Here is a 46,117-nt window from a genome sequence, read left to right on the forward strand (position 1 = left end):
AAAAAGTATGAAGTATCTTCTTATTTAGATATGAAAGAGGTTTTAGGTTCTTTGAATGTAATATTTTTACCAATGCTTGTAGTTATTTTAGCTTATGATTCAATAAGTGGTGAGTATCAAAATTCAACTATAAAATATCTTATGGCAAAGCCTATAAAAAGAAGTAGCATAATACTCGCTAAATTTTTATCTGCATTCTTATTAGCCTCTATAAGTATATTTCTATTAGAAATTATATTTTTAATTATTGTAGGAATTATATTTAACTTTGGTGATTATATGTATCCTGTAATAGTAGGAACAAGATACAATATAGATAAACTAGGAAATTTAAGTGCTATAAATAATAGCTCATATATAATTCCAATATATAAATATTTAATAAAATCATTAATGTTTCAATTTATAGCAATACTTCCTATAATAGCATTATCACTATTAATATCAGAAGAATGTAGTACTAATGGAAGTAGTTTAATAATTAATGCAACGATAAATATTGTTGCATCAATTATAACATTTATAACTCCATTAAACTTTTTGAAAAATGTATACCCATTTTGGTTTACATCTTATAATAACAGTATTTCTATAATAGATGGTATTATAAATTTAAAATTAAGTACAACAAATATAAACTTAAAATTAGGATTAATAGTTTGCTCTATATGGACTATTATTTTTTACTATATAGCCCATAGAAAATTTATAAAAAAAGATGTTGTATAAATGGAGGGTTATATATGATTAAGTTAATATCAATTGAGATAGCTAAGCTTGTTAGACGAAAAAAGTTCTTAATAGGAGTAGTATTGCTTTTTATACTTTCAATTTTTATAACTTTTTTAGGAATAAATTTCCAAAAGAAAAATGGAAATACCGAAAGTACTATAAACTTTCAAAAAAATTATATAAAAACTTTAAAAGAAGAATGTAAAATAAATAGTGGAAATGGCGAATATAGTGATATAGATTCAGCTTATAAAATGATAATAGAAGATAGTCAAAAAGAAATAGAGCATTTAGAAAATATGATAGATGAAAATATACCAAATAAAGAAAGATTAAAGATGAAGATTGACTATTGCAAAGAACGAAAGAAAAGATATAATTTTTCAGCATCTATGGTTGAATATTATAATGGTGAAATTCTTAAAAGTCAATATTATATAAATAATAACATCTCTTATGATTTTAAAGAAGGAATAAATGCTGTAGATCAATTAATATATAATATAATACCTAAAATTGGAGAATTAGGATTATTAATTATAGTAGCAGTTATGACAGCTGATATAGTGGCTGGAGAAAATAAGCCAGCTACTATAAAATTTATGTTAGTAAAGCCAATTAAAAGATGGAAAATAATATTTTCAAAATTTATAGCAGCAGTATTATCTATAAATTTAATAATTTTAGTATTAGAGCTTTTAATGTTTATAGTAATTGGACTTATATATGGATTTGGAGATATGTCTTTTCCAAACATTGTAGGAACAACTTACGAATCTATTCCCCCATATTTAATAAGGGAATTAAAAGAGTTAGTTATTCCAATAGTAGGAAGTAGCTATTTAATTTCAAATGGAATGTTTTTATTACAAATATTAATACTACAATTTTTAGTTGTAACAGCAACAATAGCATTCTCATTTTTATTTTCAACAATATGCAATGATAGTAATACAGCATTAATACTTCCTATAATTTTTATAGTGGCTACTCAATGGATTAATAGTATAAAATCTGCCCCTAATAAAGGTAACCCAGTTCCACCAGGTGTTTTAAATAAAATATTACCATTTATATTTACTTCATACCCTGATGAATCTATTATTATATCAGGTAAAATAAATAAACTTTTGGGTATTAGTTTTGTAAATTTAAACTTCTCCATAATAGTTTTATTAGGATGGATTAGTATTTGTTATATTATAAGTAATATTATTTTTATAAAAAAGGATATTACAACGTAAAACTAATAAAAACTCCAACTTTATAAGGAAGTTGGAGTTTTATTATAGTATTATAAAACTATATTATTTAAATTCATACGTTTTTAAATCTATAATATGGGTTAAAATATTTTGTAGTAATTCTAAATTATAGTTATAATATGGTATAGACTTATACCATAAGTTTTAAATATATTAAATGAATGGAGAGATAATTATGACAAAGCTTATATCATGGAATGTTAACGGTCTTAGAGCTTGTGTGAAAAAGGGATTTTTAGAGTTTTTTAAAGAAATAGATGCAGATATATTTTGTATACAAGAAAGCAAATTACAAGAAGGTCAAATAAATTTAGAGTTAGATGGTTATTATGATTACTGGAATTATGCAGAAAAAAAAGGCTATTCAGGTACAGCTATATTTACAAAAAGAAAACCACTTTCTGTAAATTATGGCTTAGGTATTGAAAAGCATGACAATGAGGGAAGGGTAATAACTTTAGAATTTGAAGAATATTATGTAGTCACTGTTTATACGCCAAATTCTCAAACTGAACTTGCAAGGTTAGATTATAGAATGGAATGGGAAGATGATTTTAGATTATATTTGAAAGAATTAGAAAAAATAAACCAGTTATCCTTTGTGGAGATTTAAATGTAGCACATAAGGAAATAGATTTAAAAAACCCTAAAACTAATAAAAAAAATGCAGGATTTACTAATGAGGAAAGAGCTAAGTTTACTGAGTTTTTAGAATGCGGTTTTATAGATACATATAGATATTTTAATCCAGATAAAGAAGGAGTTTATTCATGGTGGTCCTATAGATTTAATGCAAGAAAAAATAATGCAGGATGGAGAATAGATTATTTTTGTGTATCTGAAGAGCTAGAGAAAAAATTAGAAAGCGTTAATATTCATACTGAAATATTAGGTTCAGATCATTGTCCAGTAGAACTTGTAATAAAATAACTATAAATAAAAATATAATTTAAAGAATCTGCCTTAAAACTTAAGTATATTTTAAGGCAGGTTCTTTTTATATAAAAATATTTTAAAATTATTGAATAAATTTAAATTGGAGTTTGTTTTCCTATAATTTTTAAAAAGGTATTTTAATATCTCAAATTTTAATTGTTTTTAATATAAAGTAATATTTTATTAGATTTCTTGATAGTAATTTTAGTTTTATAAATACTACATTGTTGTAATACATAGCCATATAAAATCACTTTTTAAAATCTTTTTTATAATTATAATGTAATAATTATATTCATTATAACTACACGCAATTATTTACAAAAATATGAAATACATTAAATTTGTTACATTAATTATTGGAATACTAAATAAAAACTTTAATTATTTTATAAAAAAACAAAAACATACAAAATATTCTAAATGTTTAAAATAAATGTTGAAATTGAAAAATATTTGTAATATAATGAGTGTGACAAGTTAATAGAGATGGGATAGGTTCTTTCTTAGCAATAAGAAAGTTAAAATGGAAAGTGGTTAAAGTCCACTACAGCCCAAAGTTACTGTGAAACTGATGAATCCAAAAATACCACTGAGAGATATCTTGGGAAGGTTTGGTAGTAAGATGAAGTTAAGTCAGGAGACATGCCTATACTGGATTGAATCTTTCTTGGGAGAGATAAAATATCATGGATTTGCAAGCATTTATAGAATTGTTGTTTTTATTTTGCTTGTATAAAATATGCTATTTAAGTTCCCAATGGGAACTTTTTTTATTGCAAATTTTTAAAGAGTGGAGGTGATTTAATGAAAAAAAATTATAAAATTTTTCTAGCTATATTGTTAACAGTTTTAATAGCATTTTCCGTTGCTTGGGGATGCGAAAGAGAGAAAATAACTACAACTACAACTGAAACTACTACAAATAAAGTAAAAAAAGATGATAGTAGTAAAAAATCTAATAAAGAAAATAAAAATGATAGCAAAAAAGACTCTAAAGAAAAATCAGAAAATAAAAAAGATGATAATAACAAAACTGAGGATAGCGATAAGGAAAATAAACAAAATATTTCGAATGTTGAAAAAAATAAAGAGGATTCATCACAAAAGGAAAATGTAAAAAATAATGATGATTCCAAGGATAGTAGTAATAATGCTTCAGATGTAGCAACTAAAAAGGAAGAAAGTCCTGAGGTTGTAGAGTCTAAACCTGAAGAAGATACCTTTACTATGATAATAGGCAAAGATATAAAGGGTTATACTGGTAAAAGTCCTCAACAAGTAAAAGAGTTGACATTAAAAGTAGAAGATGGTAAAAATGCAATGACGTACCTAAGAGAAAATACAGTTATGCAAGAAAATGGTGGATTTATTTTTGAAATTGATGGAATACACAATTTTTACCCTATACCTGAAAATCAAAAAACTCCAGAACAAAAGAAAAATGGGGTTTTAGGAATAGACTGGTTTATATATCTTAATAATAAGATGACACCAGTAGGGGCAAATGATGTATATGTAAAAAAAGGAGATGTGCTTTTATTTGATTTTCATGAATGGGATATAAGAGAATTTTCACCACCAGAAGATTAAAACACATAACTAACATTAAATAACAAGAATTTTTAATAAGGGGATGAAGGGTTTATGAAAAAGCTTTTTAAGCAAAAGCTTAGTATTTTGTTGCTATTTTTTAGCATGTTCATGTTCTTATTGCCAGTAAATGCTTCTGCTAAAGTAAATGAAAGCAGAATATATGGTTCAGATAGAATAGAAACTGCTATAAAAATAAGTGAGCAATGTTGGAAAAGTGGTTCTGATTATGTTTTTATTGCTTATGGGTATGATTTTGCAGATGCATTATCTGTTACTCCTCTTGCAAAAAAATATAACAGTCCTATAATATTATCAAATAAAAATGGTCTTACAGAAAATGCAATTAAGGAATTACAAAGGTTAAAACCTAAAAAGGCATTTATTCTAGGTGGAGAAAGAGCCCTTAGTGCTAATGTTGAAGCACAGATTAAGAAATGTAACATAACAGAAACAGAAAGAATTTATGGTAGCACTAGATATGAAACTGCATTGAAGGTAAGTGAAAAACTTGGAACAAGTGACACTATATTCATATCTAATGGATTGAGTTATGCTGATGCACTTTCAATTGCTACTATAGCAGCGCAGAAAGGAAGTCCAATTTTATATACAGAAAAAAATAACATTCCAAGTAAAATAACAGAGTATATAAAAAAAGCTAACATATCTAAAGCATATTTTGTAGGTGGTACTAATGTAATAGATAATACTGTTGTAATAGGGATAAAAAATAGTGAAAGAATAGCTGGAAACGACAGATATTTAACTAATAAAGAAGTATTATCAAAATTTATTAATTACATAAGTTATGAAAATGTCTATTTTGTAAGAGGAAATGATTTTGCAGATGCTCTATCAATTTCTCCAATAGCAGGACTTAAAAAAGCACCTATAATATTAACAAATAATAATTTAAATAGTGATGTAGAAAAAATTATAAATTCTAATATAACATCTACTAGTAAATTAACTATAATTGGCGGAGAAAAAGTAGTCCCTAGTAGTATATTAGATAAAATAGATTCAAATTTTTCTCAAACAAAATTATCAAAAGATAATGAAACTTTTGGAGATGTAGAAACTAGTAAGGAAGTAAGAGGCGATATATTAGTAACTGGAAATAATGTAACTGTAAATAATGTTAAATTAAATGGAAATTTAATATTGGACCCAGGTGAAAAAGGAACTGTAAATATTAAAGGAACTACTTGTAAGAATGTAATTGTAAAATCTGGTGACGTTAATAGTATAAATTTAACTAATGTAAAATCAGATAATCTTGTAGTTGAAAGCAAAAGTAATGTAGCAGTAAAATTATTTGAAGATTCAACTATAAAAAATACAGAAGTTAAGTCAAATGCAATACTTAAAAATACAAAAGGAGATTTTGGAACTTTAAAAGTTACAGGAACAAAGGAATCAAATTATAATATTGAACTTGAAGGAAAATTTGACAAAGAAGTATTAGTTAATTGCTCATCAAATATAAAATGTGCTGATGTTAAGAATATCAAAATTGATAGTAAAGAAAGCAACTCTAAAGTTATATTAAAAGGTAAGGTAACTGATGTTAATATAATTAATTGTTCTAATACAACTTTAGATGGCACAATATCTAATGTAAAAATAGAAAATTCATCACAACTTACAATAGATAAAAATGCTACTGTTAAAAAAATTGAAGCACTAGATAAAAGCAAAATAACTATAAAAAATGGTGCAAAAGTAAAATTAGTAGAAAAGGATAAAAATGCTACTATATCTGGTAATGCTGATAAAATAGTAGAAAACAATTCAAATAACAGTTCTGATGGTAGTTGTGGAAATGATAATTCTACAGTTGAAAAACCTAAAAAAGACGAATTTATATTTATAATATCACAAAATGGGAAAACACTAAAAACTAAAAATTTAAAAGTAGAAAATAAGAAAAGTGCTATGACTTATCTTAAAGAAAATGCTGATGCAAAAGACAATCAAGGCTTTATATATGAAATTGATGGATTAAGAAATATACCTATGACTGAATTAACAGATAAAGAAGTTGAAAAGGGTATATTAGGTAAAGATTGGTTTGTTTATTTAAATGGTTCTAAAACTCCTGTTGGAGCAAATGGAGTCTTTATAAATTCTGGCGATAAATTAGTATTTGATTACCGAAGTTGGGATTGGCATGATTTAGTAGATCCAGATTATGATGGAAAAATGCCATTAGCAATAGCTTTTTCAGGAGTTCGCCGTGGAAAAGTAGAAGCAGATAAAGAATTTACAATATTAGCTACATGTGTTTATCAAAAAGTATATGGAGCAACAATAAAAGTTGATGGAAAAGAAGTTGGGAAAACAGGAAGATATGGATTTATAAAAACTTCTATAAGCGAAGTAGGTAAACATAAAATTACAATTGAAAAAAATGACGGTATTGCAGAAAAGGAGATAGAAGTTACATCTAAAAGCGGTAGTGGTGATTCTGATGGTTCAGAAAAACCAAAAGAAGAAAATTTTACACTTGTAATATCAGAAAATGGAAAAACACTAAAAACTAAAAATTTAAAAGTAGAAGATAAGAAAAGTGCACTACAGTATTTACAAGAAATTTCTGATGCTAAAGATAATCAAGGATTTATATATGAAGTGGATGGGCTTATAAATATGCCAATGAACAAATTAACAGATGAAGAAGTTGAAAAGGGTATATTAGGTAAAGATTGGTTTATTTACTTAAATGGTTCTAAAACGCCTGTTGGTGGCAATGGAGTATTTGTAAAACCTGGGGATAAGTTAGTATTTGATTACCGTAGTTGGGATTGGCATGATTTAGTAGATCCAGATTATGATGGAAAAATGCCATTGACAATAGCTTTTTCAGGAGTTCGCCGTGGAAAAGTAGAAGCAGATAAAGAATTTACAATATTAGCTACATGTGTTTATCAAAAAGTATATGGAGCAACAATAAAAGTTGATGGAAAAGAAGTTGGGAAAACAGGAAGAGATGGATTTATAAAAACTTCTATAAGCGAAGTAGGCAACCATAAAATTACAATTGAAAAAAATGATGGTACTGCAGAAAAAGAAATAGAAGTTACATCTAAAAGCGGTAGTGGTGGTTCTGATAGTTCAGAAAAACCAAAAGAAGAAATTTTATTTAAGGAATTAGTTGATGATGTAGAACTAACAATTAAAAAATTACAAAATAATAAAATCACTTTTAATTTAGAAGATAAAAAATCATCAAACATCCCAGTAACAATAAAGATATTAGATGAAAAAGAAAATTTAGTATATATTGACCAAAATTCCTTAGAAGGTGGTAAAGGTGAGTTCAATACTATATTGGAAAATGGAGAATTTTATGGTAGTTGTAATATACAAGGTATATTAATTAATTTTAAAATTAATATTAAATAAATTTTATTAAAAACAGGGGGAAAAGATTATGAATAAAAACTTAAAAAGAGGATTGGCAGCATTTATTATTGCTAATAGTGTTTTAACTACAGCTAATATAGGAGTATTAAATAACAATGTATTTGCAACAGAAAGATACGCAGTAGAATCAAGAGATTTTTATAGAAAAAGATTATAATATTATAATAAACCAATGTATAGAAACTGGAGTAAATCATCTTATAAATAAAGATGCAGGTGTTTGGTATAATAAAGATTTAGGAGATTGGGAAGCACTTACAATTTCAACATTAAATAAAGAAGTACCATCATCATATTTATCCAATATAACTAAAAAAATTGAAACAAAAGATTCTTCATTATTTGGGGAAGATGGAAAGTTTAAAAGTTCTACTGATTGTGAAAGAACTATTATAGGAATTGTTGCAGCAGGAGGAGATCCTAGAAATATAGGTGGATATAATCTAATGGAAGATTTATGTGGTCGTCATTTAGAATTAGATACTAATTTATTCGCTCATATGTTTGGACTTATAGCTTTAGATTGTGGGAACTTTAAAATTACAGCTAACTGTAATTTTGAAAGAATAGATTTAGTAGATAAAATACTTGAACAAGAAATACCAAGTGGTGGTTGGGGATGGAATGGAACAATAGATTCTGACACAACTACAATGGCAATAGCAGCATTATCACCATATTACAATGATGATGAGTATGTTAAGGAATCTGTAGATAAAGGATTAGCACAATTGAGTAAAATGCAAAATAGTGATGGTGAATTTGCATCAACCTGGAATCCTACTGGTTCAAGTGAAAGTGTTGCTCAAACTATAATAGCACTTTGTTCAATAGGAATAGATCCAACAGACTGTGCTATGTTTACTAAAAATAATAAAAATTTATTGGACGTGTTATTAACATATAGAACAGAAGATGGGGGATTTGCTCATAGTAAAGATGATTTAACTACTCTTAACGGAATGTCAACAGAGCAAGCTTTAAGAGCACTTTCATCTTATGAAAAATTAAAAAGTGGTAAAGAAGGTTCTATATATTTAATGAAAGACTTTAAATAATTATTACTATAAAAAATAAAACTGCCTTTAAAATTGGCAGTTTTATTTTAAACAATTACATAAAATTTAAATTATTTTCAAAGGAGATTTGTTATGAATAAAAAATTAAGAATTAAAATAATAGCACTAAGCATGGTTCTAACATCAATATCACTAGGTCCTATTAATGCTTTTGCAGAGACTAAATCTAATAAAGAGAGAATTTATGGAAAAGATAGAATAGAAACATCTGTGCAAATAAGTAAACATGGCTGGGAAAATGGTTCAGATTCAGTGGTAATTGCAGCAGCTTATGATTTTGCAGATGCACTTTCTGCAGCACCACTTGCTAAAAAAAATAATGGACCAATAATTTTAAATGGAAAGTCAAGTTTACCTACTAATACAGTTAATGAAATAAAAAGATTGAATCCTAAAAAAGTTTTTATACTTGGTGGGGAAAAAGCAATTTCAAAAGAAGTAGAAAAACAATTAGAGGACATGGAAATATCTCAAGTAGAAAGAATATTCGGTAAAACAAGATATGAAACTTCATTGAAAGTTGCAGAAAAGTTAGGAAAAGTTGACTCAGCATTTGTAACAAATGGACAAACTTATGCTGATGCCCTATCTGTATCAAGTATAGCAGCTAGTATGAATGCTCCAATTTTATATACAGAAAAAGACAAATTAAAATCAGATGTAAAAAATTATATTAATAAAAATGAAATTTCTAAAGCTTATTTTATTGGTGGAAATGGAGTTTTATCAGATGATGTTTTAAAAGATATTAAAAACAGTGAAAGAATAAGTGGCGAAAATAGATATATGACTAATAAAGAGGTTTTGACTACTTTTAAATCACAATTAAATTTTGATAATGTGTATTTTGTATCTTCAACTGGATTTGCAGATGCACTTTCAGTAGCACCGATGGCATCAAATTCTAAATCTTCAGTTATATTAACTAATCAAGATGTAGAAAAACCTCTTGAGGATTATATAAATAATAATATAACTTCTAAAAGTAAATTAATAGCAATTGGTGGAGAAAAAGTAGTACCTGAAAGCATATTAGATAAATTTATATCAGACTTTGATGTTATAGAAATCGCTACAAATTTTAAAAACTTATTTGTATAAGGAAGGGATATGAGAACGTGAACTTAATGCTCACATATAGAAATAGGAATTCTTTTTTGCAAAAAATACATCCGTTAACATCAGTATTTTTAATAGCAACTTATATTATAGTAGCATTAAAATTGAGTAATCCAGTGTATTTGGCATTAATATTCTTTAGCGTATTACTTTTAGCATATATTGATAATTCACTTAAAAGTGTATTAAATTATGGGAAAATGATTATTCCATTTGCAGTAATGATAATTATTTTAAATCCAATATTAGTTCATAATGGACAAACAATATTATATCAAGGAACTTTTAACTTTCCAGTTCTTGGACCTATGATTATAACGAAAGAAGCAATTCTATTTGGAATATTAAATGGATTTAGAATTATAACAATAACTATAATATTTGGTTTTGGAAATTTAGTTATACATCCAGATAGAGCTTTTGGATTTTTTTCTAAGATATTTAAAAAATCTGCATTACTTATGAGTATGACAATAAGACTTTTTCCAACGATGATGAAGTCCTACGAAAATATAAGTGAAATAGAAAAGCTAAGAGGCAATGAACTTTCAACTAAAGACATGAAAAAATCTATCAAAAACAGTGGAAATATAGTTAATATATTATTTTTATCCAGTTTAGAAGATTCACAAGACATGGCAGAGTCTATGTACTCAAGAGGATATGGTGCACTGAAAAAAAGAAGTACTTATTTTGCTGAAAGATATACAGCCTGGGATTTTACTTTGATTTTTATATGTATTTCTATATTAGTATATTTAGAGTTTATTACCTTTAAAGGTTTTAATAGTTTTAACTTTTATCCTAAGGTAGATGGAGTTATTGAAAAAACAACTAGAGTAGGACTAATACTATGTGTGATGACATTTATACCTGCTTTTATCAACTGGGGGTGGAAGAATTGGAAATAATAAATATAGATAATGTTAACTTTACTTATCCTGATGGAAATAAAAAGGCTTTGAAAAATATTAATTTAAAAGTTAATGAAGGTGAGTTCATACTAATTGCAGGGCCATCAGGTTGTGGAAAATCTACTTTAATAAGGCTTTTAAACAGAATTATACCAGATTATTATGGGGGAACATTAGAGGGAAATGTATATATAAACAATAAAGATATAGATGATTTTAAAAAAGATGAGATAGTTACAAATGTAGGAATGGTATATCAACATCCAGAAAAGCAAATAGTGCTTCAAGATGTAGAAAGAGAAATAGCTTTTGGACTTGAGAATTTGAATAAAGATATAAATTTTATGAAACGAAATGTATCAGAGGTAATGTCTCTTTTATCATTAAATGGAATAAAAGAAAAACAGACAGATGAAATATCAGGAGGACAAAAGCAAAGGGTTGCAATAGCATCTGTACTTGCAATGAATCCAGATATATTACTTTTTGATGAACCAATATCACAACTTGATCCAATAAATGGTGAAGAAGTTTTAAATTCTATAAAAAGATTGAATGTAGATATGGGTAAAACAATTATTTTAGTTGAACAAAGATTAGATAAATGTTTTCATATGGCTGATAGAATTATTTTTATGGAAAATGGAGAAATAATTGAAGAGGGAACCTCAACTAACATTCCTAAAAGTATAAATAAAAAATATCATCTTCCTAATATAGCGTATGTTTTTAGACAAGCTCAAAATAGTAAATTACCTATTACAGTTAAAGAGGGAAGAGATGCTATAAAAGATATTGAATTTAAAAATATAGAAAAAGATGAAAAAAACTTTTCAAATAAAGTCCTTAAAGTAGATAAAGTTAACTTTGAATATGAAAGAGGAAGTAAAACCCTTAAAAATATAAACTTTGATTTAGGCAAGGGAGAAATAATGGCTGTTATGGGTGAGAATGGAGCAGGTAAAAGTACTCTTTTTAAAATAATGGCAGGAATTATAGAGGATTATAAAGGAAAAATCATAGTAGATGAAAAGAATCTAAAAAAAGTTCAATATAAATGAAAGAATAAAAAAAATAGGATATTTATCACAAAATCCTAATGATTATTTTGGTCGTGAAACAGTGTTTGATGAAGTTTCATATACTCTTAAGAATATAAATGAATATGATGAAGATAAAGTAATTAATACATTAAAAGATTTAGATTTAGTACATTTAAAGGATAGAAATCCTAGGGATTTAAGTGGTGGAGAAAAGCAGAGAACAGCAATAGCCTGTACATTGATCGCTAACCCAGATATTTTAATCTTAGATGAACCTACAAGAGGTATGGACTCTGTAGCAAAAGAAAATCTTGGAAGGATAATTAAAGGTTTAATAAGAAAAGGTAAATCTATTATAATTATTACCCATGACGCAGACTTTGTTGGTGATTATGCAGATACTGTTATGCTTATGTTTAATGGAGAAATTGTAGCAAAAGGAAAAGCTATAGATATACTTTGTGATTCATTATATTACTCTCCTCAAATATCAAAAGTTTTTAAAAAGAAATGTAGAGTAATAAAGTCAAAGGATGCTATAGGGCTTTTAAAGGTGATGTAGATGAAAATAAATTATAAAATAGGACCTATAATTATTATTTCATATATAATAATCCTTTTAATTATCACTTATTTTGATTTTCAAATGGAAAAAGCAGTAGAAATATCTACAATTTTTATACTTGGGACTTTTGTAATTCTATTTGAAAATAGAGAGATAACTGCAAGAACAATGGCAGCATTAGCTACAATGTCAGCATTAGGTGGAATATTAAGAGTACCTTTTGCAGTTATACCAGGCTTTCAACCAGTTACATTTATTGTAGCTGTCACAGGATACACATTAGGCCCTGTAAATGGATTTATGGTAGGTGCAATGTGCGCTTTCATATCTAATTTTTTCTTAGGTCATGGGCCATGGAGTTTGTGGCAAATGATGGGATGGGGACTTTGTGGTGTATTTTTTCATGTTTTTAAAAATTTTATATCAAAAAATAGGTCAATACGATTTATTATACTTTGTGGATTATGGGGTTACATATATGGAACCATACTAAATCAATGGTATGTTTTAGAATTTTTAAGACCTATAACTTTTAAAACTATAGTTATGGGAAATGTATTAAGTTTTTGGCACGATACATTACATGCTATTGGAAATGTATTGTTTGCATATTTTTTTGGAGAAAGTTTTATTAAGGGGCTAGAAAGATATAACAAAAGAAACTCTATAATCAGAATAAAAAATAATAAAAAATCTTTATATACTAATGAGGTTAAATCTAAAATTTAAAAAGTTATAAGATTTTATATAAGGAGTTTAAAATGAATAATAAAATTAAGAAAATTATAGCAACAACAATGATGACTTTTTTAATAATACAAGGTAATTTAATTCAAAACTCAATTGTTTTTGCAAAAGAGACAAAAAATAACACTAATGTAACGAATTTAAATAAACTAGAAATTGCTAATAATGAACAATATAAATATGAAGAAATAAAAAAATTATAAGAAATATTTGCAATGATTTAATAGAGAAAAATCAAGTGACTGGTTGGAATATTTTAAATGTAAAAAAGGGTGGTTATAAACTTCCAAAAGAAACTTTAGATAACTTAAATAAGCATATAAAGGATTTTATAAAAGATAATTCTACTTTAAAAGATTACTCTAGAGAATCATTGCACCTTTTAGCAGCAGGTGGAAATCCTACTAATGTAAATGGAATTAATTTTATAGAAAGACTTTGTAATACGAATGCTAGTGATATTTATAGTGAAGCTTTTGCTTTAATAACATTAAATGCATCCACATTTTATATTTCTGATAATTCTATCAATACTAAGGAAAGTTTATTAGAGGCACTAGTTGAAAAGTTTAATAATGAAACAGGCTGGGGAGATGCATCTATATTAAAAGATAGAACATTAGGAGACGGAAATGGAATGGTTATTTCTGCTTTAGCACCTTATTATAATACAGAGGATTACGTAAAAACGAATATTGATAAAGCATTGGATATTTTATCTAAAGGTCAGGGGAAAGATGGTGACTTTGATAATAATTCTAATTCCACAGCAATGGTTATAATTGGACTTTGTGATTTAGGTATAGATCCAACGAAAGATGAACGTTTCATAAAAAATGGTAAAAATCCTATTGATGGACTTTTAAAATATATAACTGAAGATGCAAATGGTTTTAAGTGGAAGGTGGATGAAGTCGTAGCAAATCCTATGTCTACAGATCAAGGTTTAAGGGCTTTAGCGGCTTATAAAAATTTAGTTGATGGTAGTGAAGGTGTCTATAGTTTTAAAAATGCCAATAGTGAAGAAGGAAATACAAACGATGGTGATGAAGATGGCAAAGAAAATCAAATATTAATTTTAGAAAATTTAAACAATGTAAATGAATTTAAATTAGGTGAAAATGCTAAAGTTCAAATTAGAGGAACAAACAATACTGAAAGTGAAAAAGAGGCAACAATAATCGTTGGATTGTTTAACGAAAATAATAAATTAGAAAATCACGTTGCAGTTACAAGCAAGATACAGAGTAAAGAATCTAAAATGTTAACGGCTTCTTTAAAACTTCCTGATAAAGGTAGCTATAATGTGAAAATATTATCTTGGGATAATATTAATGATATGAACAGTATTTCAAAAGAAATAATTATACCTGTAAAATAGTTGTGTTATTATGCAAGCTCGTAAATATATAGAATAGAAATTTAAAATTTGAGCTTGCATAATTATAAGATTTTAAAATTATAAATTCAAGTTTATAAAATGCAATTTAAAGGAGATTTTATGAAAAAAGAAGTTTAATTATAATATTGATTTTAACCCTCATTGCATACACAAGTATTAGTTTAAATGAGAAAGTTTATGGGTATAGTCAAGATGTTGAAAATGCTGGAAATATTAAATTAGAAAATATAAGTAATAAAAATTTTTTTACGGTAGGTGAGGATGCAAAAATTAAAATCAAGTTAACCAATAATGGAAGTATTAATGCTAATTTAAATTTTATGATAGGTGCTTTTGATAATAAGAACAAATTGCTAAAAAGTATTAATATGAACAAAAGTATTAATGCAGGTGAAAGTAGCATAATTTCTGGGAATATAAAAATACCTAAAGAGAATGCTATAAAGATAAAAGCTTTTTATTGGAAAAAGATATATATGATATAGGTAATGTTATAGAATTTCAAGTCGAAAATGAAAAAAGTAATGAGATTTTATCATCTAAAACTTTAAATCAAACTACAATAGCTATTGAATGTAAAAATCCTAACATAAATAATTTTAAAAAAGAAGATTTTAAAATTTTAAATGGCTCCTCCGATATTAGTATCAAATCTATAAAAACAAATAAAGAAGAAATTTTGCTAAATTTATATAATCCAATAAAAAAAGGAGAAAATATATTTTTAAAATATAAAAATTCTAAAAATATAAAAGTAGATAATAATTTAAAAAATATAACTATAATGGCTTATTTTGATGGAGACAATAATTTAGAGCAAAACATGTTAAATAATATAGAAGAAATAAAGAAAGGACTTAAAAATTCTCCTAATATAAATGTTATTGCTTTAGTTGATAGAATTGATGGTTATAGTAATGATAGTAAAATTTTAGGTGAAAATTTTACTGATACGAGATTATATGAAATACAAAAAAATAAAGCAATAAGATTAGATGGTAAAGAGCAAATGCCTAATATAAAACTAAACAGTAACTATGAAGCGAATATGGGGAATGCAAATACTCTAAGAGAATTTATAGATTTTTGTAAAACTAACTATTGTGCTGATTCATATGTATTAATCCCATTTAATCATGGTGAAGGTACTAGAGGATTTTGTATTGATGATACTGATAATGACATTTTAAGTCTTGCAGAAGTTTCAGATAACTTAACAAAAAAACAATCTGTAGATATGCTTATATATGAAGCTTGTTTTATGGGAAATCTAGAAACGGCATATCAATATAGACCTAATAATAATGGATTTGAAGCAAAACATATGATAGCTTCAAGTTCTACAATGTTATCTTCAGGGTTTAATTATGAAAAAATATTTAATAAATTAAGTACTACATATGATCCTTCAATCCTAACTATGAAGGAGTTAGGATTAATATTTGTGGAAGAACATAAAGAATATACTAAAAATAAACGTGATCAATCATTAGCTTATTATGATTTAAGTAAAGTAGAAAATGTAAAGACCAATGTGGATGAGTTATCTAAACTATTAGTAAAAGAAGATAAAAAAGATTTAATAAACAAATTGAGAGGAAATCTAGAAACTTCTGGGAACATTATACCTTACTTCAACAATGAAGATGAGTATGTCTATAGTGATAAAGAAGGATGGATTTTGTATCCATACTTTGATTTATATGATTTATGTGAAAAACTCATAGCTAGCAATGAATGTAGTAATGAGATAAATATAACTTGTGAAAATATAAAAAAAGCTCTACATGAATTTATAATATATTCCTTTGGTCAAAGTAAATATAAAGCTAATGGGTTTAAAGATAATATTAATGGTGTAAGTATATTTTTGCCAGATGGAGATAATACTTGGAAGAATCAAAAATGGTATAGTAGCGAATACATCTATGGTGGAGACTATGGTGCCTTAAATTGGTGTAAAGATGGAATAGATTTAAGAACTAATAATGTTGGAAACTGGTTTGAAATGTTAGATTCTTGGTTTGATAATAAAAATGATGATAGTGGTGGAACAAATTTTCATCAATGGTAATTTTATTTTAAAACTATAAAAATTATTAAGTAAACATTTAATAGGGGGACTAAAAATGAATAAAAATAAGAATAAAACAGGCATAATAAGTATTTTATTATCATTAATACTTATACTAAATATTATAATGCCTATAAATGTTTTTGCAGATGAAAAAACAGAAGAAAAAAATATTTTAAATGAGATAAATTCCTTAAAAGAAGTTATTAAATCTAAGAAAACCAAAGATTATTTAGATTGTTTAACTCTTAGAGCATTAGGTGAGCCAATAAATAAACAAGATTTAAATCTTGTTGAAAATGGGAATTCTAAAGTAAACGCCCAAAATATAATAAAGCTATTTTCTGCAAAAGAAGATATTAAAAATAGAGAATATATAAAATATGTAAAAGTATTAACTGATAATTTAAATGAAAATGGTTTTTTATCTGCAAAAGGTAATGAATTACAAGATTATGATTTAGGAACTACAGCTTTATGCATAATAGCATTAGAATTAACAGTTAGTGATTATAATAAAGAACTAGCAAGTAAGGCTTTAATTAAATATGTAAATTCTGAACTTGAAAAAGATAATGATCAAATTAAAGATGTTGTTTCCATAAGTAATACAATAGTTGCTCTTAAACTTTTAAATCTAGAAAATTGCAATGAAAATATAAATAAATTTTTAGATATATTTAAATATTGTATAAATTATGAAGGCAAAATTGAAACAGATATGACTTGGCCAAGCTATAATGGAAGCTTAATACAAGCACTTACATTAATAGGTGAAGATCCTACATCAGATAATTGGACTTCTGATAATGATACTAATTTAATTGATGGATTAAATGCTTTTGATTGTAATACAGATGAAAAAAAAATCAAGTAAACTAGCGGCTCTTGTAGATTATTATAATTTTAGATATGGTAATAAAAATTCAATGTTTACTTTAGATTACAAAATTGTTAATCCAAATAAAATTGAATTTGAAAATAATAACATTAAAATTAAAGAAGGAAAAGAATCAGATTTAAATATAAAAATTTTCGATAATAATGATGAAATTTTATTAGGTGAAAAACTTATATTTACCAATCATAATAAAGATATAGTTGAATTAGATGAACAATATCAAAAAATAAAAGCTTTAAAAGAAGGTGACGCAACTATTGATGTAGCTTTAGATAAAAATAAAGATATAAAAGCTACTTTAAATATAGAAGTATTTAAAAATAAAGCATCTAAGCTTTCAATTAACATAAATGAGGATAATTTTCCAATAAAAGTTAACGATTTAGTTCAACTAAATGTTGAGGGATTTGATGTAGAGAACGACAAAGTTCATGGAATGAATTTAAAATATTCTGTAGATAATAAAAACATTGCAACTGTTGATTCAAATGGTATTTTAAAATGTAAAAATATAGGAAATGTTACAGTGAATGTATCACTTAAAGAAGATAATAGTATCTATGCAATTAAGGAAGTGGAGGTTCAAGATAACTTAGGATTAAATGAAATAAGCAATACAGATAAAAAGCGTATTGAATCTGAAATTGAAAATTTAAAAAATTATTATGAGAGTGAAACAAGACAAGGATTAACGCCATTAGCCCTATCAAAATCTGGATTAGTAAAAAAAGCATATATGAGAAAAAAATCAGTAAATATATACGACTATAGCTTGAACATATTTGCAGCATTAGGTAGTAATGAAGATCCTAGAAATTATGATGGTATAAACTTCGTAGAGGAATTAAAAAAAGTTCAAGTTAAAGATGGTGAGAATAAAGGTCAATTTATAAAAAATGAAATAAGTGATTTAAATAATTTATCTAGTCAATGCTATTCAATTTTAGCATTAGACTTAGTAAAAGAACCTTATGATAAAAAAGCTGCTGTAACGGCTTGTATTAAATTATATCAAAATAAGGAATATGGTAGGAGTAGTTTTGATGAATTAGAAAATAAAGCTCTTCTTGCCACAGTTCTTGCAGGATGTAATAAAGATATAGAAGAAGAAAAAATCTTAAAAAATATTATTTTAGATATAAAAAATGAGTATTTAAAAAATGGACAATTTGATTCTAAAAGTAATAAATCTAGAGCTACAGCATTAGCTATACAAGCATTAGTAGCAAATAATATAAATCCTTTAGGAAAAGAATTTACAAAAGATAATAAAAATTTATTAGACCTACTTTTAAGTTATAAATCTACAGAACCAACAAGTAGAAATAAATATTTAGGATTTACTGTTGGCGTAGGATATGGTTCTAATATTACAAATCCAAATAGTACATCTTATGCATTATGTGCGTTAGTAGATTTATATAATAAAGAATCTATATTCGGTATAAAATCATCTATAAATATTGAAAGTGGAGAAATGCCAGAAATAGATGTAAAAGGTATTGAAAATAGTAAAGTTTATAATGATGATGTTAATATAGAAATTAAATCTACTGTGGGAAATAAGTGGAATGCAAAATTAAATGATGTTGAATTTAAAGGTGGAAAAATTTCAAAATCTGGAGTATATAAATTAGAAATAGAAGCATCGAATGAAAATGGACTAAAAGCTACTAAGATTATAAAATTTATCATTGATAAAAATCAAACATCTTCAGTGAGGTTGAGAATTGAAGGTAGAGATAAAACTATATTTAATAAGGAAGTTAAAATAGGAGACGTTTGTAATACCCCATTAAGTCTTTTAAAAGTAGCTGTTGGGCTTGATAAAGTAGAATGTAAATCTATGTCATCTTTTGGTGAATATATAACTTCTATTTTAGATACAAAAGAAAAAGAAGGAGATTATGGTTGGTGTTATAGTGTTATAAAAGGAACTAATGCAATTTTTCCAAATGAATCTGTTGATAAATTTCAAATACAAAAAAATGATAAGGGAATTTTGAATGTGGATGAAATTGTATTCTATATGAGTGATTATAAAGGTTCTACTGTAAATACTATTATGCCTATTATGACTTACAAAAATATAGATAACAATATAATAATTAATTTTAAAAACTATGATAAAGATATTAATGGTCTAGAGGTAAATATTAATAATAAAACATATATAACAGACAAACATGGAAACGTACTATTAAATAGAAATGAAGATACTTTAACTGTTACATTAGGCAAAAGAAATATAAATGGTGGAATTTTAGTTGTCCCAGCAACTTATACAATCTTATTGGATAAAAATGATACTTCTTCACATAAAGAAGAAATATTAGTTGAAGATTTAACAGATAAAAATAGTTTTAGATTGGGATGTAAGGGGAAAGTAAAAATCAAAGTAACTAATAAATTTTTAACATCAAAAATATAAGTTTTATAGTTGGTTTATATGATAAGAGTAATAAATTAGTGGATTATGTTACAATTGAAAATCAGCTTGCAGCAAGTGAAAGTATTATATTGGATGGAATGTTATTAATACCTAATAAAGGTGAATTTAAAGTTAAGACATTTTTATGGGATGGTTTAAATAGCATTAATAGTATTTCAGATCCAATAATTATAAATGTTAAGTAATAATAAATATATAATATTCAAAAGGGGTAATGAGAATGAAGAATAAATTTTTATCAGCATTAATATTAAGTACAGTAATTTTTACATCTAAAGCATCAGCAGTAAATATAGATGCTCAAACAAATGATTTAAATAAGATTTGGACAATAAAGTTTAATCAAGAAATAAAATATGATGATCTAATAAATGATAACATAGTTATAGCAGATAATGATGGAAATAAATTATCTACGAAAATTGTCTTAAAAGAAGGTGACACTTTAACCCTCCTTCCACCAGAAGAAGGGTATAAAGATGGACAAGTCTATAAATTAAATATAAGTGAAAATGTTAAATCTAAAAAGCTTAAAGGAATAAAATCACCTAAAGATTTTACTTTTAAAGTAGATACAAAAACTAAGGCTTTTAATAATGGTTCCTATAAGTATAAAGATTTAGTAGAAAAAACTTTAGAAGATGGTTGTAACTATATTAGCAATAAAGGGATAAATACAGATTGGGAAGTTATGGCTTTAGTGAAAAATGATAAAGCTATATCACAAGATTATTTAAAAAATATAAAATCAAGAATAGACAATAATCAGGTTACTCAACCGACAGACTATCAAAGAACAGCAATGGTTTTAGGAGCCTTAAATGAAAATGTTTTTGATTTTGAAGGTATTAATTTTATAGAAAACATATATAACAATGAAGGAATAATAGATCAAGGACCAAATGCAGTAATTTTTGCACTTACCGCATTGGATACTAAAAACTATAGTATACCTGAAAATTCGCATTTTACGAGAGAGTCTTTAGTAGATACTCTACTTGAAATGAAAACTGATGATGGTGGATGGGACTTTGCTGCTGTAAAAGCAGATCCAGATATGACAGGAATGGCTATAACAGCCCTTAGTAATTATAAAGATGATGCTAAAGTTAAAAACTCTATAGATAATGCTATTAAGCTTCTTAGTAATATGCAAAATGAAAATGGAACTATGTCATCCTATAAAATAGAAAACAGTGAAAGTATTTCACAAACTATAATAGGATTATGTGCTAATGGAATAGATCCTACAAGTAAAGAATTTACTAAAGGTGGAAAAAATCTTATAGATGCTCTGTTAACATTTAAAACTTCTGAAAACGGCTTTTCTCATATTCATAATGGAAGAGCAAACGAAAAAGCTACTGAACAAGCATTGTTAGCATTAGAATCTTATAGGGAATTAAAAAATGGTAGAAACCACATATATAAATTTTAAAAGTTGAGATTTAAGTTTTTAAAGTGTCTTTTTTATAAATAAGGCACTTTTTTAAAAAAATAAGATATTTAAACAAGAATTTATGGAGGGTATGTTATGAAGGTAAGAATAAATAGAATTTTATCCTACTTAATTGCAATTTTAATAATAACTTCAACTTGTATTTTTAATATTCCTATCATTAATAATACATCAGTGCTTGCTAGTGAAATAACAGAAAAAGGATTTACAATTAATGATGCTATATACGGATTAATATATTATTATGACAATGAATATTATAATAATTCTAAAAGTAATAAGACCTTAGAAGGATTAGAATATGCAGCAATGTATAAAGCCAATGCAGATTTAACTAAGAAAAATTGGTCAACTAATGAAACAATAAAAACTTATGGAATATCAGGAAAAGCAAAACAAAGCATAATATTGATGGAGTTAGACATAAATCCTATAAATTATAAAGGTGAAAATTTAATAGAGCAAGTAGTTGAAGACTTAAATAAAACTACAAGTATTAAATTTATACAAAATATACTACAAGAAGTTTTAGCTGTAGAAATGTTCAATGAAAAATTTCCAGAGCAAAAGATAATTTATAACATTAAAAACATAATTGATTTAATGCTAAAAGAACAAGATGAATCTGGATGTATAGGAGGAGCAATTCATAATACAGCTTATGCAATAGAAATATTTAATAAATACAGTTATATAGATGGAGTACTAGAAGGAAAAGAAAAAGGAATAAATTATTTAAAAAGTCAAATAAAAGATAAAGGTGTACTATACAAAGATGGAGGTACTTATTTTACTTATATCCATGCTCAAGCAGTAAGAGCTCTTTTACAAGCAGGTGAAGATGTAACTTCAGAAAAGTGGAGTAAAGATGGGTATAACATAGTAGATGGTCTATTTTATGAATGGAATGGGGAAAATTTCATTGATAAATATGGAAAAGATAGAGCTATAAATCATTATACAGAAGTATTATATACTTTAAGTAAGCTTAACGACTTAGGTTACAAAGATGTCTTTTTAAAAAATGTTGAATTTTTAAATGTAGTTAAAGATGATACTAATCAATCTAAGGATGAGAAAGTTACTATAAATAAAGTTATAGATGGTGTAATAGACTATTATAATGAAAAGCATTTTGTAGAAGAGCAAGGTCAATTAAGTGATTTTCACTATTCAGCTATGTATAGAGCCGGCGCTAATTTAAGTGAAAAAATTGGTATATAAATGAAAAATATCAAACTAAATATGATATGAATTGGAGACTTTTAGGCACAAAAGCTCAACAAAGTTTAATACTTTTAGATATAGATAAAAATCCAAATGATTATGAAAACAGAAAGTTTATAGAAGAAATAGTCAATGAAATTGATGAAAAAGATAGTTATTTTACAATTCCAGAATTAAATGCAGTTTTAGCAATAGATAAATATAATTCTAAATTTAAAAATGAAAAAGTTTCTTATAATGTAAATAAGGCTATTGAAAATATATTAAAGGCACAATGTGATGATGGTGGATTTAAACAAAGACAAACTTCAACGCCAACTAATACAGGTATTGCACTAACTGTATTAAGTAAACATAGAGATATAAATGGTGTTAATAAAGCAATAGATAAAGCTATAGATTACTTAAAGTGTCTTCAAAAAGAAAATGGTGCAATATATGAAAAAACTTATATCACAAATTATTATTGTGATGTTCTTCAAGGCTTAATAGCTTGTGGAGAAGATATTACATCAGAAAAATGGACAACAACTTCTGGAAATAATCTTATAGATGGATTATTTATACTTTGGAAAGATGATAATTCTTTTGATGATAAAGAAGGGGAAAGTTCAAATAATAGGGGATGGCTTGTAGCAAGTGAAAAGGCATTGCACAGATTAGTAGATATTAAAAACGCTGGTTATTCAGATTATGTTATAGAAGATATAAAAATTAAAAAATACAATGATAAAGAAAAACAAGGAAACACTTGTAAAGTAAATGTAGCTATAGTATTGCCGGAAAATGGATCCTATGTAGCTTATTTCAAACCACAGGAAGTTATTATAGATGATGAGAAACATACTGGAGGGTTTACTGCTTTAGGAGCATTGCAAGCCTCAACTTCCTTATATGAAACAACTGGTAGCATGGTTACATCTATATATGGATATAAAAATAAAGGAACTAATGGATGGATGTATACAGTTAATGGTGTTTTACCTAATGAAATGGCTGGAAAAGTAAAGTTACAGGAAGGTGATAAAGTTATTTGGTACTATTCTACTGGTGGGATGAATGGGAACGCACCTAATTGGAATGATTTATAAAACACATAATAAGTTTTATAAAACTTATTGTTTCAGTTAAATAGAAGAAAGATATATTTAATTTAAAAGACAAATTTAAAGTGTAAATATGTATAAACTGCCATATAAATGATGGCAGTTTTATTCTAAAGTAAAAATTTAAATATATAAATAATAGGAAGTGGTTAAATGAATAAAATAAAAAAATCTAAAGTTTCAATGTGCTTAGCGTTACTATTAATAATCAATTTAATATTTCCAACTATGGGATTTGAGGTTAAAGCAAAGGATTTAATTTGTAATGAAATTAAAGTTAGAGTAGAAGGTACGAATAAAACATTATTTGATAAACAATTTGAAATAACAAATGAAGAAGTGGTAAAGGATGTAATTAAAAACTCCATAGGGGAGGATAATGTTGATGGTTTAGAAAGTAATTTTATAACTGGAGTATTAGGAGAAAAAAGAGAATCTCATATAGGATGGATGTATTATTTAATAGATAAAGATGGAAATATAAAACAAGGTGATGTAATAAGTAATGAAAAAATAAAAGATATTAATAATAATTATTATAAAGAATTAGTATTACATATGGCTAAGTGGTCTGATGGAATAACTTGCGTGCCAAAAGTTACATATAGCAATGTTAACAATAATTATACTTTAAAAATTACAGAACAAAACATGATGATGGGTATTGATGAGAGAAATGCAAAAGATGTTAACATAAAAGTTGACGGCGTTGGAGAATATAAAACTGATGAAAATGGACAAGCAGCATTTAAAATTAAATGTGGAGAAAATAAAGTCCATATTTATAAAACTTTAAAAGATTCTAAAGGTGTAGAATATCCAGCAATAGTAAGACAGAGCTTTACTCTAACAGGAGATGTAATAGACAATGATGTTAACATAGCTAAAATTCTTGATGATTTTAATAAAAATTATGAAAATCAAGAATTAAACTATAAGAAACTTTTAGCATTAAATTATTATAATGAAGTAAACAGAACAGATTTTATGTTAGAAGAAAGTGATAATGCTTCAAGTTATGCATCAAATATTATGGGAATATTAGCTTTAAGTGAAAATCCTTATAATTACAAAGAAATAAATTACGTAGAAAAACTTTTAAAATCTCAGGATAATGATGGAGAATTTGTTGTAAGTGAAAATGACAAAGGTTCAGCTACTACATTAGCAAGTTGCATAATTGCTTTAGATATGGCTAAAGCTGATTTTGATAAAAATAAAGCGGTTAAAACATTAATAAATAAAATTAATGACAGCGGGTTTGAAGACATAGATATTATAACTAACATTATGATAGCCTTATCAAAACATAGAGATATTGAAGGTGTAAATGATATAATAAATTTATCTATTGAAAAATTAAAAGAAATGCAGTTAGAAGGTGGAGGATTTGATTATTGTGGTTTTGGAAATAGTCCTTACTCTACAGGACCAGCAATTCAAGCATTAATATCTGTTGGTGAAAATTTAAATTCTGAGAAATGGAATAAAGGCAGAACACCAATAGAAGCACTTCTTGCATGTAAAATCGAAGGTAAAGGTTTTGAAATGATAGAAGGCATGGGAGAAGGGGAAGATGATGAAACTGCAACAGAGCTTGCACTTTTAGCATTAGTAGATGCATATAAAGAAAAATCTGTTTATAGTGCGTTTGCATTTATAAAAGAAGAACCAAAGGATTACAATAAAATAATAGAAAGTGAGCTTAATGATATTAATGACTATTTTAAAGATGTAAAAGAGTTTGATTATAATGCAATGATGGGATTATCTTTTTTATCTTATGATAAAAATCAACTAATTGAAAATATAAAATTAAAGGATAAAGAAAATGTATTTAATTTAGCTCAAAATGTTATGTCTATTATAACCATGGAAAAGGATCCTAAAAATTATAACGGAAAGAATTATATTGATTTGTTATATGATAAATTAAATAATGATAAGTTTACAGGTAAAAGTATTTATGGGTTAATAGCACTAGAAATGTCTTCAACTAAAAAAGAATACATAGATACTATTATATCTAAATTTAAAACAGAATTTAATAATAATAAAGTTAAAAAAATAAGTGATAAATCATTATTAATTATTGCGTTATCTCCATATAAAGAAGATGATGAGGTGAAAAGTATAATTAATAAGTGCGTGGAAGATTTAAAAAATGCGCAATTAGAAAATGCGGCATTCACTATGAATAAAGCCTTTCCAAATGGTGAAAGTGAAGATACAGCACTAGCTATAGAGGCAATAATAGCTTCTGGTGGAGATCCTCTATCAGAAGAATGGACTAAAAATGGGAAAAACCCATTAGATGCATTACTTTCCTTTAAAATGGGAAAAGGATATATTTATGAAAGTTCTCTTGGAGCATATGAACAAAATATGTATACTGGATACGTTTTGAGAAGTATTATTGCCTTGAAAAATAAAACTGTAGTTTTTAATAATTTTAAGCTAGATGAAGATGAACCAGTAGAAAAAAATAATAAATTAACAATTGAAAATAATATTATCAAGGAAAATTTTCTAAAAGGTCATGATGCTAATATAGAATTAAAACTTAATAATAAGAATAATAATTCTGTTGAAAATGTAACTATAATAATAGGAGTTTTTAATAAGAATAATAAACTCATATCATATAAAACCTTAGAAAACACATTAGAAAATGGAGAAATTAAAGATATTAAAGAAAAAATAAGTTTACCTAATGAAGATAATTTAAAGGTTAAAATCTTTACATGGGATAGTTTAGAAAAGATGAATAGTAAAAATGAGCCTATAGAAATTAAAGTTAAAAATTAATAATTATATTAAAAATACCCTACATATGAGATTATAATAATCTACTTTTAGGGTATTTTTGTATTTTAATAAATCTATACGTTATATTGTGTTTCAAGTTGTCTTTTAAAATTATCTATACTTTAGAATTGATACCTATAAATAACTTCAAATATTTATTTATAATTTGTAAATTGTAATTATGATAAGTAAAAATATGTATTTGATATGATAACATATATTATATAATAATCATGAATTTGTAGGGGGCTTATTATGGACAAGAAAAACCGAAGTGTAAAAGTAAATGTTTTATTTTTATTAAAAAATGCTTGGAGATGGGAGAAAAAATATTTTTTATTTTAGTATATTTACAGTAGTTACAGCGTTAGTTCCTTTTATAAGTATATTTCTTCCAAAGTTCTTAATTGATGAATTAACTGGACTTAAAAGACCTAATGTACTTATTAATATATTAATAGTTTTTTCATAATATCTTCAATATCAAACTTTTTAACAACATATTTAGATAATATAGCTTTTCCTAAAATGCTTTTAATAAGACTTAAATTTATGAATCTTATGCAGGAAAAGTGTATGACTATGGATTTTGAATACACAGAAGATTCAAAAATATTGAATGATATAGAAACTTGTTCAAAGGCTATTGGAGACAATACAAATGGTATTGAAGGGGTTTATCATAAATTATTTGAACTTTTTGGAGCTGTTATAGCTTTTTTAGGATATATAACTATAGTATTAACTTTAAGTCCATGGATATTATTATATCTATTAGCAAATGTAAGTTTTGTTTATTATCTGACGATGAAAATTAAAAAATACAGATACTCAAAGAAAGATGACTTATCTAATTATTCAAGAAAACGTAATTATATTTATGATATTATGTATAATTTTTCTTACGGAAAAGATATTAGAATTTTTAATTTAAGTTTATGGTTACAAGATAAATTTAATTTATTTAATAATAGTAAAGTAAATATTGAAAGTACCATTAAGAACAAAGAATTTAAAGTATCTATAGTGTCTATAATATTACTTCTTATAAGAGAAGGATTAGTATATTTTTATTTAATTCATAATGTTTTAAAGGGTACTATGAGTATTGGAAATTTTACTATGTATTTTACAACTATTTCAGGATTTGCATCTTGGATGCAAACTATTTTAGATAATATAGCTCATATTAATGCTCAAAATTTATATATAAATGATTTTAGGGATTTTTTAGAATTTGAAAATAAAAAAGAAAATAATAAACTAAATAATATTCCAAAAGATACCACTTATGAAATTGAATTTAAAAATGTTAGTTTTAAATATCCTAATAGTGATAGATATATTTATAAAAATCTTTCATTAAAAATAAAAAAAGGTCAGCGTTTAGCTATAGTTGGTATAAATGGTGCAGGAAAGACCACTTTTGTAAAACTAATAACAAGACTTTATGAACCAACGGAAGGTGAAATTTTTATTAATGGAATAAATATATCTACTTTAAACAAGTCAGAATATTATAAATTATTTTCTGTAGTATTTCAAGAAATAAAGGTATTTGCTTTTAGCATAGCTGAAAATATAGCTCTTATAGAAAATGAACTTATTGATAGAAACAAAGTTATCCAGTGTATTAGAAAGGCAGGATTAGCTAACAAAGTGAATTCTTTGGAAAATGGTATAGATACTTCTTTACTTAAAATATTAGATTCCCAAGGTATAGAATTATCTGGTGGTGAAAATCAAAGAATAGCGTTGGCTAGAGCTCTTTATAAAAATGGAAAGGTAATTATTTTAGATGAACCAACTTCAGCATTAGATCCTATAGCTGAATATAATATTTATAAAAAGTTTGATGAAATGATTGAAGATAAAACAGCAATATATATTTCACATAGATTATCTAGTACTAGGTTTTGTGATGTAATAGCTTTTTTTGAAGATGGAGAAATTAAAGAATATGGAACCCATGATGAATTAATGAAAAAAGAAGGAAATTACTACTCTATGTTTAATGTACAAGCTTCCTATTATGAAAAAGAAAATTTAGAGAGGGAGTGTGTATAAATGAAAACTAAATTAAAAGAAGAAATTAAAGTAGATTTTAAAACAATAAAGCATTTTTTGAAAATTACTAATAATATTTCTAAAATGTATATTCCTTTGCTTATTTTATCCTCTATATTTAAAGCATTAACGCCTTTAATAAATATTATTATGCCTAAGTTTATTATAGATGAATTATTAGGTAATAAAAGGGGGGAAGTGTTCATTACTTTAGTTTTAACAATAATAATAAGTAATGCATTGCTAAATATTATTAATAGTATATTAGATACAAAGTTAAGTATTTTAAAGATTCAAATTGTAAATGGGTTTGAGCTATTAATTGGTAAAAAGATAATGGATATGGATTTTCAAAATATCGAGGATCCTGAAATTTTAGATTTAAAAGAAAGAGCAATTTTCCCAGTTAATAATCAAGGAGTTATAGAAGATTTAATAGCTATAATAGTAGATATATTTACTGAATCTATAGCAATAATAAGTATACTTGCTGTTATTTTAACACTAGATGTTTATATAATATTAGTTATATTAGCTATAGTAATATTGAACTCTTATATATACAAGAAAATTCAAAAAATGCAATTTAATATTTTTCAGGATTTAATTCCACTTAATAGGGCATTTGGTTATTACTTAAGCACAACTAATGATTTTTCTATTGCAAAAGATATTAGACTTTATAATATATCACCTTTGATATTAGGCAAAATAAAAGAATATAACAAAACTACAATAAAAAAATTTGGGAATTTATCTAATGCAATAGGAAAATATAACGGTATTAGTAATATAAATTTACAAATTCAGATGTTAGCAGTATATAGCTATATGACTTACAAAGTATTAATGAATAAAATAGGTATAGGTTCTTTTGCTATGTATGTTTCTGCTGCTAGTAATTTTAGTAGTAATATTTCTAAATTTATAACTAATTTTATAAGAATAAGACAACTATGCATATATTTAAACCCATATATGGAATTTGAACAAATTAAATCTAATCAATTAAGTGGTGATAATAAAATTGATAACATAGCTCAATATGAAATTGAATTTAAAAATGTAAGTTTTAAATATCCAAGAAGTAATAACTATACTTTAGAAGATGTATCTATAAAAATATCAGCTGGCGAAAAACTTTCTGTTGTTGGATTAAATGGAGCAGGAAAAACAACTTTTATAAAATTATTAACAAGACTTTATAGGCCATCAAAAGGAGTAATTTTACTAAATGGAGTAAATATCGAAAATTATGAGTATGATGAATATATGAAAATTTTAGGAGTAGTTTTTCAAGACTTTAAGTTATTTGCATTTTCTATTAAAGAAAACATTATACTTAATGATACTAAAAAGTTCAATAAAGAAAAGTTATACGAAGCTTTAAATAAATCTGGACTAGAAAAAGATGTACTAAAATTAGATAAAGGTATAAACACTCATATATATAAAACTTTTGAAGAGGATGGTATAGAATTCTCAGGAGGACAAGCTCAAAAGCTAGCTATATCAAGAACAGTATATAAAGATGCACCTATAGTTGTCTTAGATGAGCCAACAGCAGCATTAGATCCTATTGCAGAATTTGAAATATATAATAGTTTTAATGAACTTATAGGGAATAAAACAGCAATATATATTTCACATAGACTATCTAGCTGTAAATTTTGTGATAAAATTGCAGTTTTTCATAACGGCAGAATTGTTCAATATGGAACACATGAAGAGCTTATAAAAGAAAAAGAAAGCCAATACAACAAAATGTATATGGCACAAGCACAATATTATGCTTAATAAAGGAAATGACTTATTAAATATAGTTTTTAGTTAGAATAATAAAATGGCATTTCATAGTAAATATTAATCTTCAATGGTATAATTTTACTAAATACTAAAGATTGTAGGTGATATGATGATTGAACTATCTTTTAATAAAGTAAAAAAGTATTTAGATGCTACATTGGTGCTAGAGGATATTACTTTTAATATTTATGATGGTGAAAAAGTTGGAATTGTTGGAGCAAATGGATGTGGAAAAAGTACAGTATTAAAGTTAATAGCAGGGATTTTTTCAATGACAAGAGACGATAAAGGGCTAATAACTATACCTAAGAATTATACTATTTCTTATCTTGACCAAATTCCAAGTTATGATGAAGATGTTAAGGTTATAGATATTTTAAGCTTAGCTTTTAGTGAGTTAAAAGAAATTGAAATAACTATGAAATCTTTAGAAATTAAGATGAAAACATTAGAAGGAGAAATTTTAAACAGAACTTTAAAAGAATATAGTTATTTGCAAGATAAATACACTGCAAAAGGTGGGTTTGAGCAAAAAGAAAAATTAAGTAAGGTTTGTAAAGGATTAAATTTTGATGATGATTTTTTAAAAAAAGATTTTAATATTTTAAGTGGAGGTGAAAAAACTACTGTAATCTTAGGGAAAATTCTTTTAGATTCTCCAGATATTCTTTTATTAGATGAACCAACAAACCATTTAGATATGGAATCAGTAGAATGGCTAGAGGGATATTTAAAAAGTTATGATGGTATTGTTATTATAGTTTCCCATGATAGATACTTTTTAGATAATGTAGTTAATAAAATTATAGAAATTGAGGATGGTGTTTGCGAGACATATAAAGGTAATTACTCTGATTTTGTTAAACAAAAAGAAGAAAATATGCTTATACAGTTTAATCAATTTAAAGAACAACAAAAGAAAATAGATGCTATGGAGAAAGCTATAAAAGATTTAAGAGATTGGGCATTAAGAGCGGACAATAATAAGTTTTTCAGACGTGCAGCAAGTATGCAAAAAAGTCTAGATAAAATGGAAAGAATAGATAAACCTAAATTAGAAAGAAAAAATATGACACTTAATTTTAAAGATAGTGAACGCTCAGGTAATGAAGTCATAAAATCAAAAAATCTATGTAAAAGTTATGATGATAAAACACTTTTTTATAATGGAAATATGTTAGTTAGATTTAAAGAACGAACGGCATTAATAGGTTCTAATGGAAGTGGTAAAACTACTTTTTTAAAAATTTTACTTGGTAAAGAAAACTTAGATTCTGGAGAAGTAACGATTTCAGAAAGTGCTAAAATAGCATATCTTCCACAAAGCATAAGTTTTAATGATGAAACCATGACAGTTATAGAATGTTTTAGAGAAGATATTTCTATTCTTGAGGGAAAAGCTAGAGAGTATTTATCAAAATTTATGTTTTTTGGTAATGATGTATTTAAAAAGGTTAAGCATTTATCTGGTGGTGAAAGAATTAGATTAAAATTAAGTAGGCTTTTGTATGATGATATAAACTTATTAATACTTGATGAACCTACAAATCATCTAGATATTGACTCAATAGAAAACTTAGAAGAATCTTTAATGGATTTTAAAGGTACTATATTCTTTATATCCCATGATAGATACTTTATAAATAGAATTGCTAATAGAATAATCGCAATAGAAAACAACTCTTTTAAAAGCTATGATGGAAATTATGATGTTTACAAAGAAGAAAAATCTAAATTTAATATTCAAATTGAAGAAAATAAGAAAAGTAAACCTGAAAGGAAAAACTGGAAAAATATAAATACGAAAAAAGTATTAGAAAAGAAAATATCTAAACTAGAGACTATTATATTAGAAAATGAAGAAAAAATTGAGCATTTAAACAATGAAATGGGGAAAAATAGCTCAGATTATTCTAAAATAATGGAGTTAAATACTTTAAAAGAAACCATTGAAAAATCATTACAGGAATTTATAGAACAATGGGAATTACATTGCGAGGAATTAAATGAATATTTAGATAAAAGTAATTCTTAAAGTTAAAAAGATTAACATAAGAAAATATGGTCCTATTCAAAGTTATGTATAAATCTAAGAAGTAACTTTTGGAAAAGTTTTATTGAAATTTAAAATATTTTTGAGCATGTCTTATTATTTAGGATATCAAGATTTAAAAATATATAATTTTAAATGTCAATTTAGACCTTATACTAAATGGAAGGAGCTAATTTAATGAATAATTATTCTTCTAAAAATAAAAGTGAAATTTTAATTTTTTTAATTATAAATTTTGGGATTACAGCTTTGATGGGAGTTATTCTTTTTATTGCATATAAAAATGTTCCATCAGAATTTGTTGAAAATTTTGCAATTGTTCAAATGCTTTATCCTGCATTTGCCACAATTATTACCATGAGATTTTTTAGAAAAGAAGAAATCAAAAGACCTGTAAAGATATTTTTTAATATTTTCATTGTAACTACTATAATATCAATTATTATTTTATTTATAGGTACATTTGTCTTTAAAAACAATTTGAACATTTTATCAATTATTATACAAATAATTGTGGCTATATCTAGCTTTGTATCGGTTATTATTATACTACGTAATGATGATAATTCCTTTGAAAGTATAAATTTAAAATTTAATAATAATTTATGTAAAATTGCTATAATTTTATTAATATTTATAGGATTATATCTTCTTCGTATTGGCATATCTATATTGTTTCAAGATGATCAATCATTTGATGTGTTAAAAATACTTTCTACTTTACTTATGATGCCGTTAAGTTTATGTATAAATGCTTTTTTATCATTTACTATTTTTTTTGGAGAAGAATTTGGATGGAGAGGGTATCTTCAGCCAAGACTACAAAATATTTTTGGGAAAAGACTAGGAGTATTAATATTGGGATTTATTTGGGGTATATGGCACTTACCACTTTGTTTTACTTTGTATAGTCCTGAGACACCAATATATTGTGTTATAAACCATATTTTATTTTGTGTATTTTTAGGCATTTTTTTAGGATTTGCATATATGAAAACTAATAATTTATGGACACCGATTTTGATACACTTTGCAAATAATACTATAGGAATGGCTCTAACCGGTGGAAAAGCAGGTGTTATAACACTAAAAGTCTTAATTTTTGCAGCAGTTCTTAATATTATTACCTATGGATTGTTTATCTTTTCAAATGAATATAAAAAAGATAAGGATAAAACTATTATATAATATATATTTTAAATTAAGTAAAAATACTCTATAAAAACTTGCTAAGGAAATTAGTACTTAGTAAGTTTTTTATTTACACATTATAATTTAAAAGTGCATGAAGTATAGGATGGATTTCTTATTGTTTACAAATGCAAGAATTAAGATTTTAAAATAATGACCGACATTAAATATAGGTGTATTTTGGAATTTTAGAAGGAGTTGAAAAAGTTGACTTTTAAAATAGAATTTAATAATAAGGTGTATACAGACCAATACATAAAAGATGCTAATATAGATGAAATAATAATACTTTTAAAAGAACTTAATTTAAGTTATAGCCAATATAAAGACTTTCTTTTTAATAGAGAGCTCTTAGAAAACAAAGTTTTAGAATTACTTAATGAAAAAGGTAGATTAATTAAAGATGAAGATATATTTTCAAAGGAATGTTCTGAAAGAGAACTAGCTATTACCTTAGTAGAGCACTCTATAGATGATATAAGCTTTACTGAAGAAAAAAGTGAAACATATAATATTACATCTAATAAAAATATAATTGAAGAGGAGTATTTTAACATGATAGAAAGTTTAATTGAAAATAACTTTAATTTGCAAGAGGATATATTTATATACATAAATAGTGGAAGTATAATCCTAAAAAAAGAGGGTAGCAAAAGTTTATTGACATTGCCCTTATCAATAGTAGTTTCTGATATAGAATCTCCTGATAATTTTCAACTTGAAATATTAGATTTAAAGCTGAAGAATGGAATTGAAAAAAGTTCAACCTATATAATAAATGATATAGAAAACCTATTATGCAACAAAAATTCTACAATTATATTAGATGATAATGAAAATCATATTACTATAAGTAAGGACAACTTTATATATAAACTTTTAGATGCTTTAAAGGCGTTCTTTCAATTAAAACACATAATATATAAAAACTTAATTATTGTGTTTAATGAGTACAATATGATAAAAATTTTAATGCAAGAGGAAGATAATAATTTATTAACATCAAATTTAAATGTAATAAATATTTTAGCATTAAATCTTTATAAAGATAATCTTGAAATAAATAAATATAAGGATAACCTTTTATTTTTAGATATGAATAAAACTTTAATTTTAAAAAGCCACTGTGAGATTGAAGAAGGGGAGTTTTGTTATTCTGCAAAAGGAGAAGGTCATGTAGTTTCAAAAATTTAAATATATCTGTAGAAGCTTTAAGTAATTTAATAATGAAATATGGTTATTATAAATCTTTGAATTTAAGTATAAAAAGTGACTATATTAATTTTATTACAACAGAAGATATGTTTAGAGAATTAGATAAATTAGAAAATTTTAATGTTAATATAGACTTTTTTGATAGTAAAAACATAAACTTAAATTTAAAAGAAACAATAAAAAATTATCATTCAAATTTAAATACAATAATAATGTTTCTTCAAGATTCAGGCAAAAATGATTTAAATCTTAAATATGATTTAAAAGATAATATTATAGAAGTAACTCTTTCATATTATGAAATTAATAAATTATTAAGTCTTGTTTTATATAATTCATTAAAAGATGATCTAAAAAATATAGAAGGCAAGATATCATTAGTTGCTCCTATAAAAATAGTTAAACCTTTAAGAGAAATACTGAAAGAATTTATACCTGGAAAATTAGTTACTGGTATTTCAATAGATAAAATGATGAATTATATTGAAAATGGATATAAAAATGTGTGTAAAGGTATAATAGATCATACATTTAATCTTTATGATAAAGAGGCAGATATATCTTTAGTTACTTTAGATTTTAAAGGAGATATAATAGAAGTTTTAAACAATGATAAAAAGGTAAATAGTTTATTTAAAAGTATTAAAACTAGTAATTTACATTTTACATTAAGAGTTGGTGGAATAGTAGAGAATTTAACTATTTATTTAGATGATTTTATTCCTTTAGATAAAACTGTGAAAGAGGAATTAAGTAAAAAAATAAACATGAATATAGATAACAATTGTATAAATAGTAATAAAATTTATGTTTATTTAGATGAAAGCAAATTAACACTTACAGTATTTAGTATACAAAATAAAGATAATGCAGAATTTATATCTGATATAATAATAAAAGAATTTTAAATTAAAAGTGTCATACATAATTTAAATTTTATGTATGACACTTTTAATTTAATTATTATACAACGTATTTACAAGTAAGCTATTAGGATTGTTTTTAATACATCTGATACTAATGACTCCATATCTTCAACTGTCAATAGGTTATAAGTAGAAAATATAAGCATCCATTCTTTATATTTTAAATTATCATCTAAGGCCAAAGCTTTTTTGCAATGATTAAATGCTAATTCCTCATAACATAGTGGTGTTAATATAATTAATAGATAATACGAAGCTAAATAATGTCCATAAGCTAACTCCTTTATAGAATTTGAATTTTCTAGTTTTGCTAATTTATTTAATAACCAAAAATAAAAATTACTTTTGTTATAATAATTTTCTTCCTTAAAAACTATTAAATTATCTTCTGTCATATCAAATAAACTTAAATTACTTAAATTTAAGTTTAATACTTCATTAAGTTCTTCCATAAAAATTGCTCCTTATTAATTTGTTATTTTATAAATAGATAATTGTTTATTATAGCATACTAAAATATTATACACATAAATATGATGAATTACCACCTAAAATTTGTAATTTAAAAGCTATTCAAGTACATATATTTCATTTTAAAGTAATAATTGTTTACATTTACTTAATATAACATTAATATGGAGACTGAAATATAAAAGGGTGGTGTAATAATGTTAATAAATAATAATGAGAGTTTATTCTTAAAAGCTAAAAAAAGTAAGAAGCTTGGTAATATAATTTGGACTCCTATACTAGCTGAAATTATGATTGAGTTTGGTGGATTTTTGGGCTGGATAGCTGCAATTATATTATTTAAATTCTTTACTACATTAGGATTAAATACAAATGACAATAAATTATTAATTCTCTTTTTAGATTTATCAGGATTTTTATTTATTAGTCTAGTAGTATTTTTTAGAGTAAAATTTATAGAAAAAAGAGACATATCAGATTTAGGGCTTAATAAGGAGAATAGTATTAGAAACTATTTAAAAGGTTTTTTACTAGGAAGTGTAATGATGTGTACAATTGCTTTTATATTATATATATTAGGTTATGCTACACTTGAAACGAATTCTATACAAAATGTAGGGATAAGTGCTATTACTAGCATACTTATAATTTTACCTGGATGGATTATTCAAAGTGCTAGCGAAGAAATAGTTGCAAGAGGGTGGCTAATGAATATTTTAGGTGCTAAATATAATGGGTTAGTAGGGCTCATTGTATCATCTATATATTTTGGATTAATTCATTTATTTAACCCTAATATCAATGTTTTAGCTATTGTAAATATTATTTTATCAGGATTTACATTTGGATTATATGTAATATATAAAGGAAATCTTTGGGGGGCTTGTGGGTTACATGCTGCATGGAACTTTATGCAAGGCAATATATTTGGATTTGAAGTTAGTGGTTTAGATACATCAGTTGGTACACTTATAGATTTAAAATTAAAAGATAATTCAATAGTGTCCGGTGGTGTGTTTGGACCAGAAGCAGGTTTAGTAGCCACATTTATAGAGATAATAGTCATTATAGGGTTTATATATTTAATAAGAAAAAATAAAATGAAAAAAGTTTAGGATAAGTTCATAAAGTATAAATAAGAACAGATTGAAATGAAAAAGATTCAGTCTGTTTTTATTAATTTTAAAATTATAATAATAAAGAAAGATTACTTAATAATTTGAGTATGATATAATATAGGAAAATAAAGTTAAATTTAATGGGTAGAAGATTAATATAATTATATAAACTTAGGAGTGTAAAATGATAGTTAATAGTATAAAGAGCTTAGGCCATTTAAAATTAGATTATAAAGTTAATAATAATGGATTTAGAATAAAAGGTATTGGAAAGAATTTTAAATTTAAAATAAATAAAAAAGTTACTAAAAACAAAAAAGTTATTACTAAAACTTTTATTATAAAAAAATAATTTAAATTTATAAAATTATAGTAGGTAAAAAAGATAGGTTATAGATATAATCATTATATAAAGGTATAAAAACCTCTCTTTTCAGTGATATATTTATGTCGTGAAATGTAAGTTTCGCGACATTTTTATGTTTTTATGATATACTGTATATATTATGTAAATTATTTATTATTTTACCTTAGGAGGAATTTTTTATGGCTAAATTAAATTGTAAAAAACCCTATTACATAGATGATTTTTTAAATTATATGACTACTGTTAAAGGTGTCTCAAAAAGTACTCTAAAGGCCTATACATCAGATATAAATCTTTTTCTTAGATTCTTGAAATTGCATAAAAATTTAGTACCTCTAGATACTTACTTTGATAACATCCCTATCAATGATATTTCTATTGAACTTTTAAAAACCCTTACATTAAATGATTTTTATGCTTATGTCTCCTATTTAGAAAACTCTAGAGGAAATGGTCCTAGTGCTAAGGCAAGAAAAGTTGCTAGTTTAAAATCTCTTTTTAACTATCTTGTAAATAAAGTTAAGTTAATTCCCTACAATATTACACTAGAACTGGAGTCCCCTAAATTAGGAAAACGTAGCCCTATTTATCTAACATTAGATGAAAGTAAAGATCTTTTAACTGCCGCTAAAACTAGAGATAAAAATTCACAAAGAGATTATTGTATCATTACCCTATTTTTAAATTGTGGACTTAGATTATCTGAACTTTGTAGTATAAACATATCTAATATTAAAGGTGACATATTAAAAGTTTTAGGAAAAGGTAACAAAGAAAGAACTATATATTTAAATAAAGCTGCACTAAAATCTATAAATAATTATATGCCTATTAGAAATGAAATTAATTTTAGAGTTAAAAATGAAGATAAAGACGCCCTATTTATAAGTGGAAAATATGGTAGAATTAACAAAAGAACTGTAGAGAGAATAGTAAAAAAATATGTTGGGCTTGCAGGTCTTGATAAGGATAAATACACACCACATAAGCTAAGGCATACTAGTGCTACTTTAATGCACAAATACGGAAAAGTTGATGTTAGAACATTACAACAGATTTTGGGTCATGAAAATGTAGCCACAACTCAAATATATACCCATGTAGACAATGACACTTTAAGAGAAGCTATAAATCAAAACCCATTGATGGATGAATAGATACTAATAGAATAAAAAATATATTATAGAAAATAATAAACATATAAATGCAATCTGTAACTAGTTAAAGATGGTATTTATTTAACAAATGAAGATAAAGAGGAGAAATAATGCTCTTTATTTTACTAAACAAATGAAATAAGTAAGGAGGAGAATAATGACTACAAATAAAAAGCTTTCTCACAATGTCTATGGAGGAATTAAAGGTGAAGATTATATGCCTTTTGTACCTACTGATGTAGCAATGCCAGAAGCAACTACAATTTCTATAATAATTGGTATTATATTTGCTTGTATTTTTGCAGCAGCTAATGTATATCTTGGATTACAAGTTGGAATGACAATAGCTGCAGGTATACCAGCATCTATTTTAGGCGCTGGTATTTTAAAGAAAATATTTAGAAGAAATAATATTTTAGAAGCCAATATGATACAATCCGTTGCGGCTATGGGTGAATCTATAGCTGGTGGTATAATATATACCCTTCCCGCTATAATAATTTGGGGAATGACTTTAAATCTTTATACAATCTTTGTTTGTACTGCCCTTGGTGGTCTACTAGGTCTAATTTTTGTTATTCCATTTAGAAAATATTTAATAGTTGAGCAGCATGGTGAATTAATTTTTCCAGAAGGTATGGCTGCTGCCGAAGTTCTTGTTACAGGAATGGAAGGTGGAAGTGGTCTTAAAACTGTAACTACAGGTATTGGTGTTGGTGCCCTATTTAAATTTTTTTCATCTGCATTTAAAATTTGGCAAGAATCACCAGAATGGGTAATAACTCCTCTTCAAGGAACATTAATTGGAGTTAATGCAATGGCCTCTCTTGTAGGTGTTGGCTTTATTGTAGGACTGGAAGTAGCTCTTTATATGTTTGGTGGTGCACTAATTGCATGGCTTGGGCTTATACCATTAATAAAATATGTAGGAGCAGATCTTATGACTCCCTTGTTTCCTTCAGCATCTTTAATATCAGAAATGGGTGCATGGGACATTTGGAGTCAATACATAAGATATATAGGTGCTGGAGCTGTTGCGGCTGGTGGATTTATTAGTCTTGGTAAGTCATTACCAACAATAATAAAATCTTTTAAAACAGCACTACAAGGACTTGGTGGAAATAGTGAAACTACTATAGTAAAAAGAACTGATGTAGATACACCATTAACCTGGGTTTTAGGTGCAGCAATTTTAGTATTCATCCTTGGTTGGTTCCTACCAGGTTTAAAACTAGGTGCTTTAGGTTCATTTTTAGCAGTATTATTTGCATTCTTTTTTGCTGTAGTTTCAGCAAGAATGGCAGGAATTATTGGAGTATCTAATAATCCAGTATCAGGAATGACTATTGCTACCCTACTGTTTATTACAGGAATCTTAAAATTATTTAGATATGAAGAGCAAGCTGGTATGAATACTGCAATACTTTCAGGAGCTGTAGTATGTATAGCTATAGCTGTTGCTGGTGGAGTTGCTCAAAGTTTAAAAACTACTTACATAATTGGTGGTACTCCAAAAAAAGTTGAATGGTGCATGTATTTAGGTTTATTTTTAGCTTCTTTTGCAGCTGGTGGTGTTTTACTAATGCTACATAACAGTTATGGAATTGGATCTAAAGCTGTTCCAGCACCACAAGCTACATTGATGTCTATGGTCATCAAAGGTGTTATGACTGGACAATTACCATGGACACTAGTTGTTGTAGGCGCTATTCTAGGAATATTTTGTGCATTGGCAGGACTTCCAATACTTCCAGTGGCACTTGGACTATACTTACCAATACATTTAACTACGGCAATTTTAACTGGTGGAATAGTAAGAACTTTTGTAACTAAGAAATTTAAAACTAATGAAGAACAAGGTAAACTTCAAACAGAAAGAGGTATACTATTATCTTCAGGATTGGTTGCTGGAGATGCATTAACAGGAATACTTGTAGCAATTATTTCAACAATTACAATTGGAGGTACTCCTCTATCAGAAAAAATATCTATTGGAACAAATTTTATGCCGTCAATTGCTAACAGTCCTTGGACTGCATTGGTAGCCTTTATATTATTAGCATATTGGGTATATGCATTTTCAATTAGAATAGAAGAAAAAGCTTAATATTGTTATGGGTGGAGTTTTGTACTCTACCCTATTTTTATATGTTTTTTTAATTTCTATTTACTTTTAAAGTGAATTTGTATTAAATTTAGATATATGTGTAATAATTTTAAATATAAGGAGTGAGTATAGTGATAAAAAAAGAAAAAAATTATGAAGAGCAAGATAATTTTCTTAGATATATACCAGTTATCAAACATGAGGATTATAAAATAAAGGATGATATTGTATATTTAATATTCTATCATAATAAATTAGCAGAAAGATTTTTAAGAAAGATTAACAAAAAAAGGCCTGCTATTAGTGATATTAAATTTGATAAAATAGGTAGCAATGTTTGGATGAATATAGATGGTAAAAAAAATGTTTATGATTTAGGTAAATGTCTACTTGAAATGCCTATTTTAAAAAAGGAATATGAAAATACAACAGAAAAAGATTATATTAATGGATGTCACCCTATCTATCAAAGACTTATAATGTTTCTGCGATATGTAAGTAAAAAAGGTTGGATTTCTTTTATTTTATCAGATGATATAATAAAAGATAAACATTAATAAAAACCTCTACCTTTCTAATTTAATAAGGGTCGAGGTTTTTTTATATAACATATAATTTTAAAAGCTATATTTTAATTTTATTATTTATCAGTACTACCAAAGCCACCTATTCTTTCACTGCCAATAAAATCATCGTCATCTGCTAAAAGATATTTTCTAAAGATTCCTTGACCTATAGCATCGCCTTTTTCTATAATCCAAGGTTTATTACCTTCATTTCTTAACTTAATAAAGTAGTGACCTTCATTACTATCGCAATTATAATAATCACTATCACCAAGTCCTATAGTGTTTGCAAGTCTTATATAATATTTAAATCCCATTCCACTTCTAGGATATATGTCTAAACTTTCATCGTTAAGCATATAAGATTTGAATCCAGTTGGAATTATTATATCCTCTTTAGGATTCAATATAAAACTTATAGGAGAATATATATCATAGCCTGCTGCTCTAGCTGTAGCTCTTTTAGGCAATTTTAACTCATCATAAGATACATTTAAATCTTGAAAATCTTTTTCAAATTGATTTATAGAAATTTTTTCAAAGCCTCTAGTTCTTTTTTTATTCATTTAAAAGTCTCCTTTTCTTTAGATATAACATAATTATACATAAATAAAATACTATTAACAACTTTAAAGAGATATGAAAGAAATTTTATGATATATTTCATATATATAGTTGAAATTATAAAATTTACCGAGGATATATATTTAAAATCTATAAAAAATGAAATTAAAACATGTTTTTAAATTCAAAATATACTTTAATTTAAAGATTAAATATACAATTTATACAAGTAGGCACTAAGATTTTATTAAAACTTATTAAGATTCCAAAATATAGAATGAAAAAGTTTAAAATAATATATGTTTTTATTTATAAAAAGAAATTTTCAAAGTAAAAAAATTCAAAGTAGAGCTGATTATTAAAAAAATTCCCGAGGCTATACAAGAATTTCACTTTTAAAATGAAATTTGTAAATATTATAAATTCAATTATTGTATAAAACAAATATAATTCAGTTATATAGAATATGTATATAAAAAGTTTCTTTTTATAGTTAAAATTATCATTTTTGCATATTTTATTAGTATTTTGATAAGAATTATAAATATTAACCTGAACAAATAAATCTATATTAATGTATAAAATAAACTTACTCAATTACTTTATATATTTATTACAGAATATTAACAAAAAAGTAAGAAAAACATGGTTAAAAATGGTAAAATATATGTTAAAATTAATCTACATAACAGTTCAAGATAATATTTTATATCAATATTATTATCAATGTGTATATTAATATAAAGAATAATTATTTTAAACTACATATTTTTATTAACTTTATAGGAGTTGTTGTAAAATGCTATTTAGTGAAATATTTCAAAAATACCTTTCTATGTATATACTTGCAATAACAGCACTCTTGGTTGGCAAGCTTGTTGGTTTTAAATTAATATTTTTTACACTAGCTTTATTATTGTTATTTTTATGTATTGTACTAAGAAGAGATTTGAATTTTCATGAAAAATTTATAGAATTAGTAAATGTTAAAGAATTTAACAGATATATGTTAAGTGGTCAGAAGAAGCAAAAGAATATTAGAGTATCAAATGTTTTAATAATATTTCTTTGGTCGATCACTTTTTTAATAAATGCAGTTACCATACCATGGAAGGCAGGTTTTAAAACTGTGTTATGCAATTTTATTTTTGTAGTTTTAGTTGTTATGATTTTTTTAAGTTTTATAGGGATATTTGTTTATAAAGATGAAGTTTGAAACATAAAAGTCTATGTGAGATAGAATTAATTAATATTTTATCTTCACATAGGCTTTTTTATATTTACTTATAAAGACTTATAAAGTTTCAAGTTACTTTTAAAAGTCTTTATTGCCAAAGTTTAGGTATATAAAATTAAGTTTTATTAGTTTATAAATTGCTTTAACTACTAAATTTATGTTAAAAATAAAAATGCTTGTAGAACTTCAAAATAATCTTTAGATTTAAAAGTTATAGTATTGCTGTCTTTTAACTCAACTTTTGGAAAAAAGCTAGCTTTATAGGCATCATTATGATTTTTATAACTTATTTCCACATTAAAACTGTTAGGTAAGGGTTCTATAAATTTATCAAAAACAGCTTCTTTTATTAAATTTTCTGTTGTTTTTAAAATTGTATCTTCTATTTCCATAGGGTGGATATTTACAGCAGAATCTCCTACTCCAGTTTTAGTTACAATAGTCTTAATATTTTCATTAACCTTTTTAACTTCTTCACACAATGCTCTATCTCCAGTTACTAAAACAACAGGAACACCTATATATAATGAAGTATAATAATTAATTTTAAATTCACTAGCTATTTCATCATTTATTTTTATATATAAAATTTTATTAGGGTCCATTGTATGAGCTAAAGGACTTCCACTTGTTCCACCAGCACTATGATAACCTATAAATATACTGCAATTAAAACTTTTATCCAGTCCTTCCATCATTAGATAAGGATGATAAGCCCACCCTCTAATTAAATTGGCTTCTCTAGGTAAGTCTCTATGAATTATATTTCTTCCACTTTCATGCGCATCCTTTATAAAAATATCAGCTGTACTATTCTTCAATGCACCTAAACAAACGGCATTAACTTCTCTTGTAAGTTGAATCTTAAATTCTTCATAATCTTCCTGTCCTTTTGTAGTTTCATTCCAATGACAAATATCACTTACCCCTTCAATATCTGCACTTATAAAAATTTTCATTTAAACACCTCTTTTATTTGTATATACTATAGAGTTTATCATATAATTGTTTATTTATAGCTAACTAATATTCATATACTATTTTAATATTATGGATTAATTGACTTAAAAAGTAAACAAATATAAAATGTATAATATATACATTTTATATTTGTTCTATATAGAACATTAAATGGAGGTATGAAATGAAGAAGAGTGAAAAATTAATAGCTATTTGTATAATTTTTTTAGTTTTAGGACTTAGTTTATATAAAAATAGTTCCTTTTATATTAATTCTAATATGTATTTATCTAGTAAAGATGAATCCGATAAAAGTATTTATCATATGACAAATGTAATAGATTCACAGGATGGAAAGAGTTTTGATTTTGATAAATTTACAGGTAAGTGGTCTTTAATGGAGGCATTTTGTGATAAAGATACAAAAATAGTTATAAAAGATAAAACTAAGATTAATAAGGGGTTATTTTACATTGTAGTATTAGATTCCAACTATAACATAGTAGCTAAAAAAATGAAGTAAAAGAAAATGAAGATGAAGATATAGAAGTTAATATACCTAAAAGTGATAAATATTTTATTAGAATTATTGGTGAAGATGCAGGCGGACACCTTAATATAAAGGTAAAAGGAAATGATAATATAAATCACATAGATTTTTTTTCAGCTTAATTTATTTAAAAATTATTTTTGTAAAGTGCATAAAAATTGTACTAAAGTCAATAATTGAAATAAGAATTGGTGATAAAATGGTCTCCACTCACCTTAATGAATATTTGTAAAATGTTTTTGTTGTGTAAATTTTCTCTCTATATTTACTTATTAAAACATAAATGGAATGTGTATTTAAATAATTATCACCAATTCTTAAACCTATTATTTTTCGTTATTCTTTTGAGTTCCCATTATAAGCTTACGTATAACTTCCCCGTCTTCCTCACGTTTTTCCATAAGATGCATTATTTTATTATTTAGTTCTGTTTCTTTACTACTTAATCTTTCTTTATATTCTTCTTCTAAAGTTAACATTTTTCTTTCATATTCAAGTTTAATTTTTTCAAGTTCCATTTCACTTAAATATATATTTTTATTAGTTAACTCCTCTACCTCTTTTTTATAATTATTTTGTAAAATAGTAAGCTTTTCTTCGAGATTTTCAACTTTAAGCTCTTTTTCTTTTAAGTGATTTTTTAAAGTTAAAATTTCTTTTTCTAAATCATTTATCAATTTATTTTTCTTTTCATCTACCTCTTTTATGCTTTTAAACTCATATAGTGATTTTTCCATATCTTTATTTTTTTCTTCTAACATAACATTAAAGTTCTTTAATTGATTTAAATCACCTTCTAAAGAACTTATTTTCTTATCTCTTTTATCAATTTCTTTATTAAGCTCTTTTAATTTATTATTTTCTTCTTTTAATGTAGCTATCTCCTTTTTAAGATTATTTATCTCTCC

General features: G+C 25.4%; 38 protein-coding genes, 2 pseudogenes and 1 riboswitch. Of the genes and pseudogenes, 36 read left to right on the plus strand and 4 right to left on the minus strand.

Features of this window, described 5'->3' with window-relative positions; translation table 11 throughout:
* The 29 genes and pseudogenes from CSGHG_RS15170 to CSGHG_RS15305 form a co-directional block, all read left to right on the plus strand.
* Positions 1–729 (plus strand): ABC transporter permease subunit (locus CSGHG_RS15170; RefSeq protein ID WP_010297070.1); only part of this gene is annotated, 729 nt, incomplete at its 5' end.
* Positions 730–743: 14 nt separating this feature from the next.
* Positions 744–1,976, plus strand: a complete 1,233-nt coding sequence (locus tag CSGHG_RS15175) for an ABC transporter permease subunit (protein WP_010297074.1) — start codon at positions 744–746, stop codon at positions 1,974–1,976.
* A gap of 196 nt (positions 1,977–2,172) precedes the next feature.
* A pseudogene (locus CSGHG_RS21065) lies at positions 2,173–2,927 on the plus strand (exodeoxyribonuclease III).
* 485 nt (positions 2,928–3,412) lie between these two features.
* Positions 3,413–3,600, plus strand: a riboswitch (cobalamin riboswitch).
* A gap of 140 nt (positions 3,601–3,740) precedes the next feature.
* A complete protein-coding gene (locus tag CSGHG_RS15185) occupies positions 3,741–4,526 on the plus strand; it encodes a DUF4430 domain-containing protein (protein ID WP_010297080.1) in 786 nt (261 codons plus the stop codon).
* 54 nt (positions 4,527–4,580) lie between these two features.
* Positions 4,581–7,937, plus strand: a complete 3,357-nt coding sequence (locus tag CSGHG_RS22130; protein ID WP_010297083.1) for a cell wall-binding repeat-containing protein — start codon at positions 4,581–4,583, stop codon at positions 7,935–7,937.
* A gap of 28 nt (positions 7,938–7,965) precedes the next feature.
* A complete protein-coding gene (locus tag CSGHG_RS23355) occupies positions 7,966–8,115 on the plus strand; it encodes a hypothetical protein (protein WP_155844776.1) in 150 nt (49 codons plus the stop codon).
* A gap of 289 nt (positions 8,116–8,404) precedes the next feature.
* A complete protein-coding gene (locus tag CSGHG_RS21075; protein WP_010297087.1) occupies positions 8,405–9,016 on the plus strand; it encodes a prenyltransferase/squalene oxidase repeat-containing protein in 612 nt (203 codons plus the stop codon).
* Positions 9,017–9,109: 93 nt separating this feature from the next.
* Positions 9,110–10,138 carry a cell wall-binding repeat-containing protein gene (locus tag CSGHG_RS21080; protein WP_010297090.1) on the plus strand — a complete coding sequence of 343 codons (1,029 nt, stop codon included), beginning with the start codon at positions 9,110–9,112 and terminating at the stop codon, positions 10,136–10,138.
* A gap of 56 nt (positions 10,139–10,194) precedes the next feature.
* Positions 10,195–11,067, plus strand: a complete 873-nt coding sequence (locus tag CSGHG_RS15210; RefSeq protein ID WP_010297092.1) for an energy-coupling factor transporter transmembrane component T — start codon at positions 10,195–10,197, stop codon at positions 11,065–11,067.
* On the plus strand, positions 11,058–12,131 hold the full coding sequence (locus tag CSGHG_RS24720; RefSeq protein ID WP_268869869.1) for an ABC transporter ATP-binding protein: 1,074 nt from the start codon (positions 11,058–11,060) through the stop codon (positions 12,129–12,131). Before CSGHG_RS15210 ends, CSGHG_RS24720 begins: the two co-directional genes overlap by 10 nt.
* 13 nt (positions 12,132–12,144) lie before the next feature.
* Complete coding sequence (locus CSGHG_RS24725; protein ID WP_412766367.1) at positions 12,145–12,675, plus strand: ATP-binding cassette domain-containing protein; 531 nt, start codon at positions 12,145–12,147, stop codon at positions 12,673–12,675.
* A complete protein-coding gene (locus CSGHG_RS15220; RefSeq protein ID WP_010297094.1) occupies positions 12,676–13,407 on the plus strand; it encodes an ECF transporter S component in 732 nt (243 codons plus the stop codon).
* Between the two features lie 32 nt (positions 13,408–13,439).
* Complete coding sequence (locus CSGHG_RS15225; RefSeq protein WP_010297098.1) at positions 13,440–13,628, plus strand: hypothetical protein; 189 nt, start codon at positions 13,440–13,442, stop codon at positions 13,626–13,628.
* A gap of 35 nt (positions 13,629–13,663) precedes the next feature.
* A complete protein-coding gene (locus tag CSGHG_RS15230) occupies positions 13,664–14,806 on the plus strand; it encodes a prenyltransferase/squalene oxidase repeat-containing protein (RefSeq protein WP_010297101.1) in 1,143 nt (380 codons plus the stop codon).
* Between the two features lie 146 nt (positions 14,807–14,952).
* On the plus strand, positions 14,953–15,312 hold the full coding sequence (locus tag CSGHG_RS15235) for a hypothetical protein (RefSeq protein ID WP_010297104.1): 360 nt from the start codon (positions 14,953–14,955) through the stop codon (positions 15,310–15,312).
* Positions 15,288–16,901 carry a clostripain-related cysteine peptidase gene (locus CSGHG_RS15240; RefSeq protein WP_010297108.1) on the plus strand — a complete coding sequence of 538 codons (1,614 nt, stop codon included), beginning with the start codon at positions 15,288–15,290 and terminating at the stop codon, positions 16,899–16,901. The genes CSGHG_RS15235 and CSGHG_RS15240 overlap by 25 nt, the downstream gene beginning before the upstream one ends.
* A gap of 55 nt (positions 16,902–16,956) precedes the next feature.
* Positions 16,957–17,778 carry a surface/cell-adhesion protein gene (locus tag CSGHG_RS15245; RefSeq protein WP_010297111.1) on the plus strand — a complete coding sequence of 274 codons (822 nt, stop codon included), beginning with the start codon at positions 16,957–16,959 and terminating at the stop codon, positions 17,776–17,778.
* A complete protein-coding gene (locus CSGHG_RS15250; RefSeq protein ID WP_147582262.1) occupies positions 17,759–20,233 on the plus strand; it encodes a hypothetical protein in 2,475 nt (824 codons plus the stop codon). Before CSGHG_RS15245 ends, CSGHG_RS15250 begins: the two co-directional genes overlap by 20 nt.
* 38 nt (positions 20,234–20,271) lie before the next feature.
* The gene (locus CSGHG_RS23360) at positions 20,272–20,439 is read left to right on the plus strand and encodes a hypothetical protein (RefSeq protein ID WP_010297117.1); all 168 of its coding nucleotides are present in this window, start codon (positions 20,272–20,274) and stop codon (positions 20,437–20,439) included.
* A 35-nt stretch (positions 20,440–20,474) separates the two neighbouring features.
* Positions 20,475–21,692, plus strand: coding sequence for an Ig-like domain-containing protein (locus CSGHG_RS15260; RefSeq protein WP_010297120.1), 1,218 nt, complete (start codon positions 20,475–20,477; stop codon positions 21,690–21,692).
* A 96-nt stretch (positions 21,693–21,788) separates the two neighbouring features.
* Complete coding sequence (locus CSGHG_RS15265; protein WP_010297122.1) at positions 21,789–22,937, plus strand: hypothetical protein; 1,149 nt, start codon at positions 21,789–21,791, stop codon at positions 22,935–22,937.
* A gap of 26 nt (positions 22,938–22,963) precedes the next feature.
* Positions 22,964–24,031 (plus strand): DUF4430 domain-containing protein, encoded by a 1,068-nt coding sequence (locus CSGHG_RS15270; RefSeq protein ID WP_010297124.1) that lies wholly within the window; start codon positions 22,964–22,966, stop codon positions 24,029–24,031.
* Positions 24,032–24,199: 168 nt separating this feature from the next.
* Positions 24,200–26,854 (plus strand): prenyltransferase/squalene oxidase repeat-containing protein, encoded by a 2,655-nt coding sequence (locus CSGHG_RS15275; protein ID WP_010297125.1) that lies wholly within the window; start codon positions 24,200–24,202, stop codon positions 26,852–26,854.
* 552 nt (positions 26,855–27,406) lie between these two features.
* On the plus strand, positions 27,407–28,921 hold the full coding sequence (locus CSGHG_RS21090; RefSeq protein ID WP_235700161.1) for an ABC transporter ATP-binding protein: 1,515 nt from the start codon (positions 27,407–27,409) through the stop codon (positions 28,919–28,921).
* Entirely contained in the window at positions 28,922–30,718 is a 1,797-nt protein-coding gene (locus CSGHG_RS15285) for an ABC transporter ATP-binding protein (RefSeq protein ID WP_010297131.1), read from the plus strand.
* Positions 30,719–30,836: 118 nt separating this feature from the next.
* On the plus strand, positions 30,837–32,762 hold the full coding sequence (gene abc-f / locus CSGHG_RS15290) for a ribosomal protection-like ABC-F family protein (RefSeq protein WP_010297133.1): 1,926 nt from the start codon (positions 30,837–30,839) through the stop codon (positions 32,760–32,762).
* 195 nt (positions 32,763–32,957) lie between these two features.
* Positions 32,958–33,968: a CPBP family intramembrane glutamic endopeptidase gene (locus CSGHG_RS15295; protein WP_010297136.1), complete on the plus strand. Its 1,011-nt coding sequence runs from the start codon at positions 32,958–32,960 to the stop codon at positions 33,966–33,968.
* Positions 33,969–34,178: 210 nt separating this feature from the next.
* Positions 34,179–35,165 (plus strand): hypothetical protein, encoded by a 987-nt coding sequence (locus tag CSGHG_RS15300; protein ID WP_010297138.1) that lies wholly within the window; start codon positions 34,179–34,181, stop codon positions 35,163–35,165.
* 32 nt (positions 35,166–35,197) lie between these two features.
* Positions 35,198–36,094: a hypothetical protein gene (locus CSGHG_RS15305; protein ID WP_010297140.1), complete on the plus strand. Its 897-nt coding sequence runs from the start codon at positions 35,198–35,200 to the stop codon at positions 36,092–36,094.
* 68 nt (positions 36,095–36,162) lie between these two features.
* On the opposite strand, the gene CSGHG_RS15310 is transcribed toward CSGHG_RS15305, so the two are convergent.
* Positions 36,163–36,564 (minus strand): hypothetical protein, encoded by a 402-nt coding sequence (locus CSGHG_RS15310; RefSeq protein WP_010297145.1) that lies wholly within the window; start codon positions 36,562–36,564, stop codon positions 36,163–36,165.
* Positions 36,565–36,780: 216 nt separating this feature from the next.
* Between CSGHG_RS15310 and CSGHG_RS15315 the strand changes: the two genes are divergently transcribed.
* The 5 genes from CSGHG_RS15315 to CSGHG_RS21095 all read left to right on the plus strand — a co-directional run bounded on the left by CSGHG_RS15315 (position 36,781) and on the right by CSGHG_RS21095 (position 41,889).
* Positions 36,781–37,698, plus strand: a complete 918-nt coding sequence (locus tag CSGHG_RS15315) for a CPBP family intramembrane glutamic endopeptidase (protein ID WP_010297150.1) — start codon at positions 36,781–36,783, stop codon at positions 37,696–37,698.
* Positions 37,699–37,885: 187 nt separating this feature from the next.
* Positions 37,886–38,053 carry a hypothetical protein gene (locus CSGHG_RS23365; protein WP_155844777.1) on the plus strand — a complete coding sequence of 56 codons (168 nt, stop codon included), beginning with the start codon at positions 37,886–37,888 and terminating at the stop codon, positions 38,051–38,053.
* Positions 38,054–38,247: 194 nt separating this feature from the next.
* Entirely contained in the window at positions 38,248–39,225 is a 978-nt protein-coding gene (locus CSGHG_RS15325) for a tyrosine recombinase XerC (RefSeq protein ID WP_010297152.1), read from the plus strand.
* A 157-nt stretch (positions 39,226–39,382) separates the two neighbouring features.
* Positions 39,383–41,332 carry an OPT family oligopeptide transporter gene (locus CSGHG_RS15330; protein ID WP_010297155.1) on the plus strand — a complete coding sequence of 650 codons (1,950 nt, stop codon included), beginning with the start codon at positions 39,383–39,385 and terminating at the stop codon, positions 41,330–41,332.
* 131 nt (positions 41,333–41,463) lie between these two features.
* Positions 41,464–41,889 (plus strand): hypothetical protein, encoded by a 426-nt coding sequence (locus CSGHG_RS21095; protein WP_010297158.1) that lies wholly within the window; start codon positions 41,464–41,466, stop codon positions 41,887–41,889.
* An 83-nt stretch (positions 41,890–41,972) separates the two neighbouring features.
* Here CSGHG_RS21095 and CSGHG_RS15340 read toward each other — a convergent pair whose 3' ends face one another.
* A complete protein-coding gene (locus CSGHG_RS15340; RefSeq protein ID WP_010297161.1) occupies positions 41,973–42,464 on the minus strand; it encodes a dCTP deaminase/dUTPase family protein in 492 nt (163 codons plus the stop codon).
* A 797-nt stretch (positions 42,465–43,261) separates the two neighbouring features.
* Here CSGHG_RS15340 and CSGHG_RS15345 point away from each other — a divergent pair.
* Entirely contained in the window at positions 43,262–43,678 is a 417-nt protein-coding gene (locus CSGHG_RS15345) for a hypothetical protein (RefSeq protein WP_010297164.1), read from the plus strand.
* 176 nt (positions 43,679–43,854) lie between these two features.
* On the opposite strand, the gene CSGHG_RS15350 is transcribed toward CSGHG_RS15345, so the two are convergent.
* Positions 43,855–44,658 (minus strand): M55 family metallopeptidase, encoded by an 804-nt coding sequence (locus CSGHG_RS15350; protein WP_010297167.1) that lies wholly within the window; start codon positions 44,656–44,658, stop codon positions 43,855–43,857.
* Between the two features lie 185 nt (positions 44,659–44,843).
* On the opposite strand from CSGHG_RS15350, the gene CSGHG_RS21100 reads away from it, so the two are divergent.
* A complete protein-coding gene (locus CSGHG_RS21100; protein ID WP_010297170.1) occupies positions 44,844–45,182 on the plus strand; it encodes a hypothetical protein in 339 nt (112 codons plus the stop codon).
* A gap of 353 nt (positions 45,183–45,535) precedes the next feature.
* Here CSGHG_RS21100 and CSGHG_RS15360 read toward each other — a convergent pair.
* Positions 45,536–46,117 (minus strand): annotated as a pseudogene (locus CSGHG_RS15360) (hypothetical protein); the annotation flags it as partial.

Origin of the sequence: Clostridium senegalense JC122, assembly GCF_000285575.1 — a bacterium.
Taxonomy (GTDB): domain Bacteria; phylum Bacillota; class Clostridia; order Clostridiales; family Clostridiaceae; genus Clostridium_J; species Clostridium_J senegalense.

Coding starts and splice junctions, on each gene's coding strand:
- CSGHG_RS15175 (WP_010297074.1), top strand. CDS start 744: ATGATTAAGTTAATATCAATTGAGATAGCTAAGCTTGTTAGACGAAAA.
- CSGHG_RS15185 (WP_010297080.1), top strand. CDS start 3,741: ATGAAAAAAAATTATAAAATTTTTCTAGCTATATTGTTAACAGTTTTA.
- CSGHG_RS22130 (WP_010297083.1), top strand. CDS start 4,581: ATGAAAAAGCTTTTTAAGCAAAAGCTTAGTATTTTGTTGCTATTTTTT.
- CSGHG_RS23355 (WP_155844776.1), top strand. CDS start 7,966: ATGAATAAAAACTTAAAAAGAGGATTGGCAGCATTTATTATTGCTAAT.
- CSGHG_RS21075 (WP_010297087.1), top strand. CDS start 8,405: ATGGAAGATTTATGTGGTCGTCATTTAGAATTAGATACTAATTTATTC.
- CSGHG_RS21080 (WP_010297090.1), top strand. CDS start 9,110: ATGAATAAAAAATTAAGAATTAAAATAATAGCACTAAGCATGGTTCTA.
- CSGHG_RS15220 (WP_010297094.1), top strand. CDS start 12,676: ATGAAAATAAATTATAAAATAGGACCTATAATTATTATTTCATATATA.
- CSGHG_RS15225 (WP_010297098.1), top strand. CDS start 13,440: ATGAATAATAAAATTAAGAAAATTATAGCAACAACAATGATGACTTTT.
- CSGHG_RS15245 (WP_010297111.1), top strand. CDS start 16,957: ATGAATAAAAATAAGAATAAAACAGGCATAATAAGTATTTTATTATCA.
- CSGHG_RS15250 (WP_147582262.1), top strand. CDS start 17,759: ATGAAAAAAAAATCAAGTAAACTAGCGGCTCTTGTAGATTATTATAAT.
- CSGHG_RS15260 (WP_010297120.1), top strand. CDS start 20,475: ATGAAGAATAAATTTTTATCAGCATTAATATTAAGTACAGTAATTTTT.
- CSGHG_RS15265 (WP_010297122.1), top strand. CDS start 21,789: ATGAAGGTAAGAATAAATAGAATTTTATCCTACTTAATTGCAATTTTA.
- CSGHG_RS15270 (WP_010297124.1), top strand. CDS start 22,964: ATGAATTGGAGACTTTTAGGCACAAAAGCTCAACAAAGTTTAATACTT.
- CSGHG_RS15275 (WP_010297125.1), top strand. CDS start 24,200: ATGAATAAAATAAAAAAATCTAAAGTTTCAATGTGCTTAGCGTTACTA.
- CSGHG_RS21090 (WP_235700161.1), top strand. CDS start 27,407: ATGAATCTTATGCAGGAAAAGTGTATGACTATGGATTTTGAATACACA.
- CSGHG_RS15285 (WP_010297131.1), top strand. CDS start 28,922: ATGAAAACTAAATTAAAAGAAGAAATTAAAGTAGATTTTAAAACAATA.
- abc-f (WP_010297133.1), top strand. CDS start 30,837: ATGATTGAACTATCTTTTAATAAAGTAAAAAAGTATTTAGATGCTACA.
- CSGHG_RS15295 (WP_010297136.1), top strand. CDS start 32,958: ATGAATAATTATTCTTCTAAAAATAAAAGTGAAATTTTAATTTTTTTA.
- CSGHG_RS15305 (WP_010297140.1), top strand. CDS start 35,198: ATGAAATATGGTTATTATAAATCTTTGAATTTAAGTATAAAAAGTGAC.
- CSGHG_RS15310 (WP_010297145.1), bottom strand. CDS start 36,564: ATGGAAGAACTTAATGAAGTATTAAACTTAAATTTAAGTAATTTAAGT.
- CSGHG_RS15315 (WP_010297150.1), top strand. CDS start 36,781: ATGTTAATAAATAATAATGAGAGTTTATTCTTAAAAGCTAAAAAAAGT.
- CSGHG_RS23365 (WP_155844777.1), top strand. CDS start 37,886: ATGATAGTTAATAGTATAAAGAGCTTAGGCCATTTAAAATTAGATTAT.
- CSGHG_RS15325 (WP_010297152.1), top strand. CDS start 38,248: ATGGCTAAATTAAATTGTAAAAAACCCTATTACATAGATGATTTTTTA.
- CSGHG_RS15330 (WP_010297155.1), top strand. CDS start 39,383: ATGACTACAAATAAAAAGCTTTCTCACAATGTCTATGGAGGAATTAAA.
- CSGHG_RS15340 (WP_010297161.1), bottom strand. CDS start 42,464: ATGAATAAAAAAAGAACTAGAGGCTTTGAAAAAATTTCTATAAATCAA.
- CSGHG_RS15345 (WP_010297164.1), top strand. CDS start 43,262: ATGCTATTTAGTGAAATATTTCAAAAATACCTTTCTATGTATATACTT.
- CSGHG_RS15350 (WP_010297167.1), bottom strand. CDS start 44,658: ATGAAAATTTTTATAAGTGCAGATATTGAAGGGGTAAGTGATATTTGT.
- CSGHG_RS21100 (WP_010297170.1), top strand. CDS start 44,844: ATGAAGAAGAGTGAAAAATTAATAGCTATTTGTATAATTTTTTTAGTT.